The 55,884-nt window shown below is 59.1% G+C and carries 55 protein-coding genes and 1 tRNA gene (1 of these 56 only partly in view); 34 read left to right on the plus strand and 22 right to left on the minus strand.

Annotated elements, in window-relative coordinates; genetic code table 11:
* Positions 1-273, plus strand: a 273-nt coding sequence (locus tag AC2FND_RS04965; protein WP_496768268.1) for a HesA/MoeB/ThiF family protein, incomplete at its 5' end; no start/stop codon positions are given.
* Between the two features lie 75 nt (positions 274-348).
* Positions 349-2,364 (plus strand): M3 family metallopeptidase, encoded by a 2,016-nt coding sequence (locus tag AC2FND_RS04970; RefSeq protein WP_496768270.1) that lies wholly within the window; start codon positions 349-351, stop codon positions 2,362-2,364.
* 2 nt (positions 2,365-2,366) lie between these two features.
* Here AC2FND_RS04970 and AC2FND_RS04975 read toward each other — a convergent pair whose 3' ends face one another.
* From AC2FND_RS04975 to AC2FND_RS05000, 6 genes are read right to left on the minus strand one after another with little or no spacing between them, the layout of a single operon-like run.
* Positions 2,367-3,299, minus strand: coding sequence for a 2-hydroxyacid dehydrogenase (locus tag AC2FND_RS04975; protein WP_496768272.1), 933 nt, complete (start codon positions 3,297-3,299; stop codon positions 2,367-2,369).
* Between the two features lie 15 nt (positions 3,300-3,314).
* Entirely contained in the window at positions 3,315-4,454 is a 1,140-nt protein-coding gene (rodA, locus tag AC2FND_RS04980) for a rod shape-determining protein RodA (protein ID WP_209506418.1), read from the minus strand.
* The gene (gene mrdA / locus AC2FND_RS04985; RefSeq protein WP_496768274.1) at positions 4,451-6,400 is read right to left on the minus strand and encodes a penicillin-binding protein 2; all 1,950 of its coding nucleotides are present in this window, start codon (positions 6,398-6,400) and stop codon (positions 4,451-4,453) included. The genes rodA and mrdA overlap by 4 nt, the downstream gene beginning before the upstream one ends.
* On the minus strand, positions 6,397-6,933 hold the full coding sequence (locus AC2FND_RS04990) for a rod shape-determining protein MreD (RefSeq protein WP_496768276.1): 537 nt from the start codon (positions 6,931-6,933) through the stop codon (positions 6,397-6,399). The genes mrdA and AC2FND_RS04990 overlap by 4 nt, the downstream gene beginning before the upstream one ends.
* Entirely contained in the window at positions 6,926-7,828 is a 903-nt protein-coding gene (mreC, locus tag AC2FND_RS04995; RefSeq protein ID WP_209506411.1) for a rod shape-determining protein MreC, read from the minus strand. Before mreC ends, AC2FND_RS04990 begins: the two co-directional genes overlap by 8 nt.
* Positions 7,829-7,886: 58 nt before the next feature.
* On the minus strand, positions 7,887-8,933 hold the full coding sequence (locus AC2FND_RS05000) for a rod shape-determining protein (RefSeq protein ID WP_039523195.1): 1,047 nt from the start codon (positions 8,931-8,933) through the stop codon (positions 7,887-7,889).
* Positions 8,934-9,088: 155 nt separating this feature from the next.
* Here AC2FND_RS05000 and AC2FND_RS05005 point away from each other — a divergent pair, with 155 nt between their 5' ends.
* Complete coding sequence (locus AC2FND_RS05005; RefSeq protein WP_496768278.1) at positions 9,089-9,874, plus strand: 23S rRNA (adenine(2030)-N(6))-methyltransferase RlmJ; 786 nt, start codon at positions 9,089-9,091, stop codon at positions 9,872-9,874.
* Positions 9,875-9,979: 105 nt separating this feature from the next.
* Here AC2FND_RS05005 and AC2FND_RS05010 read toward each other — a convergent pair whose 3' ends face one another.
* Positions 9,980-11,548, minus strand: a complete 1,569-nt coding sequence (locus tag AC2FND_RS05010; RefSeq protein ID WP_496768280.1) for a 2-isopropylmalate synthase — start codon at positions 11,546-11,548, stop codon at positions 9,980-9,982.
* Between the two features lie 290 nt (positions 11,549-11,838).
* On the opposite strand from AC2FND_RS05010, the gene AC2FND_RS05015 reads away from it, so the two are divergent.
* Positions 11,839-12,504: an SDR family NAD(P)-dependent oxidoreductase gene (locus tag AC2FND_RS05015; protein WP_496768282.1), complete on the plus strand. Its 666-nt coding sequence runs from the start codon at positions 11,839-11,841 to the stop codon at positions 12,502-12,504.
* 4 nt (positions 12,505-12,508) lie between these two features.
* On the opposite strand, the gene AC2FND_RS05020 is transcribed toward AC2FND_RS05015, so the two are convergent.
* Entirely contained in the window at positions 12,509-13,990 is a 1,482-nt protein-coding gene (locus tag AC2FND_RS05020; protein ID WP_496768284.1) for an MORN repeat-containing protein, read from the minus strand.
* A gap of 153 nt (positions 13,991-14,143) precedes the next feature.
* Here AC2FND_RS05020 and AC2FND_RS05025 point away from each other — a divergent pair, with 153 nt between their 5' ends.
* From AC2FND_RS05025 to AC2FND_RS05035, 3 genes are all read left to right on the plus strand, one after another.
* The gene (locus AC2FND_RS05025) at positions 14,144-15,802 is read left to right on the plus strand and encodes an NAD+ synthase (RefSeq protein WP_496768285.1); all 1,659 of its coding nucleotides are present in this window, start codon (positions 14,144-14,146) and stop codon (positions 15,800-15,802) included.
* 308 nt (positions 15,803-16,110) lie between these two features.
* The gene (locus tag AC2FND_RS05030; protein WP_480910184.1) at positions 16,111-16,335 is read left to right on the plus strand and encodes a hypothetical protein; all 225 of its coding nucleotides are present in this window, start codon (positions 16,111-16,113) and stop codon (positions 16,333-16,335) included.
* A 135-nt stretch (positions 16,336-16,470) separates the two neighbouring features.
* Complete coding sequence (locus AC2FND_RS05035) at positions 16,471-17,802, plus strand: NAD(P)/FAD-dependent oxidoreductase (RefSeq protein ID WP_496768343.1); 1,332 nt, start codon at positions 16,471-16,473, stop codon at positions 17,800-17,802.
* Positions 17,803-17,806: 4 nt separating this feature from the next.
* Here AC2FND_RS05035 and AC2FND_RS05040 read toward each other — a convergent pair whose 3' ends face one another.
* Positions 17,807-18,739 (minus strand): MBL fold metallo-hydrolase, encoded by a 933-nt coding sequence (locus tag AC2FND_RS05040; protein WP_496768288.1) that lies wholly within the window; start codon positions 18,737-18,739, stop codon positions 17,807-17,809.
* 116 nt (positions 18,740-18,855) lie between these two features.
* Between AC2FND_RS05040 and AC2FND_RS05045 the strand changes: the two genes are divergently transcribed.
* Positions 18,856-19,290, plus strand: coding sequence for a DUF1801 domain-containing protein (locus tag AC2FND_RS05045; RefSeq protein ID WP_209598592.1), 435 nt, complete (start codon positions 18,856-18,858; stop codon positions 19,288-19,290).
* A gap of 75 nt (positions 19,291-19,365) precedes the next feature.
* A complete protein-coding gene (gltX, locus tag AC2FND_RS05050) occupies positions 19,366-20,691 on the plus strand; it encodes a glutamate--tRNA ligase (RefSeq protein WP_496768291.1) in 1,326 nt (441 codons plus the stop codon).
* A gap of 47 nt (positions 20,692-20,738) precedes the next feature.
* On the opposite strand, the gene AC2FND_RS05055 is transcribed toward gltX, so the two are convergent.
* On the minus strand, positions 20,739-21,308 hold the full coding sequence (locus AC2FND_RS05055) for a gamma-glutamylcyclotransferase family protein (protein WP_496768293.1): 570 nt from the start codon (positions 21,306-21,308) through the stop codon (positions 20,739-20,741).
* Between the two features lie 93 nt (positions 21,309-21,401).
* Here AC2FND_RS05055 and AC2FND_RS05060 point away from each other — a divergent pair, with 93 nt between their 5' ends.
* Positions 21,402-21,848 (plus strand): RrF2 family transcriptional regulator, encoded by a 447-nt coding sequence (locus AC2FND_RS05060; protein ID WP_209598591.1) that lies wholly within the window; start codon positions 21,402-21,404, stop codon positions 21,846-21,848.
* A 2-nt stretch (positions 21,849-21,850) separates the two neighbouring features.
* Here AC2FND_RS05060 and AC2FND_RS05065 read toward each other — a convergent pair whose 3' ends face one another.
* Together AC2FND_RS05065 and AC2FND_RS05070 are read right to left on the minus strand one after the other, a co-directional pair.
* Positions 21,851-24,379 carry an ABC transporter permease gene (locus AC2FND_RS05065; protein WP_496768295.1) on the minus strand — a complete coding sequence of 843 codons (2,529 nt, stop codon included), beginning with the start codon at positions 24,377-24,379 and terminating at the stop codon, positions 21,851-21,853.
* Complete coding sequence (locus tag AC2FND_RS05070) at positions 24,376-25,071, minus strand: ABC transporter ATP-binding protein (RefSeq protein WP_496768297.1); 696 nt, start codon at positions 25,069-25,071, stop codon at positions 24,376-24,378. The genes AC2FND_RS05065 and AC2FND_RS05070 overlap by 4 nt, the downstream gene beginning before the upstream one ends.
* Positions 25,072-25,137: 66 nt before the next feature.
* Between AC2FND_RS05070 and AC2FND_RS05075 the strand changes: the two genes are divergently transcribed.
* Positions 25,138-25,764: an arylesterase gene (locus AC2FND_RS05075; protein ID WP_209598762.1), complete on the plus strand. Its 627-nt coding sequence runs from the start codon at positions 25,138-25,140 to the stop codon at positions 25,762-25,764.
* 18 nt (positions 25,765-25,782) lie between these two features.
* Here AC2FND_RS05075 and AC2FND_RS05080 read toward each other — a convergent pair whose 3' ends face one another.
* Together AC2FND_RS05080 and AC2FND_RS05085 are read right to left on the minus strand one after the other, a co-directional pair.
* Positions 25,783-26,337, minus strand: coding sequence for a L,D-transpeptidase (locus AC2FND_RS05080; RefSeq protein WP_209506382.1), 555 nt, complete (start codon positions 26,335-26,337; stop codon positions 25,783-25,785).
* A 169-nt stretch (positions 26,338-26,506) separates the two neighbouring features.
* Positions 26,507-26,713, minus strand: a complete 207-nt coding sequence (locus tag AC2FND_RS05085; RefSeq protein ID WP_209506380.1) for a cold-shock protein — start codon at positions 26,711-26,713, stop codon at positions 26,507-26,509.
* Positions 26,714-27,232: 519 nt separating this feature from the next.
* Between AC2FND_RS05085 and AC2FND_RS05090 the strand changes: the two genes are divergently transcribed.
* The 3 genes from AC2FND_RS05090 to AC2FND_RS05100 all read left to right on the plus strand — a co-directional run bounded on the left by AC2FND_RS05090 (position 27,233) and on the right by AC2FND_RS05100 (position 29,156).
* Positions 27,233-27,670 (plus strand): hypothetical protein, encoded by a 438-nt coding sequence (locus AC2FND_RS05090; protein ID WP_496768299.1) that lies wholly within the window; start codon positions 27,233-27,235, stop codon positions 27,668-27,670.
* Positions 27,671-27,804: 134 nt separating this feature from the next.
* Positions 27,805-28,404, plus strand: a complete 600-nt coding sequence (locus AC2FND_RS05095) for an REP-associated tyrosine transposase (RefSeq protein WP_496768301.1) — start codon at positions 27,805-27,807, stop codon at positions 28,402-28,404.
* Between the two features lie 260 nt (positions 28,405-28,664).
* Entirely contained in the window at positions 28,665-29,156 is a 492-nt protein-coding gene (locus AC2FND_RS05100) for a hypothetical protein (RefSeq protein ID WP_496768303.1), read from the plus strand.
* Positions 29,157-29,196: 40 nt separating this feature from the next.
* Here the strand turns inward: AC2FND_RS05100 and ettA are convergent, their stop codons facing one another.
* The gene (gene ettA, locus AC2FND_RS05105) at positions 29,197-30,864 is read right to left on the minus strand and encodes an energy-dependent translational throttle protein EttA (protein WP_010442471.1); all 1,668 of its coding nucleotides are present in this window, start codon (positions 30,862-30,864) and stop codon (positions 29,197-29,199) included.
* 137 nt (positions 30,865-31,001) lie between these two features.
* On the opposite strand from ettA, the gene AC2FND_RS05110 reads away from it, so the two are divergent.
* The 3 genes from AC2FND_RS05110 to dacB all read left to right on the plus strand — a co-directional run bounded on the left by AC2FND_RS05110 (position 31,002) and on the right by dacB (position 33,670).
* Complete coding sequence (locus tag AC2FND_RS05110) at positions 31,002-31,472, plus strand: MOSC domain-containing protein (protein WP_496768304.1); 471 nt, start codon at positions 31,002-31,004, stop codon at positions 31,470-31,472.
* 32 nt (positions 31,473-31,504) lie between these two features.
* The gene (locus AC2FND_RS05115) at positions 31,505-32,125 is read left to right on the plus strand and encodes a nicotinate-nucleotide adenylyltransferase (protein ID WP_496768306.1); all 621 of its coding nucleotides are present in this window, start codon (positions 31,505-31,507) and stop codon (positions 32,123-32,125) included.
* A gap of 66 nt (positions 32,126-32,191) precedes the next feature.
* A complete protein-coding gene (gene dacB / locus AC2FND_RS05120; RefSeq protein ID WP_496768308.1) occupies positions 32,192-33,670 on the plus strand; it encodes a D-alanyl-D-alanine carboxypeptidase/D-alanyl-D-alanine endopeptidase in 1,479 nt (492 codons plus the stop codon).
* Positions 33,671-33,696: 26 nt separating this feature from the next.
* Here the strand turns inward: dacB and AC2FND_RS05125 are convergent, their stop codons facing one another.
* The 3 genes from AC2FND_RS05125 to AC2FND_RS05135 all read right to left on the minus strand — a co-directional run bounded on the left by AC2FND_RS05125 (position 33,697) and on the right by AC2FND_RS05135 (position 35,330).
* On the minus strand, positions 33,697-34,119 hold the full coding sequence (locus tag AC2FND_RS05125; protein WP_209598583.1) for a tellurite resistance TerB family protein: 423 nt from the start codon (positions 34,117-34,119) through the stop codon (positions 33,697-33,699).
* 102 nt (positions 34,120-34,221) lie between these two features.
* On the minus strand, positions 34,222-34,596 hold the full coding sequence (locus tag AC2FND_RS05130) for an EamA family transporter (protein ID WP_496768310.1): 375 nt from the start codon (positions 34,594-34,596) through the stop codon (positions 34,222-34,224).
* Positions 34,593-35,330, minus strand: a complete 738-nt coding sequence (locus AC2FND_RS05135; protein WP_496768312.1) for a class I SAM-dependent methyltransferase — start codon at positions 35,328-35,330, stop codon at positions 34,593-34,595. Before AC2FND_RS05135 ends, AC2FND_RS05130 begins: the two co-directional genes overlap by 4 nt.
* Before the next feature lie 388 nt (positions 35,331-35,718).
* On the opposite strand from AC2FND_RS05135, the gene AC2FND_RS05140 reads away from it, so the two are divergent.
* The 6 genes from AC2FND_RS05140 (at position 35,719) to AC2FND_RS05165 (ending at position 41,671) form a co-directional block, all read left to right on the plus strand.
* Positions 35,719-37,293, plus strand: a complete 1,575-nt coding sequence (locus AC2FND_RS05140) for a lysine--tRNA ligase (RefSeq protein WP_480919877.1) — start codon at positions 35,719-35,721, stop codon at positions 37,291-37,293.
* A 48-nt stretch (positions 37,294-37,341) separates the two neighbouring features.
* The gene (locus AC2FND_RS05145) at positions 37,342-37,743 is read left to right on the plus strand and encodes a DUF4864 domain-containing protein (RefSeq protein WP_496768314.1); all 402 of its coding nucleotides are present in this window, start codon (positions 37,342-37,344) and stop codon (positions 37,741-37,743) included.
* Positions 37,744-37,881: 138 nt separating this feature from the next.
* Positions 37,882-40,170 (plus strand): glycosyl hydrolase family 28-related protein, encoded by a 2,289-nt coding sequence (locus tag AC2FND_RS05150; RefSeq protein ID WP_496768316.1) that lies wholly within the window; start codon positions 37,882-37,884, stop codon positions 40,168-40,170.
* 141 nt (positions 40,171-40,311) lie between these two features.
* Positions 40,312-40,638, plus strand: a complete 327-nt coding sequence (locus AC2FND_RS05155; RefSeq protein ID WP_209507893.1) for an antibiotic biosynthesis monooxygenase family protein — start codon at positions 40,312-40,314, stop codon at positions 40,636-40,638.
* A gap of 64 nt (positions 40,639-40,702) precedes the next feature.
* Positions 40,703-41,110 (plus strand): universal stress protein, encoded by a 408-nt coding sequence (locus AC2FND_RS05160; RefSeq protein ID WP_209507891.1) that lies wholly within the window; start codon positions 40,703-40,705, stop codon positions 41,108-41,110.
* Between the two features lie 132 nt (positions 41,111-41,242).
* Entirely contained in the window at positions 41,243-41,671 is a 429-nt protein-coding gene (locus AC2FND_RS05165; protein WP_496768319.1) for an excalibur calcium-binding domain-containing protein, read from the plus strand.
* 21 nt (positions 41,672-41,692) lie between these two features.
* On the opposite strand, the gene AC2FND_RS05170 is transcribed toward AC2FND_RS05165, so the two are convergent.
* Both AC2FND_RS05170 and AC2FND_RS05175 read right to left on the minus strand, forming a co-directional pair.
* Positions 41,693-42,400: an ORF6N domain-containing protein gene (locus tag AC2FND_RS05170; RefSeq protein WP_496768321.1), complete on the minus strand. Its 708-nt coding sequence runs from the start codon at positions 42,398-42,400 to the stop codon at positions 41,693-41,695.
* A gap of 111 nt (positions 42,401-42,511) precedes the next feature.
* Positions 42,512-43,303 carry a formate/nitrite transporter family protein gene (locus AC2FND_RS05175; protein WP_496768323.1) on the minus strand — a complete coding sequence of 264 codons (792 nt, stop codon included), beginning with the start codon at positions 43,301-43,303 and terminating at the stop codon, positions 42,512-42,514.
* 256 nt (positions 43,304-43,559) lie between these two features.
* Here AC2FND_RS05175 and AC2FND_RS05180 point away from each other — a divergent pair, with 256 nt between their 5' ends.
* A complete protein-coding gene (locus AC2FND_RS05180) occupies positions 43,560-43,850 on the plus strand; it encodes an antibiotic biosynthesis monooxygenase family protein (RefSeq protein WP_496768324.1) in 291 nt (96 codons plus the stop codon).
* Between the two features lie 178 nt (positions 43,851-44,028).
* Here AC2FND_RS05180 and AC2FND_RS05185 read toward each other — a convergent pair whose 3' ends face one another.
* Complete coding sequence (locus AC2FND_RS05185) at positions 44,029-44,679, minus strand: hypothetical protein (protein ID WP_209598576.1); 651 nt, start codon at positions 44,677-44,679, stop codon at positions 44,029-44,031.
* 79 nt (positions 44,680-44,758) lie between these two features.
* Entirely contained in the window at positions 44,759-46,945 is a 2,187-nt protein-coding gene (uvrB, locus tag AC2FND_RS05190; protein ID WP_496768326.1) for an excinuclease ABC subunit UvrB, read from the minus strand.
* Positions 46,946-47,214: 269 nt separating this feature from the next.
* Here uvrB and AC2FND_RS05195 point away from each other — a divergent pair, with 269 nt between their 5' ends.
* The 10 genes from AC2FND_RS05195 to AC2FND_RS05240 form a co-directional block, all read left to right on the plus strand.
* Entirely contained in the window at positions 47,215-47,526 is a 312-nt protein-coding gene (locus AC2FND_RS05195; protein WP_209507877.1) for an ETC complex I subunit, read from the plus strand.
* Positions 47,527-48,003: a GNAT family N-acetyltransferase gene (locus AC2FND_RS05200; protein ID WP_209507875.1), complete on the plus strand. Its 477-nt coding sequence runs from the start codon at positions 47,527-47,529 to the stop codon at positions 48,001-48,003.
* A 21-nt stretch (positions 48,004-48,024) separates the two neighbouring features.
* Positions 48,025-48,101, plus strand: a tRNA-Arg gene (locus AC2FND_RS05205).
* Between the two features lie 388 nt (positions 48,102-48,489).
* Complete coding sequence (gene iolG, locus AC2FND_RS05210) at positions 48,490-49,503, plus strand: inositol 2-dehydrogenase (protein ID WP_496768328.1); 1,014 nt, start codon at positions 48,490-48,492, stop codon at positions 49,501-49,503.
* A 124-nt stretch (positions 49,504-49,627) separates the two neighbouring features.
* Positions 49,628-50,548, plus strand: coding sequence for a sugar ABC transporter substrate-binding protein (locus AC2FND_RS05215; RefSeq protein WP_267364100.1), 921 nt, complete (start codon positions 49,628-49,630; stop codon positions 50,546-50,548).
* Positions 50,549-50,616: 68 nt separating this feature from the next.
* Positions 50,617-51,723: an ABC transporter permease gene (locus tag AC2FND_RS05220; RefSeq protein WP_209507868.1), complete on the plus strand. Its 1,107-nt coding sequence runs from the start codon at positions 50,617-50,619 to the stop codon at positions 51,721-51,723.
* Position 51,724: 1 nt separating this feature from the next.
* On the plus strand, positions 51,725-52,546 hold the full coding sequence (locus AC2FND_RS05225) for an ATP-binding cassette domain-containing protein (protein ID WP_480475274.1): 822 nt from the start codon (positions 51,725-51,727) through the stop codon (positions 52,544-52,546).
* Positions 52,547-52,697: 151 nt separating this feature from the next.
* Positions 52,698-54,530, plus strand: coding sequence for a 3D-(3,5/4)-trihydroxycyclohexane-1,2-dione acylhydrolase (decyclizing) (gene iolD / locus AC2FND_RS05230; protein WP_496768329.1), 1,833 nt, complete (start codon positions 52,698-52,700; stop codon positions 54,528-54,530).
* The gene (gene iolE, locus AC2FND_RS05235) at positions 54,527-55,426 is read left to right on the plus strand and encodes a myo-inosose-2 dehydratase (protein WP_496768331.1); all 900 of its coding nucleotides are present in this window, start codon (positions 54,527-54,529) and stop codon (positions 55,424-55,426) included. The genes iolD and iolE overlap by 4 nt, the downstream gene beginning before the upstream one ends.
* 47 nt (positions 55,427-55,473) lie before the next feature.
* Positions 55,474-55,884, plus strand: partial view of a phytanoyl-CoA dioxygenase family protein gene (locus AC2FND_RS05240; RefSeq protein WP_496768333.1) — the beginning only. The gene runs 771 nt beyond the window's last position; the window shows 411 of its 1,182 coding nt (coding positions 1-411); it begins with the start codon at positions 55,474-55,476; the stop codon falls past the right edge of the window.

Genomic DNA, 55,884 nt, shown 5'->3' on the forward strand with positions numbered 1-55,884 from the left:
GACCCAGCCAATGGCAGCCCGTGCTATCAGTGTATCTTTCCCGAAGCCCCGGCCCCCGGTCTGGCCCCGTCCTGTTCCGAGGCTGGTGTGATTGGCCCATTGCCGGGCGTCGTCGGATCGATGATGGCGGTCGAGGCGATCAAGGTGATAACGGGCGCTGGCATGGCGCTGCGGGGCGAGATGCTGATCTACGACGCCCTGTACGGTGAAAGTCGCAAGATCACTCTGACCCGCCGTGCCGATTGCCCCATTTGTGGTGCCGCAAGCAATTAACCTTTCTTAATGTGGGCTGGGGGTTCTGGAACACCCGGCCATGGCGAACTAGCTATAGGATCAAAGGAGATCCGCATGACCAACCCGATCCTGTCCAACTGGACCACCCCATTCGAAATAGCCCCTTTCGCCGATATTTCGGATGAAGATTTTGCCCCGGCTCTGGATCAGGCGATGACCGCGCATAACGCCGAGATTGACGCGATAGCGGCAAATCCGGATACCCCCACATTCGCCAACACGGTCGAAGCCCTTGAGGCTGCGGGCGAGCAGCTGGACAAGGTTCTGTCGGTCTTCTTCACCGTTGCAGGCGCAGACAGCAACCCCAAGCGGGAAGAGTTGCAGCGCGCGTTTTCCCCCAAGTTGTCGGCCCATTTCTCGGGAATTTCCTCGAACAAGGCGCTGTTTGAACGCGTTGCCGACCTTTGGGCGCGGCGCGAAAACCTGAACCTGACCGAGGAACAGGTACGCGTTCTGATGCTGACCCATCGAGGATTTGTTCGTGCAGGCGCGGCGTTGGACGGGGACGAAGACGCTCGTATGCAAGAAATCAAGTCGCGCCTCGCCTCGTTGGGGACATCCTTTACCCAGAACTTGCTGGCGGATGAGCGGGATTGGTTCATGGATCTGACCGAAGAAGATCTGCAGGGCCTGCCGGATTTCGTTGTGAATGCGGCGCGCGCCGCTGGTGCGGAAAAGGGCGCCGTGGGGCCGGTTGTTACCCTCTCCCGGTCGCTGATCGTGCCGTTTCTTCAGTTTTCACCCCGTAGGGATCTGCGTGAAAAAGCCTATCGCGCCTGGGCTGCCCGCGGCGCGAATGGCGGCGAGACCGACAATCGCGACATCGCGGCTGAGATTCTGGGCTTGCGTGAGGAACGCGCCAAGCTGTTGGGCTATGACAATTTTGCTGATTACAAGCTGGAAACTGAAATGGCTCGTACTCCGGACCGGGTACGTGAGTTGTTGATGCAGGTGTGGGAACCTGCCAAGGCCCGCGCCGATGCGGACGCGGAAATCCTGACCCGGATGATGCAGGAAGACGGTGTCAACGGCCCGCTGGAAGCATGGGACTGGCGCTATTACGCTGAAAAGCGGCGCAAGGCAGAACATGATCTGGATGAGGCGGAACTGAAACCCTACCTGCAACTGGACCGGATGATCGAGGCATCGTTTGCTTGTGCAAACCGCCTGTTCGGGCTGGAATTCAAGCCTTTGAACGTGCCGCTTTATCACCCGGATTGCCGCGCGTGGGAAGTTACGCGCAACGGTCGGCATGTCGCCGTGTTCATCGGTGACTACTTTGCACGGGGGTCAAAGCGATCAGGTGCCTGGTGCAGCGCGATGCGGGCACAGGCCAGATTCCCGAAAGAACAGGCACCGATTGTCATCAATGTCTGCAACTTCGCCAAGGGTGATCCGGCGCTGCTGTCTTATGACGATGCACGCACCCTGTTCCACGAGTTCGGCCACGCCTTGCACCAGATGCTGTCCAATGTGACCTATGAAAGCATCTCGGGGACTTCGGTTGCGCGCGATTTTGTCGAACTGCCCAGCCAGCTTTATGAACACTGGTTGGAAGTGCCCGAAGTTCTGGCCGAGTTTGCCACCCATGCCGAAACGGGCGAATCGATGCCGCAGGAGATGCTTGGAAAAGTGCTGAATGCCGCCAATTTCGACCAGGGGTTCCAGACGGTGGAATATGTCGCCTCGGCCCTTGTTGATCTGGCCTTCCACGATGGCGACGCCCCGGCAGACCCGATGGCAAAACAGGCCGTGGTTCTAGCCGGGTTGGGGATGCCGCAAGCCATTGGAATGCGCCATGCCACGCCCCACTTTGCGCATGTTTTCGCAGGCGATGGCTATAGCTCGGGCTACTACAGCTATATGTGGTCCGAGGTGATGGATGCTGACGCCTTTGCGGCCTTCGAAGAAGCAGGTGGTGCCTTTGATCCTGAACGGGCCAAAGCGCTGGAAGACAGTATCTTGTCCACCGGCGGTTCGCGCGAGGCAGAGGATTTGTATCTGGCGTTCCGCGGTCGATTGCCGGGCGTGGATGCCCTGTTGAAAGGCCGCGGTCTGATTGCGGTGTGACGTCAGTAGCCCAGCGTGCGGTCGACCAGGTGTACAAAGGGCTCACCGGATTCCCCGCGCCGGATGTTTTCGCAAATGACCTGTGCGGCAGTGACCGGGCGGGTCTCGGACGCGATATGCGGGGTCACGGTGACATTCGGATGCGCCCAATAGGGGTGATCGGTGGGCAAGGGCTCGACACGGAACACATCCAGCGTTGCGTGGCCCACCTGGCCCGAGTTCAGGGCATCCAATAGCGCATCATCATCAATCAGCGGCCCGCGTCCCGGGTTGATGATACGCGCACCTTTGGGAAGCAGGGCCAGCGTTTCCGCATTCAGCGCGTTTTCAGTGGCAGGTGTGTCAGGCAGCAACAAGACTACGATTTCGGCATGAGAAAGCGCCTGGCGCAGCCCTTCGGCACCATGCAGGCAGGTTACGCCGGGGATGTTCTTGGCTGTACGGCTCCAGCCCAAGACCCGAAACTCAAGCGCGGTCAGCGCGCGGGCCACGGCTTCGCCCAATGCTCCAAGCCCCAGAATACAAACGTTGCGCTCTTGCGCCAGCGGTGGGATATCTGGGGTCCAGACACCGTCCTGTACCGTGATGTGCCGGTCCATCCCCAGATGGTAGCGCAACACGTGGCCAACCACCCACTCGATCATGCCTTGCGTCAGGCCGTGATCCACCATCCGCGCCAATGGAACGGTCAGTGTTTCGTTACCCACGATTTTTTCGACCCCGGCCCAAAGGCTCAGCACCGCTTTTAGGCGCGTGAAAGGTCTGAAATCCTGTACCCCTCCGTTTGGGGCATAAACAACATAATCGACCTGATCCGGCGCGAACTCGGTTCCAAGCTGGACGTCCAGACCCGCCTTATCAAGATATTGTGTCAGCAGCGGCTGATACACCGGCCAAAGGGCAGGGCGCGCGGAAAACAGGACGTTCACAGACATCAGAGCCCTTTCAGATCAACGGGGGCGGTGAATATGGGCGCTTTGGACGATGCCAAAGGCTGCCATCAGAACCAGCATGGCCGAGCCACCATAGCTGACCATTGGCAGTGGTACACCCACGACCGGAGCCATGCCCATCACCATTGACATGTTGACGGCAAAAAACAGGAAGAAGTTCAGCGCGATACCCAGCGTGACCAGAGATGAAAACCGGTCCTTGGTTGCCAGTGCCGTGACCATGCAGAAAACCAGAATCAAGGCATAAAGGGTCAACAGGGTCGTTCCCCCGACAAATCCGAACTCTTCGGCCAACGTCGTGAAAATGAAATCGGTATGCTTCTCGGGCAGGAAGTTCAGGCGGGACTGCGTGCCTTGCATGAAACCCCGCCCGTTCCATCCCCCGGACCCCAAGGCAATCTTGGACTGGGTAATGTGGTATCCGGCCCCCAATGGGTCGGTGGACGGGTCCAGAAAGGTGTCGATGCGCCGAAACTGATAGTCCTTCAATAATTGCCAGTCGGTTCCACGGCTGTTGAACACAGCGGCGATCAGGCCCACGACAGCAGCAATAACGGCGGCAAAATAGGCCCAGTGAACCCCTGCCAGAAACATCAACCCACCTCCTGCGGCCAGAAGCAGGATGGATGTGCCAAGATCGGGCTGTTTCAGAACCAGCAAGGTAGGCAGGATGATCAGGACAACCGGGATAAGAACCCAAAGCGGACGAGACGTTTTGTGCGAGGGAAGCCAGTCGTAATAAGCTGCAAGCAACATGACCAGCGTGACTTTCATGACCTCTGAGGGTTGCAGGCGCATAAACCCAAGGTCGATCCAGCGCTGCGCACCCATGCCGATAGTGCCGAACAGTTCAACAAATACCAGCAAAGCCACCGAGCCGAGATAGGCCAGCACCGACATGTTGCGCCAGAACCAGATCGGAACCAGTGCGATGATGAACATCACTGTCAGGCCAAGCCCGAAACGTTCCATTTGCGGCTCGGCCCAGGGCGTCCACGAACCGCCTGCAACGGAGTACAGCATCAGAAAGCCCGCGCTGGCGGTGCTGATCAGCAGCAACGTCAGCGGCCAGTTCATATACAGGAACTTGCGAAACCCCGACGGCGTGGATTTGACGGCATATTCAAGATAGCTCATGCGCGGTCCTTTCCATCCGGTCGCGCTTTGGGGCGCTTGTCACCCTCCAGCCGTTTTTGCTGTTCCTTGATGCGTTCGCGGTCGGCAACCGGGTATGCCTCAAGCGGCGGAGTGCCGTCATAAAGAGCTTGCAGCATGATGTCGCGTGCAACCGGGGCTGCGGCTGTGGACCCGCCGCCGCCATGCTCAACAACCACGGCCACGGCATATTTTGGGTTGTCATACGGTGCGAAGCAAACGAACAGCGCGTGGTCGCGACGCTCCCACGGCAAGTCCTCGTTTCGGATCACGCCTGCGGCCCGCTCTGCTTTGGTGATGTTTCGAACCTGGCTGGTTCCGGTTTTCCCCGCCATCCGGAACTCATCCGCGATGATGCGGCTTCGATATGCCGTTCCTCGCCTGTCATTCGAGACCGAGAACATGGCCTTGCGGACCTGTTCCAGATTGTAGGAGTTAAGGCCCAGTGGCTCTCCGGCGCCTGAGGGTTGTTCGACACCGTCGATCGAGCGCACCAGGCGCGGCGTGACTGCGCGACCGGTGGCGATGCGGGCTGCCATTACAGCCAGTTGCAACGGCGAAGCCAGCATGAAGCCCTGACCGATGGACGCGTTGGCCGTATCGCCCACAAGCCACTCCTGACCGTGAGCGCGCCGCTTCCATTCCTGATTGGGGGCCAGCCCATCTGCCACCGCCGACATCGGGATGTCATGCTTGACCCCCAGTCCCAAAGTGCGGGCCATGTCAGAGATCTTGTCGATGCCAACGCGCAGAGCCACGTCATAGTAATAGACATCGCAGCTGCGTTTCAGCGAAAGGTTGAGGTCGACCGTTCCGTGCCCGCCACGCTTCCAGCAATGGAAGCGACGGCTGCCGACCTTCAGGTGTCCGGGGCAGTACACGGTGTTGCCGGGAGAGACTACGCCAGCTTCCAACGCGGCCAGCGCGGTGACCATCTTAAAGGTCGATCCCGGAGGATAAGTTCCTTGCACGGATTTATTCGCCAGAGGACGGTACTTGTCTTCTGTCAATGCCCGGTAATCGGCAACCGAAATGCCACGTACAAACAGGTTCGGATCAAAACTGGGTGCCGAGGCGACCGCACGCAAGTCACCGGTTTCGCAGTCTATGACAACTGCGGCTGCACTTTCGCCCGCCAGTCGCGCCTGTGCATATTGTTGCAGATCAGCGTCGATGGACAGTTGCAGATCTGCGCCGGGTTGTCCTTCCTGCCGGTCAAGCTCGCGCATGACGCGGCCCGTCGCGTTGACCTCGACCCGCTTTGCACCGGCCTTGCCGCGCAGTTCGATTTCCTGCTTGGCCTCAAGGCCGACCTTTCCAATCTGGAACCTTGGAATGCGCAATACCGGCTCAGGGTCTTCGATCTTGCTGAGGTCATAGTCACTGACCGGGCCAACATAGCCGACGATATGTGCGAAATCCTCGTATCGTGGGTATTGCCGTGTCAGGCCGACCTCGGGCGTTACACCCGGCAGGGCCGGAGCATTGACCGCAACCTTCGAGATATCCTCCCACGTGACCTGATCCGCCAGCGTCACCGGCAGAAACGGGGCCGAGCGGCGCATTTCTGTCTTGGCGCGCTCGATCTCATCTTCGTTCAGAGGGATCAGCTCTGACAGTTTGGCGATGACTTTTTCCACGTCATCGGCGTCTTCACGAACGATGACGATGCGATAGGAAGGTGAGTTCTGGCCGATGATCTGGCCGTTCCGGTCATAGATACGCCCACGGGTCGGCGGGATAAGCCGGATGTTGATACGATTTTCTTCGGCCAACAGGCGGTATTCGTCGGCCTGTTCGACCTGCATGAACCGCATTCGTGCGGCCAAACCGCCTATGAACACCGCCTGTAGACCACCCAGCAACAGCGCTCTGCGTGGCAGGCGCTTATAGGCAAGGCCCTGGGATTTGGGTTTACGCTGTTTCATGCCCGGCTTCCCAAAGCGCTGACATCAGCAGCGGATATGCGGCGAACCCCCAACGCGCTTTGGCTAAGCATCACGACCAACGGGTAGACAGCGACCGTCAGCACAAGCTGAATCACAACCGGCCCCAATGCGGCCTGTTGCACGGACATCACCGATAGTACGACCCTGTTCATCAAAATGACCGCCGTGATCACAATGCCGACAGACATCCATTCTCCGGCAAATCCCGCATCCCTCATACCCAACGCCGCTGACCGCAAATAGGCCGACCCGACTACGGTCAGCGCGGCCAAAAGGCCCGGTGGACGTTGCAGTAGAAAGTCGGCCATCAGCATGACAAGCGCAACCAATACAGTCGGGACGTAATCGGGCCGCCGCAGCACCCAGGCAAAAGTCAGGGCAATCAGGACGTCGGGAAAAGGCCAGCGATCGGGTTGAGCGTCCAACGGCAACAGATGCAGAAACAGTACAGCAAATGCCAGCAAGGCATAAAGGCTGCGCATGGCCCAGATTTGCGAGGCCGGTCTATCCATCGCTGACCTCATCCGGGGTCAGCGCCGCCTCTGGGCGGGTGGGCCCGACTATACTGCCCGGATCCTGAATGGGCGGAGCCGAGTGAAACCGCAGAACCCTGAGAAATTCGAGCCTTTCGAAATCTGCCGACAGGCGGACCCGCAGGCGCCCCCCGGGATCTGCCGCGATTTGACCGATCAACAGGCCCGCAGGAAACACGCCACCATCACCCGAAGTGATCACACGGTCCCCGGGGCGAACCAGCTCGCGGTTTTCAAGAAACTCCACCGCGGGCGCGGGGTTGTTGTCGCCTTTGATCAGCGCGGTCTGGCCAGAAGGTTGAATGGTTGCGGGAATCGCGCTGGTGGCATCCGTCACAAGGATCACGCGTGCCGTGTCAGGGCCAACACCTGATATCCTGCCGACCAGGCCAATGCCGTCCATCGTGGCCCATCCATCCACGATCCCGTCACGCTCTCCGACATTCAGCAGAACGGATTGCCGGAATGGCGACCCGCTGTCGGCCATGACAACGCCGGTGATATAAGTCAGACGCGGGTCAAGGCGGACATTGTTCAGATCCAGCAGTCGCGCGTTTTCCTGTTCAAGCTGCAAAGCAGCCTCTTTCCAGGCGCGCATCAGGCGCAGTTCGCTACGCAGTTCCCGGTTCTGCTCGCTCAGGCGCTGATAGCTTTGGAAGTCACGCACCAGATTGACGGCGGCAGTCACGGGGACCATGGCCCATTCCATCGACGGTACAACCGTATCCACGATTCGCGCGCGGAACCGTTCTACGCGCGGGCTGTCGATGCGCCACAGAAGGAAGATACCAAGCAGGCACAGCACAACGATCCCCAACAACAAGCGGCGCAGGGGGGTCGTATACTCATCGCGCTGTGATCGGTCTTTTGCCACAGGTTACCTTCCCGTGCTGCTCGCGCCGACATAACCCTATCTTCCGAGGGTGCGCGCCTTAGCTTTCGTAGTCAATCGCGTGGCGCAGCTGTTTTTCATATTCCAGTGCCTTGCCGGTGCCCAAAGCCACACAATTCAGGCTTTCGTCCGCAATGGAAACCGCCAGGCCTGTCTGTTCGCGCAGGGCCAGGTCCAGATCGCCCAGCAGCGCACCGCCACCGGTCAGCATCACACCGCGGTCGACAATGTCCGCAGCCAAGTCGGGCGGCGTTGTCTCAAGCGCGGTCATAACCGCCTCGCAGATTTGTTGCACGGGCTCTGACAGCGCTTCGGCCACCTGGGCCTGGCTGATTTCGATTTCCTTGGGCACGCCGTTCAACAGGTCACGCCCCCGGATATGCATCGACTGACCGCGCCCATCGTCGGGCATACGGGCAGTACCGATGGTTGTCTTGATACGCTCTGCCGTGGATTCACCAACCAGAAGGTTCTGCTGGCGACGCAGGTAGGAAATGATGGCCTCGTCCATCCGGTCACCACCAACACGGACCGAACGGGCATATACGATGTCACCCAGCGACAGAACAGCAACCTCAGTGGTGCCACCGCCAATATCGACAACCATGTTGCCGGTCGGGTCGGTGATCGGCATGCCGGCCCCGATTGCGGCCGCAATCGGTTCGGCAATCAGGCCCGCGCGACGGGCACCTGCAGACAAGACCGACTGACGAATTGCACGTTTTTCGACCGGGGTTGCGCCATGGGGAACGCAGACAATGATCTTGGGTTTCGAGAAGGTCGAGCGTTTGTGCACCTTGCGGATGAAGTGCTTGATCATTTCTTCGGCAGTATCAAAATCCGCGATCACACCTTCGCGCATGGGGCGGATGGCTTCGATCGAACCGGGCGTCCGACCCAGCATAAGCTTGGCATCTTCGCCAACAGCCAGAACTTTCTTCACACCGTCCTTGACGTGATAGGCCACAACCGAAGGTTCAGACAGGATGACACCGCGCCCCTTGACGTAAACCAGCGTGTTTGCTGTTCCAAGGTCGATAGCCATGTCCGCTGTGAACAGGCCGCCCAGATTGCCAAAGATCCCCATGTTTTCCCTGATCCTGTAATGTCGGTTTTCTACTGCCCGCGACTCGACGGTTCCGGGACGGATGACTTATAGGGTGCCATCACGCCCGGTAAAAGGGCTGATTCCGCGACAATCAGCACCTTTCCGCCTTATTGAATGGGACTTTAGAAGGCAAGATGCTCTCTTATCAACACATTTACCACGCCGGGAATCTGGCGGATGTCCAAAAGCACGCATTACTGGCGTGGGTGCTGGATTATCTGACACGCAAGGACAAGCCGCTCAGCTATATCGAAACGCATTCCGGGCGTGGGTTGTACCGGTTGGATGCAGACGAATCTATTCGGACAGGAGAGGCAGTGGCAGGGATCGGTCGAGCACAGCGGGAAGGGTGGTTCGGGCCCGACCACCCGATGGCGCAGGTCCTGAAGCAGGTACAGGCCCGACACCGCGACACGGCCTATCCGGGATCGCCGATGATTGCTGCGACTATGTTACGGGAACAGGACAGTTTGCACCTCGCGGAACTGCACCCACAGGAATTTGCGGCCCTGTCGTTGGCGATGTCGCCGTTTGGGGCGAAGGTCTATCAGCAGGACGGGTTCGATCTGGCGCAGTCTTTGCTGCCTCCGACTCCACGCCGGGGCCTGATGCTGATTGACCCAAGTTACGAGGCGAAAGCCGATTACGACCGCTTGCCCGGCATTATCGCCAAGCTGCACCGCAAGTGGAATGTGGGCGTGATTGCCCTTTGGTACCCGATCCTGACGGACAATCGACATGCTGGGATGACTGCGGCTCTCAAATCGCGAAACTACCCCAAAGCCATTTGCCACGAAGTGACGTTCCCGCCTGCGCGTGAGGGGCACCGGATGATTGGGTCTGGTATGTTTATTGTGAATGCGCCGTTCGGTATCGGCGACGAAATGAATCGCCTTTCCGAGCTTTTCGCAAAACTTTAGCAGCAGACGAGACGCTGGTCGGGATAAAGCACCAAATCCATCACCGTGGGTCGTGTTGGATTTTCCGGGCAACCAAACTTGCGGTTGCCCGGATGATTTATGCAATCACGTCAGGTCTTTATAGCTGATCTCGCGCGCATCCGCGCCCGGGCCAGCTTTTTCACGGCGCACAATCAGGCGGTTGAGAGCGTGGATATAAGCCTTTGCTGACGCCACGACGGTGTCGGTGTTTGCCGACTGGCCGGTTGCGATCATTCCATCCTCTTCCAGGCGCACGGAAACCGTTGCCTGCGCGTCCGTGCCTTCGGTCACAGCATGAACCTGATAAAGCTGAAGCCGTGCTGTGTTGGGATAAATCGCACGGATCGCCTTAAAGGTCGCATCCACAGGGCCGTCGCCATGTTCGGTGGCGGTTTTGTCCAGGCCTTCAACTTCAAGCTCGACCGTCGATTCCGCCTGACCGCCCGTGCCGCAGGTCACCTTCATCGAAACCAGCTGCAGGTGGTCGTCAGCCTCGTCCAGCGTCATCAGTGCAATGAGATCGTCGTCGAACACCTCTTTCTTGCGATCCGCCAGATCCTTGAACCGAACAAAGATATCCTTGAGCTGGTTGTCGCCCACCTCAAACCCCAGCGTTTCGAGCTTGTCGCGCAAGGCTGCGCGGCCCGAGTGTTTGCCAAGCGGCAATGATGTTCCCGAAAGACCAACGTCCTCAGGACGCATGATTTCAAAGTTTTCGCGGTTTTTCAGCATCCCGTCCTGATGGATGCCACTTTCATGGGCAAAAGCGTTCTTGCCGACAATTGCCTTGTTGAACTGCACCGGAAAGCCCGAGACCGTCGCAACCCGACGCGAGATGTGCATGATCTTAGTGGTGTCGATGCCAGTATGCCACGGCATGATATCGTTGCGCGTGCGCAGTGCCATGACCACTTCTTCCAGCGCCGTGTTGCCTGCGCGTTCGCCCAGGCCGTTGATGGTGCATTCAATCTGACGGGCACCACCTGCCACAGCGGCCAGCGAGTTCGCGGTCGCCATGCCAAGGTCATTGTGGCAATGGGTGGCAAAGACCACGTCATCCGCCCCCGGCACCGTTTCGATCAGACGCTTGATCAGGTCCGCGCTTTCCACAGGAGCGGTATAGCCCACCGTATCCGGGATGTTGATCGTGGTTGCCCCGGCCTTGATTGCGATCTCGATCACCCGGCACAGGTAATCCCATTCGGTTCGGGTCGCGTCCATCGGAGACCACTGCACGTTTTCGCACAGGTTGCGCGCGTGGCTGACCGTTTCGTGGATCTTGTCGGCCATCTCGTCCATCGTCAGGTTCGGAATGGCGCGATGCAGGGGTGAAGTGCCGATGAACGTGTGAATGCGGTTTTTCTCGGCGTGTTTTACCGCCTCCCAGCAGCGGTCGATATCGGCAAAATTTGCGCGGGCCAGACCGCAGATACGGCTGTTCTTTGACCGCTGCGCGATCTCGGATACCGCTTTGAAGTCACCTTCGGATGCGATCGGAAAACCGGCTTCGATGATGTCGACGCCCATGTCATCCAGCAGCTCGGCAATTTCCAGCTTTTCATCATGGGTCATGGTGGCGCCAGGGCTCTGTTCGCCGTCGCGCAAAGTCGTATCGAAGATCAAGACGCGGTCTTGGTCGGTCACGTTGGTCATGGGGTTCTCTTTCTTCTTCTGTCCTAAAGCCTATGGCGCGCGGGCGTCCTCCTCTGAGCGGGCGCGCCGGATGGCACGCTCAGAGGCGGATTAGGATCAGTAGGCCACGCAGCGACGCACCGCGAAGGGCGGTGTCGACACAAGGGATATCTGCGCGGTTGATCATGGGATTGAGGTTATACAGAGCCCGCCGGGAATGAAAAGAACCAATTTGCAATACGTGAACTTCTGGCAACTGCCCGTGTTTAGACCACCTTGATTGTTCGCACTGCGCGGCTAGCTGATCCCGGATGGAAACTGCATTGATAATTGGCGCTTCTGGCGGGATTGGCGCAGCCGTTACCAGACGGCTGGTTGAGCAGGGCGTTTCGGTCACGCGTTTGTCCCGGTCGGAGGACGGCTTTGACCTGACCGATCCGGACGGGGTGATGCTGAAGCTTGATAACCTACCAGGTCAGTTTGATCTGATCCTGGTGGCTTCGGGTGCCTTAGAGATAAACGGCGCTGTGCCGGAAAAAACCCTTCGGGCGATTTCAGCCAGTGCCATGATGGATCAGTTCGCGTTGAATGCCGTTGGTCCGGCATTGGTGCTAAGCCGCGCGTATCATCTGTTGCCGCGACATAGACGATCTGTACTCGCGGTGCTGTCGGCGCGGGTGGGATCAATCGGGGATAATCGAACAGGCGGCTGGATCAGCTACCGTGCGGCCAAGGCAGCGGTCAATCAGGTTGTCCGCACCGCCGCAATTGAATTGGCCCGAACACATAAACAGGCGATTTGCGTCGCCCTTCACCCCGGCACGGTAAAAACAGAGTTCACGAACAAATACCTGGGTCGTCATCCTGCCGCCGAACCTGAAGCAGCCGCCGATAACCTGTTGAACGTGATACGCGGGTTAACGCTCGCTGATACAGGAGGGTTCTATGATTGGGCCGGTAAGCCGGTCCCGTGGTGAGCCTTCAACCGTCCGAGGTTCCGGTTGCCTCTGTATTTGCATCAGGGTTGGGGTGCGGGGCAGGGGTGTCAGCGTCGCTCTGCTGGTCCGAGGTCTGATCCGGCAACACGCCGTTTTCCCAGACACCGCTTTCCTCCTGGCCGTTGGCATAGCGCATCGTCCCACTGCCCTGCCGTTTGTTGTCGACAAAGCTGCCCTCATACACATCCCCGTTCGAGTAGGTGGCGGTACCCACGCCGTTGATTTTTCCGTCCGACCAGTCGCCCGTATACTTGAACCCGGCTGGGGTTATGATTTCCCCTTTGCCGTGCCGTTTTCCGTTCAGGAAATCGCCGGTGTAGACCGTGCCATCGGAATAGGTCGCCTTGCCTTTGCCCTGACGCACGCCTTCAACCCAGTCGCCGTCATATACCGAGCCATCTGCGCGCGTAACCACACCCTTGCCGTGGCTTTGCGCGTTCTTGAATTGGCCTTTGTAGATCATACCATTGGTATAGGTGGCCGTGCCCTGACCCTCGATAACACCCGCGATCCATTCGCCTTCATAGGTCGATCCGTCCGGATAGGTGATGCTGCCGTTTCCTTCGGCCAGATCGGCAACGAAATCGCCGACATAGACAGAGCCATCCGGATAGGTCACTTCGCCAAGGCCTTCAATCTGCCCGGCGTTCCAGTCGCCGGTATACACAAAGCCGTCTGTTCCTGTGAACGTACCTTTGCCGTGGCGGCGGTCGTCGACGAAATCGCCTTCGTACACATCCCCTTGGGCGTGGGTCACTTTGCCCTTGCCGTGGCGGCGCCCTTCTAGAAGCTCGCCTTCGTATACGTCACCGTTGGAGTAGGTCAGGTTACCCATCCCGGTGATCTGGTCCCCGGACCAATCCCCTGAATACACCATCCCGTCTGGCATTGTCTGTGTGCCGGTGCCATCGCGCAAACCTGCGTTGACGTCGCCGTCGTAAACGCTGCCGTCGGCATATGTGATCTTTGCTTTGCCCTGCCGTTCACCGTCGACCCAGTCGCCATCATAGATGTATCCGTCGGGAAAACTCAGCACGCCTTTGCCATGTCGCTGGGCGTTCCTGAATTCACCCTCATAGCGCGTGCCGTTCGCGAATTCAGCAATGCCGGTGCCGTTGATTGATCCGTTCGACCAATCTCCATCGTAGCTGCTGCCATTGGCATAGATGATCTTGCCGCGCCCTTCGGGTTGACCCTTGGCGAACATGCCTTCGTAGACTGACCCGTCGGGGTAGTGTGTCGTACCCTGACCCTGAATTTCACCTTCTACCCATTGCCCGGTGTATTCAAATCCGTTCGGCAGCCGATACGTTCCTGTCCCGTGCCGCAACCCGTTCTCATAAGTGCCCTCATAGACACCGCCAACTTCATCATCCTTGACGATGACAGTCCCGTCCTGCGCGAAAGCAGTGGCCGCCGCCAGACTCATCCCCGCCGCCAAAATTGAGTTTCGGATCACGTTCATTTCTGGTCCTGTCTGCCCGGTCGTCGCTGGTGATATCTCTTGTGCAAAACTAAGGTACCGTTGCAGGCAGAGCAACGGCTTTTGCCGCATTGGTCTTTTACTCGCGCGGTGATCTGCTAAATGGCAATAGGACTTACGAGGCAAGAGGGCAGCATGGCCGACCGTTTCCGCATCACTCTGGCGCAACTGAATCCGACCGTTGGCGATATCGAAGGCAACGCGGCAAAGGCCGTTGCGGCATGGGAACAAGGCAAAGCAGCGGGCGCGAATCTGGTGGCTTTCCCCGAGATGTTCATCACCGGCTACAACACGCAGGATCTGGTTCTCAAACCGGTATTCCACCGCGCAGCCATGTCTGCGGTCGAAGCGCTGGCGGCAAAATGCGCCGAAGGTCCTGCAATTGCCATAGGTGGCCCCTGGGTCGATGATGGCAAGCTGTACAACGCCTATCTGATCCTGAAGGGTGGCCGGATCACCAGCAAGGTTCTGAAGCACCACTTGCCGAATGAGACGGTGTTCGACGAAGTGCGCCTTTACGATGCGGGACCACTGGGTGGGCCGTATTCGGTAGGGAATTTCCGGATTGGCAGCCCGATCTGCGAAGACAGCTGGCACCCTGACGTGGCAGAAACGCTGGAGGAAACCGGGGCCGAGTTTTTGTTGATCCCCAACGGGTCGCCCTATTTCCGGGATAAATACGATGTGCGACTGAACCACATGGTCGCGCGCGTGGTCGAAACGGGCCTGCCGCTGATCTACCTGAATATGGTGGGCGGGCAGGATGATCAGGTTTTTGATGGTGCCAGTTTTGGCCTGAACCCGGGCGGGGAATTGGCGTTCCGAATGCCGGTTTTTGACGAGCTGCTCTCGCAAGTCGATCTTGAGCGCGGCGAAGACGGCTGGCGGATCGCATCAGGCGAAATCGTGCCCCAACCGGATGAGTGGGAGCAGGATTATCGCGCGATGGTGCAGTCCCTTCGCGACTATATGGGGAAAACGGGTTTCAAAAAGGCGCTGCTGGGCTTGTCCGGCGGGGTCGATTCCGCGCTGGTCGCGACCATTGCGGTCGATGCCATCGGGGCCGAAAATGTCCGCTGCGTGATGCTGCCGTCGGAATACACCAGCCAGGCCTCGCTTGACGATGCCGAGGCGGTCGCCAAAGCGCTGGGCGTGCATTATGACTACGTGCCGATCTCGGACAGTCGCGCAGCCGTCACCAGCACTTTGGCACCGCTGTTTGCAGGGCTGGATGAAGGGTTGACCGAAGAAAACATTCAATCCCGCCTGCGCGGGTTGCTGTTGATGGCGATCTCGAACAAGTTCGGCGAAATGCTGTTGACCACCGGCAACAAATCCGAAGTCGCCGTGGGCTATGCCACAATCTATGGCGACATGAACGGCGGCTATAATCCGATCAAGGATCTGTACAAGACCCGTGTGTTCGAAACCTGCCGCTGGCGCAATGCCAATCACCGCGACTGGATGATGGGCCCTGCAGGCGAAGTGATCCGTCCCTCTGTCATAGACAAACCGCCCAGTGCAGAACTGCGCGAAGATCAGAAAGACAGCGATAGCCTGCCGGATTACCCGGTGCTGGACGGAATACTTGAGATCCTCGTCGATCAGGACGGATCGATCGCAGACTGTGTCGCCGCCGGGTACAACGAAGCAGATGCTCAGCGGGTCGAACATCTGGTCTATGTCAGCGAGTATAAACGGTTTCAGTCCGCCCCCGGTACGCGCCTGAGCAACCGCGCGTTCTGGTTGGACCGGCGGTATCCAATTGTGAATCGCTGGCGCGATCGCCCCTGATTGCCACAATTCGCGCGCTGAATAGGAAACAGTAAGGTTTTCCTTCCTTTGATTGTTTTCCGATTTCTCGTTATGGGCCCGCCACGGGAGTTAAAACCGGCCTCTGACTTGTTGTGACGACAACTTTCTGCCACATTTTAGCTTGAAAATTGCCCTATGTGGGGCGGGTGCGACGCAATTCTCAAAGTCGCGAATTGATTTTGAAGAAGTGTGACGCATCCGGGGTTGGATGTCTGAGTAAATGGTTTGGTTTTGACATGTATGAGGAATATCAAGGATCGCATCATGCTCTTTTGAAACGGCGGACGATGGAATCTCCGCCACAGGAGCTGGATGAGGAAAAGCTGGAAGCGGCGATTGCCGGTGTCCTGAATGAACAGCGGCTGTCCGACGAACAGGCAGCAGCGTCCCTTCGGGCTGAGTTTCCAAGCTTGTTGCCGCAGAAGGACGTAACCGCGCAGACCGTGCAAAAAGACACCGGGCTGACTGCGATGTTGCGTCAAAAATGGGCGGAACTGTCCGGCGCAGCGTGATGTGCTGAGGGTTTTCGCTGCCATTGGCGTCTGGGCCACAGGCACAAAAATAGTGCCGATGTAGTGACAATTCGTGTTGCCAAACTTCTGGGCCTTGGCCCCCATACGGGTTCAGGCGACAGAGTAATGCTATATATGACGGCACCAAAACCGAACCCCGTAGAATCCGATCTTGCCCTTCCCAAATCTGTTGATGTTGTCGTTATTGGCGGCGGCATAATCGGCGTTTCAACCGCGCTGGAACTGGCAGAACGCGGCGCTTCCGTCCTTTTATGCGAAAAGGGACAGATTGCGGCAGAACAAAGCTCGCGCAATTGGGGGTGGGTGCGTTTGGGTATGCGTGACCCGCGCGAAATTCCCCTGATGCAAGAGGCGTTGCGGATCTGGCAGACCCTTGATGCCCGCCTGGATGGCAATACCGGCTATACGCAATCCGGCATTCTTTTCGGCGCGTCCGGCAAGCGGGGAGAAGTCAACCTGAAACGTTGGATGCGCCACGTGGAGGGATTGCAGACCGGGGCAAATATGGTGTCGGGACGCGAGTTGGCAGAGTTGTTGCACGGGCATGAAACCGGCCTGACATCCGCCCTGTACATGCCGCAGGACGGGCGGGCTGAACCGCAATGGGCCGCCCCGGCCATCGCCGAATCCGCACGGCGTCTGGGTGCTGTGATCATGACAGGATGCGCCGTGCGAAGTTTAGACATTCAGGATGGGCGTATCGCGGGTGTTTTCACCGAGCGCGGCAAGGTCGCCTGCGGGCGCGTGGTTCTGGCGGGGGGCGCGTGGTCGCGTCTTTTTGCGGGCAATGCAGGTATCAATCTGCCGCAGTTAAAGGTTTTGAACACGGTTCTGCGGACCTCTCCGGTAAAAGATGGGCCCGAAACTGCGCTATGGTCGGATGATTTTGCGATCCGAAAGCGCGCAGATGGGGGGCACACCATCGCGTCCGGACATCAGAACACGGTCGATATCGTACCGGACAGTTTCCGGCTGGGGTTGCAGTTTCGCTTTGCCTTTGCGCAGGAATGGAAATCCCTGCGCTTTCGCTGGTCAAAACAGTGGGCTATCGAGGCCCGTCAGAACAGAAGATGGTTGCCGACCGACGTGACCCCGTTCGAGCTGTGCCGGGTTTTGGATCCTGAACCTTCGCAGAAGTATTTGCGACAAGCCTGGGCCAGTGCACGAAAAGGAATTCCTGCGTTGCAGGACAGTGAAATCGTCCAAAGTTGGGCGGGTATGATTGATGTTACCCCCGACGCCATTCCCATAATCTCGGGCGTGGATGACATGCCGGGTATGTATATCGCCACGGGCTTTTCCGGCCACGGCTTTGGCATCGGGCCCGGCGCCGGCCGCCTGACGGCTGACCTTGTCACTGATTTAACCCCTTGTGTGGATCCGACCGCGTTCCGTCTGTCTCGGTTCACTGACGGCTCAAAGGTGCGACCGGATCCGGGTTACTAGGGGCTTAGCCCATCATCTGATAGCTGACCGGAACAAAGCGGAAGCCCTCGCCCCGTGTCTCGACAAAGCCCGCGGCAGGGAAGGGCATGTGATAGCCGACCATCGGCACCTTGTCGGCTGCCAGCATGCCAAGAACATTACGGCGCGCGGCTGTTGCGGCGGCCTTGTCCATGTCAAACCGAACCTCCCATTCCGGATGGGCAAAGGACCAAACGTAATGGTTGGCCAAATCCGCTGTCAGCAGAAGGCGCTGTCCGTTGCTCTCCAGATGATAGACCGTATGGCCCGGAGTATGGCCGTGGGCCGCAACCGCAGTTATGCCCGACGCCACTTGCTCTCCATCACCGATAAAGCTCATCTTCTCGGCCAGCGGTGTGACTTTTGCGGCCACAAGATCACCGACATTGTTTCCGGCCTCCTGCGCGGACCAGAAATCGTATTCCGTTGCCGAGGTCACATAGCGTGCGTTGGCAAAGGTTGGTGCGCCATCCGTTGTCATGCCGCCAATATGGTCTGGATGCATATGGGTCAGCACGACAACGTCGATCTGATCCGGGCTGACACCTGCATCGGCCAAAGCGGCCTGAATGCCACCCTGCCCCAGACCGGTGTCGAACAACACCAGTTCCGATCCGGTGTTGACCAGTGAGGGGGTGAAGAAGAACTGGGCGGTGTCGGCGGGAATAAAGTTCTCAGCCGAAACCTTTGCAAAGTCTTCATCAGACGCTCCGCCGCCAAAGATATCCTTGGCGCCGTCGCGCGGCAGGCTGCCATCCAGCAAGGTCGTGACTGTTAAGTCGCCGACCTTGAAGGTTTTGGCGATGGTCGAGTTGGCCTTGGCGTCAGAGCCTGCGGCCAAAACCGGCGCTGCTGCCGTGGCAAACGGCAAGGCGGCAGCAGTTCCCAAGGCGGCACGGCGAGTAAGTTTGATTGTCATTATCGTTCCCCCTGTCAGAACACCTTTAGAAAAACTAGAACGGTGTGAGATTCTGACCAGATGTTACGACATCCACGTAGGGTGCATGGATGAACAATACGTGTTAATTTTTGTTCATGTCGCGATCGCAGAACAAAACCGTTCCAACAGATCAAAGTGTAGAAGATTTCCTTAACTCGGTCCAATCAGAACGTCGGGCCGAAGAGGCGCGCGCTCTGGATGAACTTTTTCGGGCCGCCACCGGGTTTGATCCGGTCATGTGGGGCCCGTCGATGATCGGGTATGGCCGTTATCACTATCGCTACGCCTCGGGCCGAGAGGGCGATTTTCTTGCAACCGGGTTTTCCCCGCGCAAGTCGTCGCTGGTGATCTATATCATGCCGGGTTACGCGGATTTTGGCGGCATTCTGGCCCGGTTGGGCAAGCACAAGCTGGGCAAGTCCTGCCTGTACGTGAACAAGCTGGCGGATATCGACGTGCAGGTTCTGTCGGAACTCATCCGCGCCGGGTTGACCGACCTTGGCAGGATATGGCCCGTGGAACCGCGTTGAATCACCTGATGGATCAAGCGGCGGCTGGACAAAAACGCGCCCATGTGACAAGAGCCGCGCCAACAGGAGACACCCATGACAACCACCCGTTTTGCCCCGTCGCCCACCGGTTACATCCATGTGGGCAACCTGCGCACCGCCCTGATGAACTATCTGATCGCCCGCAAAGCAGGCGGTACGTTCATCCTGCGCATCGATGACACCGACCCCGAACGCTCGAAAGAGGAATATGTCGATGCCATCAAACAGGATCTTGAATGGCTGGGTTTGCACTGGGATCGAGTCGAGCGTCAATCCGAGCGTTTGGACCGCTACGCCGAAGCGGCTGACAAGTTGCGCGCGATGGGGCGGTTCTATGAAGCGTTTGAGACACCGACCGAGCTGGACCTGAAGCGCAAGAAACAGCTGAATATGGGCAAGCCGCCGGTTTATGACCGTGCCGCGCTGAACCTGTCGGATGCCGAGAAGGATGCGCTGCGGCCCGAACGTGGCAACGGTGTCTGGCGTTTCAAGCTGGATCACGAACGGATCGAGTGGACCGACGGTATTTTGGGCGACATCTCGATCGATGCGGCCTCGGTTTCTGATCCGGTGCTGATCCGTGGTGATGGGCAGGTTCTTTATACGATCGCTTCGGTGGTGGACGACACTGAAATGGGCGTGACTGATGTCGTGCGCGGCTCGGACCACGTGACCAACACTGCGACCCAGATTCAGATCATCAAGGCACTGGGCGGGGATTGCCCGCGCTTTGCGCATCACTCGCTGCTGACCGGCCCGCAGGGCGAAGCTCTGTCGAAACGCCTGGGTACGCTGGCCCTGCGCGATCTGCGCGAACAGGGCGTGCAACCGATGGCACTGCTGAGCCTTATGGCGCGTCTGGGTTCGTCCGATCCGGTCGAACTGCGCTCGGAAATGGCCGAGTTGATCGACGGCTTTGACGTGAGCCGGTTTGGTGCCGCGCCGACCAAGTTCGACGTGCAGGACCTGTTCCCGCTGACCGCGAAATACCTGCAATCGCTGCCGCTGGCGAATGTGGCCGATGCTGTCGCGGATGCCGGGGTGCCTGCTGAGTTGGCCGAGCCGTTCTGGGCCATGGCGCGGGAAAACATTACCACTTTAGCCGACCTCAAAGGGTGGTGGGACCTGTGCCGTGATGGTGCCGAGCCGTTGGTTGCGGATGAAGATCGCGAATTCATCGCTAAAGCCATGTCGCTGCTGCCCGAAGGCCCGTTTGATGGCGACACCTGGGGGGCCTGGACCAATGCCGTGAAAGAGGCAACAGGCCGCAAGGGGAAAGGTCTGTTCATGCCGCTGCGCAAGGCGTTGACCGGTGCAGAGCGTGGCCCGGAAATGGCTGCGTTGCTGCCGTTGCTGCAGGTGATCCGCGCGCGCGGGTAAACCGCTACTATTCCAGAAAAAAGGGTCGTGCCCAGGCGCGACCCTTTTTATGCCAGCTGCTCAATCCGGGCCGACAGTCTGGTCAGGCGGTCATCGACAAAATCACGCTCAGCAGGTTTGAGTTGCTGGTGGCGCGGATAGCGCGGTTCGGCGCGATCATTCAAGATCGGGGCGTTCCAGCCGGTTGTCGTCTCAAAGAAACGATCCGCGCCGTCTTCTCCGAACGCCCGCAAGTAACCCTGAACAACAACATCGATGTAGCTGAGTAGCAGGGGGTGGTGATTGCTGGGCTCGTTATGCCGATCCTGCGGGACGGTGTAGACCGCAATTTCAACTTCATGTGTCAGTGGATGTGAAATCGAATGCGTCGCAGGAATTCGGTCGTACGCCCATTCCCGTTCATCCAGCGCAGCCCAGTCGTTCCTTGGGACATGCGCGATCATTCCCTCAATTTCAGACTCCGGGTCCGGGACAGCCGTCAGGAACGCGACCGGGCGCAGATCAGTGTGTCGCCATGCACGTTTCCAACCCTTAAGCTTTGCCGGGCGGGGGTCGGGGAAATCATGTGTGGCGAGGTTCACAAGGCTTCCATAGCCAAAGAAATAGGGGTCGGCCATGCGAGAGGTGTCCTTTGGGTCGATTGATGTATGTCAAACCGCTTTTTTCCGCGACATGCAATAAGGCTTCATCTTTTATTCAGGGAGGCCCTCATGCGGATTACCAAACGGACGAATATCGCTGTGCGCCTGTTGATGTATTGCGCCGCACACCCAGACCGGCTGGTCACCAAAGCCGAGATCGCCGAAGTCTGCAACATCTCGGAAAACCATCTGGCTCAGGTGATCAACCAGTTAAGCCAGTTGAATTACCTGAGCACTCAGCGCGGCCGCAACGGCGGTATGTCGTTGGCGCGACCGGCAAGCCAAATCCGGATCGGCGCGGTGTTTCGGCATGTCGAAGGGGCCTTGCCCATCGCCGAGTGTTTTGCGGATGCGGATAACACCTGTCCTTTGACCGATGCCTGTAGGCTGCGGCTGGCATTGCAGGATGCGGCGGAGGTTTTCTATGCATCTCTGGACGAAGTGTCGTTGGATGCGCTGGTTTGTGACAACGACCCGTTGCTGAAGCTGTTGCAGCCCGTGGCCTGCATACGCTGATCTTAGTCGCTGGCCCGCAAAATGCGGGCTGGCCGGACAGAGAGAGGGCGCAGCGCGAATGCGAAACCTGCGCAGAGCGTGACGCCGATACCGGCCAGAACAATGCCAAAGGCCGAAGACCAGATCACGGTAAAACCTGTGTCGAAGATGTACGTGGCCACAGCCCAGCCGCCCAGGATGCCGACCAGCAAGGCGACGCAGCCCGCCGCAGCGCCCAGCAAGACCGAGCGCAGCCCAAAACTGCGCAGGATGCGGCTACGGTCAGCCCCCAACGTCTTGAGGATTGCCGCCTCGTATCTGCGGGCGGGTTCACCGGCGGCTGCCGCCCCGATCAGAACCAGAAATCCGGTCAATAACGACACGCCCGCGCCATACGAGGTTGCGGCGGCGATCCCTGCCAATAGGCCCGAAACACGGTCAATGGCGTCGCGCACACGGATGGCCGTGATGTTGGGGAACTGGCCCGCAAGATCTCGCAGAATGGCGGCCTCAGCCTGTTCTTCTGCATATGCCGTCGCAATAAAGCTGTGTGGTGCGCCCGCCAGCGCCGACGGGTTCATCGACATGACAAAACCCATACCCGCTGTGGAAAAATCCACCTCTCGGGTTGAGGTCAGCTCTGCGGTGATATCCCGCCCCAGGATGTTGACAGTTATCTGATCGCCGAGTTTCAGACCCATCTCTTCGGCTTCTTCGGCTGCAAAGCTGATCTGTGGTGCGCCAGAATAATCCTCGGCCCACCATTCCCCCGCTGTCACCCGTGCATTTGCCGGGGGTCGGGCTGAATAGGTGACGCCGCGATCTCCCTCCAGTACCCAATGGTCACCGGCCACCTCACGAGCGGGGCGGCCATTTATCTGGGTGATGATGCCCCGCAGCATTGGTGCGCTTTCAATGCGGCTGACAGCAGGATCGGTTTGCAGCCGTTCGGTAAAACCGGGCATCTGGTCTTTTTGAATATCGACAAAGAAGTATGAAGGCGCCACTTCCGGCAGATTGCCGGAGATCGCATTGCGCAGCGTTCCGTCAATCTGCCCAACCGCCGCCAGCACTGACAAACCCAGGCCAAGCGACAAAACCACCGACCCCGCGCCTTCACGCGGATCAGAGATGGCGGACAAGGCCCATCGCAGGGCAGGGCGGCCCCGCGCCAAAGGTGTTCCGACCCGCGCCAGATTGCGAATGGCATAGGCTGCGAGCGCCAGCAAGATCAGTGCGCCCGCAAGTCCGCCACTGGTCCACAGGGTTAGGCGAGTAGAGCCGCTGAACCAGGACGCAATCACGATCAGGGACGCCAATCCAATCCCGGTTGCCACGACATAAATCGCGCGTGGGATGGGACGAGCCGCACTCAGTGCATCGCGAAACAGAGTTGCGGCGCGCACATCTTCGGTTCTGGCCAGCGGCCAGAGTGTGAACAGAAACGCTGTCAGCAGGCCATAAAGTGCGGCCTCGATCAGCGGTCGCGGATAGAGCGAGAACACCGCCGGAACCGGCAACCGGTATTCCAGCAGCGGCGCCAGCAAAAGCGGAGCCACCCCACCCAGTACCAGTCCAATTACAATGCCAGTCAGGGACAGCACCCCGATCTGAATCATGTAAGTTTGAAAAATGGTGGAGCGATCCGCGCCCAATGTCCGCAATGTCGCAATGGTTTCCGTTTTCTGGCTCAGATAGGCCCGTACGGCGGCGGACACACCGATGCCACCGACGGCAAGCCCCGACAACCCGACAAGGACCAGAAAGGCACTCAGGCGGTTGACGAATTCCGATATGCCCGGCGCGCCGTTGCGCGCGTCGCTCCAGCGCATCCCCGAGCCTTCAAGCGCCGCGCTGGCACGTGCGGCCACCTCCGACAGGTTCGCGTCTTGGGGCAAGGTCAGCCGGTACCTGGTCGAAAAAAGCGTTCCGGGCTCCAGCAGGCCAGATGCCTGCAACGCTTCGGTACGCACCATTGTACGAGGCCCCAAGGCAAAACCAGCCGCGGCGCTGTCGGGTTCATTCCGAAGTGCGGCCATCAGAATGAACTCTTGCGTGCCTAGCGCGAAGTGATCACCGACCGACAAACCAAGCCGGTCGATCAGAACGGGTTCCATGACGGCACCGGGCAATCCGGCCCTGCCGTTCAGGGCGTCGTCCAGCGTGATGCCCGGCTCCAGCTTGACCGATCCGACCAGCGGATAAGCCTTATCCACGGATTTGACCTGGGTTAGTGCACGTTCGGGTCCTGCCGCTCGGGGCACAACCGCCATCGAACGGAAATCGACAATCTCGGACACCTGCTCGGATGCCTGTCGCATCCAGAGGCGCTCGGCCTCAGTGGCAAAACGATAGGTGAACTCAAGCTCGGCATCGCCGCCCAACAGTGATGCGCCTTCGCGGGTCAGCCCGGTCTGAATCGCCTGACGCACCGATCCGACGGCGGCGATGGCTGCGACGCCCAACGCCAGACAGGCCAGAAAGATGCGAAACCCGCGCAGGCCCCCGCGCAGCTCTCGACGGGCCAGCCGCGCGGCTAGCCGAAGGCTCATTCTGCGGCCTCCTGACGGGTCTCGTCGGCAATCCTGCCGTCGCGCAGCCGGATCACCCGGTCACATCGTTCAGCCAGCGAACGGCTGTGTGTTACAAGAACCAGCGTCGCATCATATTTGCTCCGAAGCCCGAACAGCAGATCGACAATCGCGGCACCGTTTGTTTCGTCCAGATTCCCGGTCGGTTCATCCGCCAGCAAGATCTTGGGGCGCGGTGCCGATGCACGGGCCAAAGCAACTCGTTGCTGCTCGCCACCCGACAATTGCGCCGGGTAATGATCGCGACGATGCGATAACCCCACGGCATTCAGTTCAGTCTCGGCCCGGTCGAACGCATCTTTGTGCCCTGCCAGTTCCAGCGGTGTCGCCACGTTTTCCAGCGCAGTCATCGTCGGGATCAGGTGGAAATTCTGAAACACGACGCCCATGTTGTCGCGCCGAAACCGCGCCAGGGCGTCCTCGTCCACGCTTGTCAAATTCTGATCCAAGGCCAAGATTTGACCGCTTGTTGCCTGTTCCAATCCACCCATCAGCATCAACAATGACGATTTTCCCGACCCCGATGGCCCGATCAGCCCCAGCGTTTCCCCCCTGTTCACGTTCAACGTAATGTCATGCAAAATATCGACCCGCCCGGCATTGCCATCCAGCGATAAAGCGGCATTTTGAAGAGCGAGAACAGCAGGCGTCATGGGTCTTCCCGATAAAGGAGAGGTTTTTTGGGATATGGAGTGATCACCGTATTGCGCAAGGTTTTGATGACAAGCCCATTTGTGTTCTGCGGTTTTGCGGCCACAGCCGATCAGGTGGCGATTGCAGCCCTTGGGGACTCGCTGACACAGGGCTACGGGTTGGTGGAAGAGAATGGGTTTGTTCCCCAGCTTGACCGTTGGTTGCAGGCGCAGGGCGCAGAAGTTCGCGTTATCAACGCCGGTGTCTCGGGCGATACAACGGCGGGGGGTGCCGCGCGGGTGGAATGGACCCTGACACCCGATGTGGACGGAATGATTGTTGCCTTAGGCGGGAACGACGTGTTGCGCGGGATCGATCCTGCTGTTTCGCAAGCCAATCTGCGCAAGATCCTTGAGGTTGCACGAAAAGCGCAGGTTCGTGTTTTGTTGATCGGAATGCAGGCGCCGGGCAACTACGGAGCTGAATACAAACAGGCGTTCGATGGCATGTACCCCGCACTGGCGCAGGAGTTTGAAGTTCTGTTTTTCAGTAGTTTCTTCGAGGGGCTTGCAGCGGAGGATGATCCCGCAGCCGTATCGCAATACATGCAATCGGACGGCATTCATCCAAATGCGGCAGGGGTGGCGAAGATCGTCGACGCAATGGGTCCGTCCGTGTTGCAACTCGTGACGCAGGCGGGCGGGGAAGGTTAGCCATCCCCGTGATAGCGATCAGACGACCGTAACAACCGTTCCGATGGGGACCCGGTTATACAGATCGATTACATGTTCATTCAGCATCCGAATGCACCCGTTTGACACCGCCCTGCCTATGGTTTGTGGCTGTGTCGTGCCGTGGATTCGGAAATAGGTATCGACACCGTTCTGGAACAAATACATCGCACGCGCGCCGAGGGGATTATCCCCACCTCCCGGCTGCACATAGTCATTGTCCTTGAATTTTGCGTAGGCCACCGGATCGCGCTGGATCATCTCTTGGGTCGGGCGCCAGGTCGGCCATTCCTTTTTCACATCGATGGTAGCGGTGCCGGTGAATTCCAGACCTGCCTTGCCGACGCCGCAGCCATAGCGGATCGCTTTGCGTGGTTCGGTGACATAGTAAAGATAGAATGAACGGGGGGCGACCAGCAGCTGCCCGGGCAGGAACTGCTTTTTGATGCGCACGAACTGCGGTGTCGGATCATACTCGACCGCTTTCTTGGCGCTGGCAATGCCCGGCAGCAGCGTGGCCGCTGTTCCGGCCAGAAAAACTCGGCGTGTAAACATCGAAACCCTCATCAATTGACCAATGAAACCTAAGAGCCAGTTTCATCATGATATGTTATTTGGTCAATTCTGGGGCAAGCATCACGCATCCGTGATGTGATCAATCGGCCACCTGAAGCGGCAGGGGTTGAACAAAAGGGTGAGGGATTTTCCTCACCCTTTCAACAGCTTATGCAAGTTGGATGTTGTCGGCGCTTTCGCGGCCGTCACGACCCGAACGCAGTTCGTACGTGACTTTCTGGTTGTCGGCCAGACCGGTGAGGCCCGAGCGTTCGACGGACGAGATGTGGACGAAGATGTCCTTGCCGCCATCTTCGGGCGCGATAAAGCCGTAGCCTTTGGTGGTGTTGAACCATTTTACGGTGCCTGCTGGCATATCCGTGTCTCCTGTTTGGTGCTGCCCACGGAGTTGCGGCAGCCTGGCGTCGTAGGTCTGGATCGATAGACTGAGCGCCGTAGAAGGAGACAGTAGGTCGAAATAGAAAAACGTTAGCACCCTGCATATGGCATTGAGGCAAGCCGGTGGCAAGAGTGGTTTGTACGGATTGTACAGGGGCCAGAGGGCAGAAAACCCAATTTGTACAAGAATCCGCTGACGGGTTTGACACCGTTTGATGGCATCCCGGGTGCTCTGATCACCCTGTCTGTTGATACGCGACGGTAGTGAAAAACCCGGACCCACACTTTTCCGGTCGGCCATGCGGAGCGGTCACCACGTGCCATGCCTGCGCGGGAGAGTGACACTTTCTGGTTCCAGGCACGTGGTCAGGACCAGTGTCATTCTGGCCGGTTGAGCGGGGGGTCTTCTCACAACTGACGGTTATTATTCATCAATCACTATGTTTGGAAAATCTGCGATCCGGTGCTATACTTTCAGGCAGCCGTGGGGGCGGATATGAAAGTTGTCTGTACGATAACCTTGTTGTGCTGGGCCGGAGCCGCGCAGGCCCTGACTGTTCCATATGGGACAGAGGGTTCGATGCCGGGGGCGCGTGAAGGCGGGCTCAAATTCTACAACATGCTCGAGTTTGAACACGAGATGAAGGCACCGGTCTTCGCGAAAGAGAATCCGCGCCGTAATGAAAGACGTCGTCGTCTTGTCGAGCTTGGAGGACCCAAGCGTTTGCCCGAGATTCTGGCTGAACGGACGGAGGTCGTGGAAGAATCAGGGCCCGAGTTCTGCGAGCTGTGGTGCAATGAGCCCGGGTCAGAAGAAACGCCGGTGGGCGTGAACGTCTCGGCCGTGCCGCTTCCGGCCAGTTGGCTGCTGCTGGTTGGGGCGCTGACAGGGCTGTTCGGTGTCGGACGGCTGCGCGGCAACCGGTTCGGGTAAGCGCTGCACCTGCAATCATCCTTGAATGCTGTGATATGTGACGCCGAAGGTTGGTGGGCCTGCCGACCTGCGATGGTTGCCTGAAAAGGTGCGTGTTAACCACTTGGTAGTCATACCTGCGCCACCTTGCGCGCATGAGTGACTATCGCCGCGTCCGCATTCCCGGAGCCAGATATTTCTTTACGGTTTCGCTGGCCGACCGGTCGTCAGACCTGTTGATCCGCGAGGTCGCACATCTGCGCGCGGCTTTTGCCGAAGCGCAGCGGGAGCGTCCGTTTTGGTGTGATGCGTTTGTGGTGTTGCCCGATCACCTGCACGCGGTGTGGTCCTTGCCGCCGGGGGATGCGGATTATTCCACGCGGTGGGGTGCGATCAAAGCGCGGTTCACCATGCGCGTGAACAAGACAAACCGTAGGCCGGGCTTCTGCCCGGCACCGATACCGACAGTTCTGCCCGTTGTGACCTTTGGCAGATATGCCGGGCTGAAGCCCGGCCTACGGGCCAACAAACGCGAAGGGGCGGTTTGGCAGCGTCGGTTTTGGGAGCATACCATTCGGGACGAACGGGATTATCGTAATCATATGGCGTATTGTTGGGGGAACCCGGTCAAGCACGGGTTGGTGGCCCGCCCGACCGATTGGCCGTATTCGTCGATCCATCGCGATATCCGTGCGGGCCGGGTTGATCCGGAATGGAGCGGCGGTGTGACGGGCGGCGCGTTCGGAGAACCGTGACACAAAGAACACCCCCCGTAGGCCGGGCTTCAGCCCGGCATCCACCATCCCCCTCAGAGCGATTGAAGGGTTTTGAGGCCATTCATCGGCGGATTTTGGTAAAGGTGTGGGTGTGTTGAGGGGTGCCGGGCTGAAGCCCGGCCTACAAGATTGTACATGATGGAAGTAAATACACATCCTAGACATTCTGTTTCAGATCATTGAAATTGTTAGAAGAATTTCCATATCTTATGTTCGTAAATATGTATACGAGGTGTTTAATGAACAGAGGGAAGTGGTCACAAGCTGGTGTGCCCAAGAAGGGTTGGATTTGTTCAGATATTGAAGATTTGGGCGAACCAAGTGAAACCTGCCAGATGTGCGAATCTCAAGAGATTCGATTTGTTCACTACATGTCTCACAAAGACTATCCAAACGTCTTAGCATGCGGGTGTGACTGTGCAGGGCACATGGAGGGAAGCTTGGCGCGATCAAATGAACGCGACAAAGCAATGCGAAACGCATCAAAACGACGTCAAAATTTTCCTTCATTAAAATCATGGACGCATTCCCAAAAAGGAAACCCTACTATTCTGAAAGAAGGGATGCGAGTTACGGTCTTTCGAAAAGGCAGCAAGTATAAGTTTGTCATCAAGCATCCGCACTTACCGGAGGGAAAATTCGGACGAAAAGCTTTTGTCTCTGAAAGAGAAGCAAAACTAGCATCCTTTGATGCTATGATTTGGTTACAGCAAAATTGGCGCCAGCTATAAATAAAGGGTTGAGGAGTTACCTCCACAACCCTTGAGGGTGTCACCGCGCAAACTTCTTATGCTTCAGCCGCTTGGGCTCCAGCGCATCAGGCCCCAACCGGCGCTTCTTATCCTCTTCGTAATCCTCGAAGTTGCCCTCGAACCATTCCACATGGGCATCGCCCTCAAAGGCCAGAATATGCGTGCAGATCCGATCGAGGAAAAAGCGGTCGTGTGAGATCACAACAGCGCAGCCGGCGAAATCGACCAGCGCGTCTTCCAGTGCGCGCAGGGTTTCGACGTCGAGGTCGTTGGTGGGTTCGTCCAGCAGCAGGACGTTGCCGCCCTCTTTCAGCAGGCGGGCCATGTGGACGCGGTTGCGTTCACCGCCAGAGAGCAGCGAGACCTTTTTCTGCTGGTCGCCGCCCTTGAAGTTGAAGGACGAGCAATAGGCGCGGGAATTGACCTGCGCGTCGCCCAGTTGGATAATCTCGGCGCCGCCGGTGATCGCCTCCCACACTGTGTCGTTGTCTTTCAGGTCGTCGCGGGACTGGTCGACATAAGACAGCTCGACCGTGTCGCCCAGCGTGATGGTGCCGCTGTCGGGCTGTTCCTGACCGGTGAGCATCTTGAACAGCGTCGATTTACCGGCACCGTTGGGGCCGATGACGCCGACGATGCCGCCGGGGGGCAGGGCGAAATCCAGCCCTTCGATCAGTTGCTTGTCGCCCATGTGTTTCGACAGGCCCTCGACCTCGATCACCTTGCCGCCAAGGCGCTGGCCGTTGGGGATGACGATCTGCGCGCGGGTCAGCTTTTCACGTTCGGACTGTTCGGCCAGCTCGTTATAGGCGTTGATCCGGGCCTTGGATTTGGCCTGACGGGCCTTCTGGCCCTGACGCATCCATTCCAGTTCACGCTGCAGGGTCTTCTGCTTGGACTTGTCCTCGCGGGCTTCCTGCTCCAGCCGTTTGGCCTTTTGTTCCAGCCATGCGGAATAGTTGCCCTCGTAAGGAATGCCGCGGCCGCGGTCGAGTTCGAGGATCCAGCCGGTGATGTCGTCCAGGAAGTAACGGTCGTGGGTGACGATCAGGATGGTGCCCTTGTAGTCGATCAGGTGCTGTTGCAGCCAGGCGATGGTTTCGGCGTCCAGGTGGTTGGTCGGTTCGTCCAGGAGCAGCATGTCGGGCGCTTCGAGCAGCAGCTTGCAGAGCGCCACGCGGCGTTTCTCACCACCTGAGAGGTTGGCGATGTTGGCATCGTCCGGCGGGCAGCGCAGCGCCTCCATGCTGACGTCGATCTGGCTGTCGAGGTCCCAGAGGTTTTCCGCGTCGATCGCGTCCTGCAGGGTGGTCATTTCCTCCATCAGCTCGTCCGAGTAATTCTCGGCGATCTCCATGGCGATCTCGTTGAAGCGGTCGACCTTGGCCTTTTTCGCAGCCACGCCCAGCATCACGTTTTCGCGGACGGTGAGCGATTCATCCAATTGCGGTTCCTGCGGCAGGTAACCGACCTTGGCACCCTCGGCCGCCCAAGCCTCGCCAGTGAAATCGGTGTCGAGGCCGGCCATGATCTTCATCAGCGTCGATTTACCGGCACCGTTGACGCCGACAACACCGATTTTCACACCGGGCAGAAAGCTGAGGTGGATATTTTCAAAGCACTTCTTGCCACCGGGATAGGTCTTGGAGACACCCTGCATGTGGTAGACATATTGATAGGCGGCCATGTCGCGTCCTCTGGGTCGGGAATTTGGGTTGAAACGCTGGATATCCGAGCGGGGCGGGCGGGGCAAGCTGGTGGTTTTGTGAATTTCGTCCCGTATCTGCATGGGCTAGGTTTGCCGGGCTGTATGAGGGGCATGAAGTGGTGGCACTGGCGGAACTGATATCAGGCTGGGCGCAGCCAGGACGTGTCGAATGGATTGGCGTCAGGCCCGAGCGGCGGGTTGGGGTGGAGGTTGTGAGGGAGGCGGTGGTCTCGGCCGATGGGCTGGAAGGCGACCGGGGCCGTGCGGGCAAGCGGGCGGTTTCTTTGATCCAGCGGGAGCATCTGTCGGCGATTGGGTCTTATCTGGGGCAGGGACCCGTGGCCCCGGAAACCCTGCGGCGCAATCTGGTGGTTTCGGGGATCAATCTTGCCGCGCTCAAGGGGCGCGAGGTGCAGGTGGGCGAGGCTGTTTTGCGCTTTACCGTGATCTGTGCGCCGTGCAGCCGGATGGAAGAGGCGCTGGGCAAGGGCGGCTATTCTGCTGTGCGGGGGCATGGGGGATGGTGTGCCGAAGTTGTCAGGCCGGGGCGGGTTGCGCTGGGCGACGCCGTGCAACCGATTGATTGACAACGCGGCCCGGTTCTGAACATCAGCAGGTTATGGAGCGATACGACATCCCATACGCGCGGCCCGGGCAGGTCGTTGGGCTGTTCGGCGGGTCATTCGATCCGCCGCATCGGGGCCATGTGCATGTAACGCGTGAGGCGATGAAGGCCTTTGGTCTGGATCGGGTGTGGTGGCTGGTGTCACCCGGCAATCCGTTGAAAGAGCGGGGGCCTGCGCCGATCGCGCGGCGGATGGCGGCGGCGCGGCAGGTGATGCAGCATCCGAAGGTGGATGTGACGGATATCGAGGCGCTGGTCGGCACGCGGGCGACGGCGGACACTCTGACAGCGCTCAGGCGGCTTTACCCGCAGGTGCGGTTTGTCTGGCTGATGGGCGCGGATAATCTGGCGCAGTTTCATCGCTGGAAAGACTGGCGGCTGATCATGGACACTGTGCCGGTGGGCGTGGTGGCGCGGCCGGGCGAGCGGATCTCGGCCCGGATGTCGCCTGCGGCGCGGGTTTATGCGAGGTACCGGATCGACGGGCAGGCGCGGCATCTTTTGGGGCAGGCACTGGCCCCGGCGTGGTGTTTCGTGAACGTGCCGATGATCGATGTCAGTTCGACCCAACTCCGGACGCGCGGCGAATGGGGCGCAGAAGTGTTGCCGGAATAGCCCCAACGGGCGCATAATCTAACACAGTGGTTGTGTGCTTTTGATCTGTGGGATTTTAATTCGGCTATGGCTGGTCGTTTTTCACGTCGTTTGTTTCTGGGGGGATTGGGGGCGTCCCTGATCCCGGCAGCGGGCCTTGCGCAGGCGCCGCTTGTATCGCTGAGGCCGCAGGCGCGTGGGGTCATATTAAGCGGTGCCGAGCGATTGGTGGCCGCAGCAGGCCTGAAAGGCGAGGTTGTGTTTGCGGTTGCGGATGTGGCGACCGGGGCGCAGCTGGAAGTGTTTGGCGAGGGCGCAAGTCTGCCCCCGGCCAGCGTTGGAAAGGCAATGACCGCGCTTTATGCGCTGGATGTTCTGGGGCCGGAACACCGGTTCGAGACTCGCCTGGTGGCGGATGGCCGGATCGAGAAGGGCGTTCTGCACGGCGATTTGATTCTGGTTGGGGGCGGCGACCCGCTGCTGGATACGGATGCGCTGGCCGCGATGGCGGCCAATTTGCGCGAGGCCGGGATTATCGAAGTGCGCGGCGCGTTCAAGGTTTATGACGGGGCGTTGCCTTATGTGTTCAGCATCGATCCCGAACAGCCGGATCATGTGGGCTATAGCCCGGCTGTCAGCGGCATTTCCCTGAACTTCAACCGCGTCCATTTCGAATGGAAACGCGCAGGGAGTGGCTATGACATAACCATGGATGCCCGCAGCGCGCGTTATGTGCCTGCGGTGGATGTCTCGGCCATGCGGGTCGAGGATCGCAGCCTGCCGATCTATACCTATCAGGCAAGCGCGCGGCAGGATCGCTGGACCGTGGCCAAGGGCGCGTTGGGCAATGGTGGGGCCCGCTGGTTGCCGGTGCGCAAGCCCGCTTTGTACGCGGGCGATGTGTTTCGCACCTTGGCGCGGTCGAACGGGATCGTTTTGAAGCGTGTTCAGGTGACACGCCAGAGCGTGCAGGGTGTCGATCTTGTAGTGCATCGCAGCGACAGATTGGATCATATCCTGCGCGGGATGCTGAAATACTCGACCAACCTGACGGCCGAGATGGTCGGGCTGGCCGCGACCAGGGCGCGCGGTGTTGACCCGCACACCCTGGCGGAATCAGCAGCCGAGATGAACCGGTGGGCGGCCAGTCGTTTCGGCGTGACCGGGATCGCCATGGTTGATCATTCTGGTCTGAGCGATGCCTCGCGCATGGTACCGGCGGATTTGGTTGCGGCCCTTGTTGCAACACAGAGATCGGGGATGTTGCGACCCCTGATGAAACCTTTTGCACTGACCGACCGGAACGGGCGGCCCGTCAAGAACCACCCAATCAAGGTTGATGCCAAGACAGGGACATTGAATTTTGTATCCGGGTTGGGTGGGTTCCTGACAACTGCGGACGGGGTCGATCTGGCGTTCGCGATTTTTACCGCTGATGTGGATCATCGCGCAACGATCCCACGCGCGCAGCGTGAACGCCCGGACGGCGCACGCAGTTGGAACAGCAGATCACGGAAATTGCAGCGCGCCTTGCTGGAGCGCTGGGGGTCACTTTACGGAAGCTGAAACCTGAAACCGGCCTGAAGCAGGCGTCAGACAGTATGGCGCGCCCGGGCCCCGCGCTCGATCGCGGCCGCGTGCAGGCGGTCGATGTCCAGCTCGTACCGGATTTCTTCCAGCAGGCGCAGTTCGGATTCGGCCAGCGTTCCGTCAGCGGCAGCGACGTCACAGGCCAGGGCATAGGCGGTTTCGTTCAGGCGTTCGGGCAGGTTGTCCCGGATCAGGCCAAACAGCGCATCCAGCCCGTCTTCCTGTTCGAACAGGTCAAACACGACCTGCGACACGTGGCGCATCCGGTCGATGTCGTACCCGGCGAAGACCGGCAACATGTTCACGGCGACCTCGATCTTGACCAGCTCGGCGGTTCGGATGGTTTCGTCGGAGGCCGAGATCGCAACCATGATCGCCACAAGGCAATCCTGTGGGGACATCGGGTGGGGAACTTGCTCGGTCATTCGGGGCATCCTGCTTGGGGTTCGTCAATGGCGCAGGATAGAAGGGGGGCAGGGCAGGTTCAACATCTTGTTTTGCCCCAACTGTGCGGCAGGTTGAACCGGTCAGGTGTTCATCACCGCCATACCGCTGAGCAAAAGGCCCGCCCCGATCCAATAGCGCAGCCCCAGCGTTTCACCGAAGAACAGCCACGAGGCGAGGGGGACCAGTACGAAACTGAGGGCCATGAACGGATAGGCCTGCGACAGCGGCACATGCCTGAGGACGTAAATCCAGAGTATCGTCGCCGTGCCGTAAATCGCCAGCGCGACGAGCAGGAAAGGGTCGAGCAGGGTCTGCAACAGCCCCATCGCGCCGCTCGCGGTGCGGCCGTCGATCCGCCCGCCGGCGAGTTTGAACAATACCTGTCCGACCGAAATCATGACAGGTGTGAGAAGCAGCCCGGTCCAGATCAGCGCTGTGGGTGCGGTTGCGCTCATGCAGCCTGATCCTTGAGGGGCTTTTCGGTGGGTTCCTCGGCCGGGCGATCCTCGCAGTAATAGATGTCACGCCCGATATCCTCGCAGGTGTGAAACCTGGGGCTAGGATGCACGGCGCGCAGAAAGCTGTGGGTGTAGGGAAAGAAATTGAAATGCGGGTTGAAGCTGTAGCGATATTCCCGTTCGCGCGGGACCACGATGATGACCCGCTTGCGTGCGACCCGGCGCAATTCAGCGATGGCGCGGCGGTAATCCAGAAGATGTTCGATCACATGGGTGCAGATGACCGTGTCGAAACTGTTGTCCTCAAAAGGCAGGTCCTCGATCCGGGCGGCAACATATTTGATGTTTTCGATGGCTTCGGCGTCATCGACAACGAAATCGACACCGGTCATGGCCGTGATGTCCGGGCGCAGGGAGCGGATGCGTTGTAGCAGGGCCCCGGTGCCGCAGCCGACGTCGCAGATGCTGTCGCCAACAATGTCGCTGGCGATCCGGCCGATGCAGGCGTCGGAATTGTCGGTTCCGTCATGTACGCGCGGGTGTTCCCGGTAGAGCGTTTCGTATTCTTCGTCCGTCAGAAAAGGCGCGCGTTCGCGGAACGCCGCCAGCCGGGTAATGTGTTCCCCCCAGACACGGCGCGCCAGCCAGTGAAAGGCGGCGCTGTCGCGCAGGATCGGCGGGACGATATCCTCGAGCACAAAGCGGATCAGGTTGGTGGTTTCGCGTCGCATCTCGTTTCCTTTGGTCCGGGGAGGTTTCCCGGCGTCTTTCCATCGTAGCACCGCAGTGCAAACACGCGAAATAACCGGGTCAGGTCAAAGCCTGTCGCCCGTGTCTTTTATGTTTCGCGCGCCAAACCCACCCCATGAGTGTGGCTGGAGTAAGGCCCGCGGATGGAAAAACCGGTGCGGGATGGTGGACGCAGGGGGCGTGGACCAGAGGCTGAGGGCGGGCAGAACAGTCAATTAGCGGCAAAACCCCGTGACAAGGCGGTTTTCCAGGGTTCCGGGCGGTGAAAACACTGGTGCTTTATTGACTCATGCTGCACTGGCACAATAGGAGGGGCCGGTCGGGTTGCGTGGTGCAGCCGCGACCGTTTCCCCAATGGAGCACATTGAAATGTCTGAACTGCGCGAAACCGCGATGTCGTCCAAGGCCTGGCCCTTTGAAGAGGCGCGCCGGTTGCTCAAACGCTATCAGAAAGGTTCTCCGGAAAAGGGGTATGTGCTGTTTGAAACCGGATACGGCCCGTCGGGCCTGCCGCATATCGGCACGTTCGGCGAGGTGGCGCGGACCACGATGGTCAAGCGCGCCTTTGAGGCGCTGTCGGATATCCCGACCAAGCTGATCTGTTTTTCGGACGATCTGGACGGGATGCGCAAGGTTCCCAGCAACGTGCCGAACCCCGAGGCGTTGGAAGAGCATTTGCAGCGCCCGCTGACCTCGGTTCCTGATCCGTTTGGCGAGTATGACAGCTTTGGCGAGCATAACAACGCGATGCTGCGCCGGTTCCTTGATACCTTCGGGTTCGAATATGAGTTCTATTCGGCGCGTGATTTCTATCGCTCGGGCCAGTTCGACGAGATCCTGAAGCGTGCCGTCGAGAAATATGACGACGTGATGGCCATCATGCTGAAAAGCCTGCGGGAAGAACGCCAGCAGACCTATTCGATCTTCCTGCCGATCCACCCGGAAACCGGGCGGGTTCTGTATGTGCCGATGAAAAAGGTCTGCGCCGAGACCTATACCGTCACCTTCGATGATGAAGACGGCAAGGAATGGACCGTTCCCGTCACCGGCGGCAACGTGAAGCTGCAATGGAAGCCGGATTTCGGGGCGCGCTGGGCGGCACTGGGCGTTGATTTCGAGATGTACGGCAAGGAACACGCGACCAACGAAAAAATCTATGACGGGATCTGCCGGGCCTTGGGTGGCCGCGCGCCCGAGCATTTCAGCTATGAGCTGTTTCTGGACGAGAATGGACAGAAGATTTCGAAATCGTCGGGCAATGGTGTCTCGATTGACGAATGGCTGACCTATGCGCCGACCGAGTCGCTGGCTTATTTCATGTACCAAAAGCCCAAGACGGCCAAGCGGATGCATTTCGACGTGATCCCGAAAGCCTATGATGAGTATCATCAGCAGCTGCGCGCCTATCCGGGGCAGGACCTGAAGGCGCAGTTGAACAACCCGGTCTGGCATATCCACGGCGGCGACGTGCCGGAATCGACCCTGATCGTTCCCTTTGCGATGCTGCTGAATCTGGCATCGGTTTCCGGTGCCGAAGACAAAGAGGCGCTGTGGGGCTTTATCCGCCGCTATGCGCCCGAGGCAACGGCAGAGAGCCACCCCGATCTGGACAAGGCGGCCGGTTTCGCCGTGCGGTACTTCAACGATTTCGTCAAGCCGACGCGCAAGCATCGCGCGCCGACGGATCAGGAGCGCGAGGCGCTGGAAGCGCTGAAGGCGGCGCTTGAGGCATATGATGGCCCGACCGAGGATGAAGCGTTGCAATCGGTGGTCTATGCCATCGGCCGCGAGCGGTTTGATCCGATGAAAGGGTGGTTCTCGGCGCTTTATGAGGTGCTGCTGGGAGCCTCGCAAGGGCCGCGTTTCGGGGGCTTTATCGCGCTTTACGGCGTGCCCGAGACCATCGCGCTGATCGACAAGGCACTGGCCGGAGAGCTGGTCTGATTTGACCTGAACCGGCATGGGGCTATCCTTGGAACAGGAGGTGGCCCCATGCGTCGACTACTGCTTGCATTATCCCTGAGCGCCGGGCTGGCGTCGGGCGCATTTGCGCAGAGTGCCGAGATCGAGGCCAATATCGCGGCACAGATACAGGCCTTCCGGGCGGATGACTTTGCGACCGCCTTCACCTTTGCCAGCCCCAGCATCCAGCGTCTGTTCCGAAACCCCGACAATTTCGGCGCGATGGTGCGCAATGGCTATCCCATGGTCTGGCGCCCCGCCGATCTGCGTTTTCTGGAACTGCGCGAGGTCGATGGCGCGCTGTGGCAGAAGGTGATGATTACGGACGGTAACGGGCGGGTGCATCTTCTGGACTATCAGATGATCCCGCTGACGGAAGGCTGGAAGATCAACGGGGTGCAACTGTTGGGTGCCGCCGACCCTGCGGCCTGAGGCAACACCACCGTCACGGTGAGATGAGCCGTGGTTAATTCCTTTTCGATATCCAGACTGTCGCGTTCGGGGCGGACCTGAACACGGGGTTTGAACGCGTCGCCGGATTTGCGCGGCGCGATTGGGAAAGGGTTTTCAATGAACAAGGCAATCACCGACGGCATCGTGTTCATGCCGCCTCAATTCGCGAATGGTCTGACCGTCTGGTCTGCGGGGGACGGAACGCCCGGATCGCCCACATATGGCGGGTCCGGCACGGGCGTGTTTGTTCCGGCGGATGCGGATTTTGCCGGTTGTCTTGAGATCCTGAAGGTCAACACAACGCAGCAATTGCGTTACATGGGGCAGACGCCGATCCTGCCCGGTTGCTATTTGCAGATCAAAGCCCGGGTCAAGGCGATCAGTGGACCGTTGCCGTCGGTGCGCATCGCAGCCTGGGCCGGTGGCGCGGGCGATGCGCATGTGGCCGGTGTTGTGGAGCAGGGTCCGGCCACCCAGCTGTCGGGCTATGGCACGGTTCACGAGATCACCGCGATTGTCGGAACCGGCCAGCGCGCGGGCGTGGACATGCCCTGGGGGCTGGCTGCCCTTTACGGGCATTTCGGCCTGGATATCGAAGGGGCCAACGGCGCGCTGGTGCGTGTCGATGATCTTGAGATCACCGATGTCACCGGGGTTTTTCTGCGCGAGATGATCAGCCTGGTCGATGTGCGCGACTTTGGTGCCGTTGGTGACGGTGTGACGGATGACTCGGTTGCGTTTGAGGCGGCGGATCAGGCCGCCGGTGGCCGCCGGGTCTTTGTTCCGCAAGGCAGCTATCACCTTGCGGAGAACACCAGCATCGATGCGGAAATTGAATTCGAAGGCACCGTCACCATGCCGGATGACAAGATGCTGTTGCTGACCAAGGATTTCCATCTGCCCGCATATATTGAGGCGTTTGGAGATGAGGAGCTGGCCTTCAAGAAGGCGTTTCAGGCTCTGCTGAACAATTCGGATCATGACTCGCTGGATCTGGGCGGGCGCAAGATTTCCGTTTCCGCGCCGATCGACATGGCCGCTGCGGTTCCCAACAAGCAAAGCGGCTTTTCCACGCGGCGCGTGATCCGTAACGGGCAGTTCGATGTCAAAAGCGGTACCGCCTGGGACACCGAAACCTTCACCTCTGTCGCCACCTATGACCCGTCGGACAAGACACGCCTGACCAATGTCGCCAATGTGGCCAATATTCCCGTGGGATCTCTGGTTGAGGGCAGTGGTGTCGGGCGCGAGGTTTATGTGCGCTCGAAAAACATAGGTGCCGGTGAGATAACCCTGAGTGCACCCATCTATGACGCCGCCGGTACCCAGACCTTTACCTTTCAGTCGTTCAAATACCTGCTGGATTTCAGCGGTTTCGATACGTTGCGGAAATTCGGCATGGAACAGATCGAGTTTCAGTGCAACAGCCGGTGCAGCGGTATTCGTCTCGCGGCCTCGGGCAGCACATTTTCGTTGAAGGACTGTTTTATCAGTCGCCCCAAGGATCGGGGACTGACCTCGACCGCGACGGGGTGCAAGGGGCTGCTGATCGACAATTGCCAGTTCCTGTCCTCAGAAGAAGCGCTTGACGTGACGGATCGGAATTCCATCGGGCTGAACACCAACTCGAACGACGTGAAGCTGCGTCACAATCGGGCGGTGCGGTTCAAGCATTTTGCCGTTCTGGGCGGCGGCACCAACTTGGTTCTGGGCAACCATTTCTTCCAGGGCGATGGCATCCCGCAAGGGGTTCGCACCGCAGGGCTGATCATGATCGGCACCTACAACACCTCGACCATTGCCGAGAACTATGTCGACAACTGCTTTATCGAATGGACCAATGAACGCGATGCGGCACCCACCTATACCAGTGGATTCTCGTTCAGTTCGATGAGCATCACGGACAATATCTTTTTCTCAAGCGATGCACCGGCCTGGTTCAGTTATATCATCATCCGCCCCTATGGCGCTGGCCATTACCTGAATGGCGTGACGGTAACTGGCAACAAGTTCCGCGCCACCAGCGGTTCGATTGAGCGGGCGGAACGGGTCGATACGTCTTTTGCCGATCTGGACAATAACAGGCATTCGAACGTGACCTACGAGAACAACACCTATCACGGGATTGGCAAGAGATCCTCGAACCCGCTGCGCGTCCGCAGCCAGCAGAACTCGGTTGCGAATATCTGGGCGGTTTCGGCAAACGGAGAATTGCCATTTGGCGGCAGGGCGCGTGGCTGCGACGGGGTCACTGCCATCGGGTCGCTGACCGGGGTGTTCAACAACCTTGTCTATTCGGCCCCTCATGTTTTGACCGAACAAGGGGTCAGTGGCGACAGTCTTATTCTGCGCTGGCCGGATCACCTAAAAGGCGAAGTCTCGGTCACAATGCGAATGGAGCGTTGAAACAGCGGCTGGCCGCCCATTCCGGGGTGGCCAGCCGCCTGACAAACGGGCGCAGAAAAGCGCTGATTGGCGCATCGGCAAGGAAATAGGCGACGTTTCAATCTGATGTGCTAGGCTTGGGTAAAGAAATGGAGAATCCCGATGCCGAAAATCGCCAAAAACGCCAGTGTTCAGACAGTTATCACCACGTTTGAAATGACGCCCGGCACCTGTCAGGACCTTTTGGAAGCGCTGACCGACGCCTATTCCGAGTTCATCTCGAAGCAGCCCGGCTTTGTTTCTGCGGGGCTTCATGTGAATGATGCGCAAACCCGGATTGCCAACTATTCGCAATGGCAACGTCGCGAGGATTTCCTGGCCATGCTGCGGACCCCCGAGATGCGCGACCGCAACCGCAAGATCAACGAGCTGTGCAAGAGCTTTGAGCCGGTCATGTATGACGTTGCAGAGACATTTGGCTCTACCTGACCTGAATCAAAGCCTGCGGTGCATGTCTGTTTCAAAGTAAGTCTGCAAAACGGAGGCGCATGCTATGTATCACAACATTCTCGTTCCGATCTCTTTCGATGCTGAAAGAGATACGTCCGGGCCGTTGAAACTGGCCCGGGTTCTGGCCACGCCGGACGCGCAGGTCACATTGCTGCATGTGGTTGAGCATATTCCGAATTATGCAATCTCGTACATGCCGGCGGAATATCTGTCCGAGGCCCGAAAGGCGATTCAGTCAGAGCTTGATACGCTGGCGTCGCAATTGCCGAATGCCACGGGCGTGGTGGTCGAAGGGCATTCCGGCCGGACCATTCTGGATTGGGCCGAGGCGCATCACCCGGACCTGATCATCGTGGCCTCGCACCGGCCGGGGATGCAGGATCTGCTGCTGGGGTCAACCGCGTCCCATATCGTACGCCACGCCCCTTGCGCGGTACATGTGGTCCGGTAACGGTCGGACATCATCGGCAGTAAGCAAAATTGTGCCTGTGCGGGCGGTGGTTTTGGGCCGGGCCAGATTTTTTGAACCCGGTGGAACTGTGTTGCCTCGGCTTTGCCACATATTGCCCTTATGGGTCGGGGCATGTTGTTCAAGAAACCCTCGCAGGAAGCACCTGATCTGAACCCGCGCTCGGCCAAACGGCATCTGCGCGCCGAGGCGGCGCGGCGGCAGGCGCTGTCCCCGCTGCGGATACTGATCATGGTTCTGCTGCTGCCGCTGACGACCGCGCTGATTGCCACGGGCGTATTTCTGCGCACCTCGGGCTATGAGCGGGACGAGGCGGTGATCCACCTGATCGCGCTGGCGGGGTGTGATGCGACACAAGCCATGGGGATCGGTCCGTTCCGCGCTGGGCAGCCGGGATATCATGAGCGCAACGACCCGGATGGTGACGGGGTGGCCTGCGGGTATGCCGAGCTGGAGCAGCCACGCGCGACCACCGTGCAGGCGCAGGACCAGCCAAAGCCGCGCGAACGGTCGGTGGGAAGCGCCAAGTTCGTGCGCCCCTGATTTTCGGGGGGCGGGAAGGGGCTAGCCTTTCATCGCCTGTAGCAATTCCAACAACCCTTTGCGGTCGTCGTCACTGGCATAATCGCCGGTGGCCAGCCGTTCGGCGATACGCAGGCGCAGGCGTTCCTGTTGAGTGCGGACCTCTTCCCCGGCGGTTTCGGCCAGCGTCTTCATGATCACTGCCACGGCCTGTTGACGCTTGGTGGTGGGGTTGGCGATATAATCAACAAGGCTCTGCTGGCCGGAATCGAGGATGTTTTCGGCCAGATCGCGCAGTTGGTCACCATTGGGCAGCAGCGGGGCGGGTGCATCCTCGGGCGGCAGGATTTCCGGCACACTGCGCGGAACCTCGGCCAGAGCGTTCGCACCATCGACAAAGGCTTCGGTGATCATCCGCGTGATCTTGATCGCGCGCGGGTCCTTGAACAGAGCCGAGGCGATGGCCACGCCGTAATCGGTATAGACCCACGGATTGACCCGCCGCCCGCCGCGGCCTTTGGGTTTTGAGATCACATTCTGTGATTGCAAATCAGCGACCTCGGCATCGGTCAGCTGAAAGCGGTAGCCCTCGAACAGGTCGGTGTTGCGCGACACCGCCTGATTAAACGCACTGACGGATTTTCCGTAGAACTGCGCCAGATCCTCGGCCAGCACCACACGGGTGCCGCGCACCCTGTGAATTGCGCTTTGCACCTCATGCGCGCTGGGCAGGTTTTTCGGGTTCGTCATGGCAGCCGTTTGGAATCACAATTTGTGATTTCAAACGTGGAGGAGGGTGGAGCGGGGTGCAAGTTTGAAATGCCGGGGTTTGCCGCGTCCCCGATCAAATGGTCGGCGTGTTCATTGGGGTATCTTGCGCAGATAGGCAAAGCGATAGGCAAGCGCGACGCCGCCTGCGCCGCCGACAATATTGCCGATCGTGACCCAGAACAGGTTGCCCATGGCCGCGCCCAAACCGAAATCGGCACCGGCAAGCGCGCCCTGCGGCAGCAGGTACATGTTGGCGACCGAATGTTCGAGCCCCAAGAGGACAAACGCCGCTATGGGCCAGAGTACCGCCATGATCTTGCCCGCCGCTGTTCTGGCCGCGAAGCTCAGCCAGACGGCAAGGCAGACCAACGCGTTGCACAGAACGCCGCGCGCAAACGCCTGGGTGGCAGAGAGGTCGGCCTTGCCATTTGCGATTGCTGATGCGGTGGTCCCCATGGGCCCGTCCAGCAAGCCGGTTGCAGCGAAGGCCAGAGCCAGCGCGATGGCCCCGACCAAATTCCCAAGGTACACGAGGCCCCAGTTGCGCAGCAGGGCGCGCGGCGAGATTTTCCGATCCACCGCCGCGATGGTCATCAGGGCGTTTCCGGTGAACAGCTCGGCTCCGCCGACGATCACAAGGATCAGGCCCAGCGAGAACACGATGCCACCCAGAAACCGGGCCGGTCCAAACCCCGGGTCAACGCCGGTCATGACCATAGTATAGGCGGCCCCACCGAAGCCGATGAACACGCCTGCGAGTATCGCCAGAGTCAGCGTCTGACCGACCGTGAGACGTGCCTTGGCCACACCTGCGGTTTCAACCAACTCGGCGATCTGGGCTGGTTTATAGGCGTCAATTCCGGTTGGATTCCGTGTTTCCATGGGACCCACTTTGCCTAGGTATTCGTGGTGCGGCATTGATTGGGATCAAGCATCCGTCGGTGCAAAAACAACCGCACTGGGGGCGAGGCTGCAACCTTGAAGGGACAGCCGCCCGGATGCAGTGCGGTGTGTGGTTGAAAATCGGTGCAAATCGCCGGTATCAATGCGAGATTTCGGGCCGTCGTGCTAGGGTGCGCGCGGCGGGGCCGTTCCGGCCGTGTTACATGGCAATTTCGCCAGACGACGGAGGAAAATGATGTTTGCACGAATTACCCAATACAAAATGAAGCCCGGTACGCGCGAGGCGGCGACGGCGAAGATGAATGAATTGAAATCCGACATCATGGGTATGCCCGGCATGCACAGTTTTACCAATGTGATGAACGAGGATGGTTCAGGCTTTGTGATTTCGGTGGTCGAAAGCGAGGCGACCTCGAACGCAAACGCGCCTAAAGTGGCCGAGCTGTGGGGCCATTTCGCCGAATTCATGGAAGGCCCGCCGACGCCGGTTGGGTACGACGTGATTGCCCATTGGGATAAGGGGTAGCGGTTAGGGCGGGGATAGACCCGCCCTTTCTTTTATTTGGAGAGAACAGCGATTTGGACCTCATGTGGTCTGGCCAGGGTGTTCGGGTTCGTCATGGCAACCGCTTGGAAACACAATTTGTGAATTCAAACGTGGAGGAGTGCGCGCTGGGCTGCAAGGGTGGAGTGTGGGATGTGACTTACCTACTCAGGCAAACGCTCATAACTCTTTCCTTAGTATCACCGCCGTAACGGGTGTTGGACGGCAGTGCGATCCAGTCTCTGTGCCGATAACTCCAAAGAAACGGCCAATTCTCGCTGTTACACGCGACGCCATGTGGGGACTGGTAACCGTCGGAGCGTTCTCGAATGGACTTGAACAAAGACGAACGTTCTATGATGCGTAACTCGGATGCTTTCGCGTATCTTTTCATTTGCCATTGCACTTGCAGGTTTTGCAACGCGACCGGACCTATCACTGTAAGCATTGCGCCAACAATAATAGTCGGTATTTTTGCCTTGCCCGGCATGATCGCAGCGGCTGCGGCCACCAAAAACAGTAAAATCAACGCCGCAAAGAAAAAAACAAAAAGTCTCGCGGTTAAAGCATCTCCCAGTAAAAATAGGATTGAGGCGGGCCATACAGCGAGCGCCAGCATTCGTAAGCCGCTAAAGTTCGAATCTACTCCAAGTCCCCAGATGATCATCAAAAGGAGCACGAACCATAGCATTGATAAACTTCTGCCGGGCGACGCTTCGCGCCATCCTGCGAGCACACTTACCCATACCCAAACCATTGCTAGGAGTGAAATTGTTCCGAGCAGTCCAACTACAATAAGAAGCGTGATCAAAAAACTTTCCTAAACCGATTGTCTAAGAAGATAGATTTCCTGCTTTGAGGCAAATTGCAACCGTCAGTTGCGTTTTAACCTACCTCTTCCGCCGCTTAACATTCCCACCCCTTTGCCCCGGCCGTCCAGCCGTAGACCGCCCACGCGATTTCACGGCATCTTCCGAGGCTTTCTCGACCGCCCATTGGCGGGCCATGGGGTCGTCGGCGATGGCCAGATCGACCGCTTCCAGGCGTTTAATCTCATCCCGGATGTTGGCGGCCTCTTCGAATTCCAGATTCTCGGCGGCTTTGCGCATCTGGTCGCGCAGCCCGTTCAGATGCGCCTCGAGGTTGGCGCCGTGCATCGGTTTGTCGATGGTGGCGGTGACGCGGTTCATGTCCACGTCGCCCTCGTACAGCCCGGCCAGAACATCCTCGACATTCTTTTTCACGGTCGCGGGCGTGATGCCGTGTTCCTCGTTATAGGCCATCTGCTTGGCGCGGCGGCGGTCGGTTTCGGCCAGCGCGCGTTCCATCGAGCCGGTGATCTTGTCGGCATACATGATCACCCTACCCTCGGCGTTGCGCGCGGCGCGGCCGATGGTCTGAACCAGCGAGGTCTCGGACCGCAGAAAGCCTTCCTTGTCGGCATCCAGAATGGCGACCAGCCCGCATTCGGGAATGTCGAGCCCTTCACGCAGCAGGTTGATGCCGACCAGCACGTCGAACGCGCCCAGACGCAGGTCGCGCAGAATCTCGATGCGTTCCAGCGTGTCGATATCGGAATGCATGTAGCGCACCTTGATACCCTGTTCGTGCAGGTATTCTGTCAGATCCTCAGCCATGCGTTTGGTCAGCGTCGTGACCAATGTGCGATAGCCATCGGCGGCGACCTTTCGCACCTCGTCCAGCAGGTCGTCGACCTGCATCGACACGGGGCGGATTTCGACCTGCGGGTCCAGCAGGCCGGTGGGGCGGATCACCTGTTCGGTGAAGACGCCGCCTGTTTGGTCCAGCTCCCACGCGGCGGGGGTGGCCGAGACGAAGACGGATTGCGGGCGCATGGCATCCCATTCCTCGAACTTCAAAGGCCGGTTGTCCATGCAGGACGGCAGGCGGAATCCGTGTTCGGCCAGCGTGAACTTGCGCCGGTAGTCGCCCCGGTACATGCCGCCGATCTGCGGCACGCTGACATGGGATTCGTCGGCAAAGACGATGGCGTTGTCGGGGATGAATTCGAACAGGGTTGGTGGCGGTTCGCCCGGAGCGCGGCCGGTCAGATAGCGCGAATAGTTCTCGATCCCGTTGCAGACGCCGGTGGCCTCGAGCATTTCCAGATCGAAATTGGTGCGCTGTTCCAGCCGCTGCGCCTCGAGCAGTTTGCCTTCGCCGACCAGCTGGTCGAGGCGCGTCCGCAGTTCTTTTTTGATCCCGATGATCGCCTGCTGCATCGTCGGTTTCGGCGTCACGTAGTGGGAATTCGCATAGACCCGGATATGGTCCATCGTGTCGGTCTTTTCACCGGTCAGCGGGTCGAATTCGGTGACCTGTTCCAGTTCCTCGCCGAAGAAGGACAGCTTCCAGGCGCGGTCTTCGAGGTGGGCGGGCCAGATTTCCAAACTGTCGCCCCGCACCCGGAACGAGCCGCGCTGAAACCCCTGATCGTTGCGGCGGTATTGCTGGGCCACCAGATCGGCCATCACCTGCCGCTGGTCGTATTCGTGACCGACCTTCAGATCCTGCGTCATCGCCCCGTAGGTTTCGACCGAGCCGATACCGTAGATGCAGCTGACCGAGGCGACGATGATCACGTCATCTCGTTCCAGCAACGCCCGCGTGGCCGAGTGGCGCATCCGGTCGATCTGTTCGTTGATCTGGGATTCTTTTTCTATGTAGGTGTCAGAGCGCGGCACATAGGCTTCGGGTTGGTAATAGTCGTAGTAGGACACGAAATATTCCACCGAGTTTTCGGGGAAGAAGCCCTTGAATTCACCGTATAACTGCGCCGCCAATGTCTTGTTGGGGGCGAGGATGATGGCCGGACGCTGGGTTTCCTCGATCACCTTGGCCATGGTGAAGGTCTTGCCCGTTCCGGTCGCGCCCAGCAGCACCTGATCGCGTTCCCCGTCCAGCACGCCGCCCGCCAGTTCCTTGATCGCCGTGGGCTGATCGCCCGCCGGATTGAATTCGGTATGCATCACGAATTGCTTGCCGCCTTCCAGTTTCAGGCGCGCGCGCACGTCTTCGGCGGTCAGTTGGGTCTTGTCGGAATGGGCGTAAGGCATTGGCAGGCTCCGGGCGTCAGGCCCTTACATTTGTTCTTATTTTGTCCAACTGCAAGGGCCGATCCGGATTCATTGCCCGCTATGCGGTCTGAGGCCGTGCGACGGGTGAGACGGTGTGATGTTCTTGCGTTTGTTTGGCGAGACCCTATTCCGACCTGATGACAGTTTCTGGCATGAGTTCGCAGGCGGAGCCGCGACAATTGCAATCTTGCCCCCGGGCGCACTCTGACGCATAAACGGGCTCAGCCAAGTGAGTACGGAGAGGCGACATGCGCGCACGGATCTACCAGCCCGCAAGAAATGCGATGACCTCGGGGATGGCCAAGACCCGCAAATGGGTTCTGGAATACGCCCCGGCCTCGGCGCGCGAGGTTGATCCGCTGATGGGCTGGACGTCGTCCAGTGACACGCAGGCTCAGGTACGCCTGAAGTTCGACACGCGGGAAGAGGCGCTGGATTATGCCAAGGCCCACGGTATCGATGCGCAGGTCAGCGAGCCGCACAAGCGCAAGCCCAATCTGCGCGCGCGGGGCTATGGCGAGAATTTCGCAACCGACCGGCGTGGCCCCTGGACGCACTGAATGATCGAAATCCGCGAGGCTGACCCGACATCGGACGTATTGCGCCCGATTGTCGAGGCGCATTTTGCCCATGGCGAAACGGCGGGACCTGCGGAAAGCAACCACACGATGGACGCCAAAGCACTGGCTGCCCCGGGGGTGCGGTTCTGGGCCATTTTTGACGGACAGCAGCCATTGGGATGCGGTGCGCTGAAAGCGCTGCCCGATGGAACCGCCGAAGTAAAATCAGTGCATATTCTGGCGCAGGCAAGAGGGCGCGGGCTGGCGCGCGTGCTGATGGTGCATCTGGCTGAACAGGCTGGCGCAGAGGGTTGCGAGGCTTTGGTTCTTGAGACCGGGGCGAGCCATCTTCGCGAATATGAAGCCGCCCGCAAGTTGTATGAGTCGCTGGGATATTCCTATTGCGGGCCTATCTTTGGATATGTTGACGATCCCAACAGCGCATTCATGCGCTTGCCTCTTGAACCCCGCGGGTAAAAACCGCAAGAAGGGCGCAGCGGTCCCTTAGCTCAACTGGATAGAGCAGCTGACTTCTAATCAGCAGGTTGAGGGTTCGAGTCCTTCAGGGATCGCCATTTGCAAACCAGATCAATACTTGACATGCGCCTGCTTTGGTCGGCGCGTCGTGATCTTGTGGCTGTTTGGTGTGGTATGAGGGGCTGGACGAGGGGGTCATGCCAGCCCCTCTAAGGGGGTCACAGAGTGGTAGTATGTGTTCCTTACGTACAATCTAACGTGATTCACCGTGCGGTGATATTGGGGGATTCCCGTAGGTTGGTATTTGCGCGGAAATATGCGTGTCAGGCAGTACAATCCTGTTGAGATCAGACCGGTTTTTTGCGCGGTATTCGTGTTGAGGCTGTAGAAGCCGCTGGCAAATCCGGGGGTGATGCAAAAAATATATTGCAACCGGTTGCAAAGAAAATCATTGTTACGCACAGCAACAAGATTCGGGAGAGCTGCATGTTGAGGGTCGGATTGCTGGGTGCCGGGCGTGTTGGGCGCGTTCATGCGCAGGCCATATCTTCCCATCCGGGGAGCAGGTTGTGTGCGGTATCCGATGCGCTGCCCGAGGCGGCGAACAGCCTCGCGGATGAATATGGGGCCGAGGCACGCAGTTCAGAAGAAATTATCGCTGATCCCGAGATTGACGCGGTTCTGATAGCAACGCCGACGGATACGCATTCCGACCTGATCGAGGCGGCCACGGGCGCTGGCAAAGCCGTTCTGTGCGAAAAGCCCGTCGATCTGAGCCTTCAGAGGGCACAGGACTGTCTGACAGCCGTCGCGGGGCGTGGCAAACCTGTCATGATCGGGTTTAACCGGCGGTTCGATCCTAATTTTGCAGCTTTGAAGGCCGGTTTGGACGCAGGTGAAATCGGCAAGGCCGAACTGTTGTCGATCACGTCATTTGACCCGGCCCCGCCACCGGTCAGCTATGTAAAAGTGTCCGGTGGACTGTTTCGGGACATGATGATCCACGATTTCGACATGGCGAACTTTCTGATGGGGGATGTGCCGCAGACCGTCACGGCGGTGGGATCGTCGCTTGTAGATGCAGAGATCGGCGCGGCAGGCGATGTGGACACGGCCGTGGTCACAATGACTTACGCAGACGGCCGGATTGCGGTCATCAAGAACTCGCGCCGGGCGGCCTATGGCTATGACCAGCGGGTCGAGTTGCTGGGTTCGGAAGGGTTGTTGCAGGCGCATAACATGCTGGAAAACACCGTCGTGAAATCGACGGCGGATGGCGTTGTGGGCGCAAAGCCGACTTATTTCTTTCTGGAACGCTACATGCCGGCCTACCGCGTGGAATGGGCCGCATTTGTTGATGCTGTCGGCGGCGGTTCCGACGTTCCCGTCACGTTGCAGGATGGTGTGGCGGCGCTGGCGATGGCCGAGGCCGCGACCCTGTCAGCGCAGACGGGATTGCCCGTCCGGATGGAGGAAATTTTGAAACCGGTTGCAAAATGACCAAAATTCTTCAAACTAACGACAGCTCGGCCCTGAGCCGCAGCCACTGAGATTCGGCACAGCCGGATGATTGGGGCCGGTACCCCAACAGAAGATCAGACTGAACCAATGGGAGGAAACTGAAATGAAGAAATTCGTTAAAGGTGCACTTGCCGCGGGGGCACTGGCCCTGGCGACGCCCGCTCTTGCGCAGGACATCGTGGTCGTATCGCATGGCCAGGCCAATGACGCATTCTGGAACGTCGTGAAGAACGGTGTTGAGCAGGCTGGCAAGGATGTCGGTGTGAATGTGGAATACCGCGCGCCGGAAACTTTCGACATGGTGGCCATGTCGCAGTTGATCGACGCTGCCGTGAACCAGGAACCCGATGGCCTGATCGTTTCGATCCCGGATGCGGATGCGCTTGGCCCGTCAATCGAACGTGCCGTTGCCGCAGGCATCCCGGTGATCTCGATCAACTCGGGGTCGGATGTGTCGAAACAGCTGGGTGCGTTGCTGCACGTGGGTCAGGACGAGTTTGACGCAGGTAAAGCCGCGGGTGAACAACTGGCTTCGATGGGGGGCAAAACCGCGATCTGCGTAAACCACGAAGTGGGCAACGTTGCGCTGGACCTGCGCTGTGCAGGTTTCGCGGAAGGCTTTGGCGGTAATGTCGAAGTTCTGCCGACCTCGAACGATCCGTCGGAAATCGAGTCGAAAGTCTCGGCTGCTCTGGCTGCTAACGAAGCCGTCGATACGGTCATGGCGCTGGGTGCAAGCTCGGCCGGTGAGCCGACTGTTGCCGCTGTCAAAGCTTCGGGCCGTGACGTGAATGTTGCGTCCTTCGACCTGTCGGCCAACTTCCTGCAATCGATTGCGGATGGCGACGCGGCCTTTGCCATCGACCAGCAGCAGTATCTGCAAGGGTACCTGTCGGTGAACTTCATGGGCCTGCACGCCAAATACGGCCTGATGCCCGGTGGTAATGTTCCTTCGGGTCCGAACCTGATCACTCAGGACAAGGCCGCGCAGGTGATCGAACTATCCGCGCAGGGCATCCGCTGATCCATACCGCAACCTGAACAAAACGGGACGGCGCGGTAGCGCCGTTCCCACCCAAGTGGGAGGAAACGATGAGTGACTCAGCGCAAATCGCCGGGGACGAAAGGGTCAAGAAAGAACCTTTCATGACCAAGCTCATGAAACGGCCCGAACTCGGTGCGATGGCGGGCGTCGTTCTGGTGGTCATCTTCTTTGCCATCACAGCAGACGATTCGATGTTTACCCTGGCCGGGGTCATGAACTTCATGACACCTGCGGCACAGCTGGGCATTCTGGCAATCGGTGCGGCCCTTTTGATGATCGGTGGCGAGTTTGATTTGTCCATCGGTTCAATGGTGGCGTTCGCGGGCTTGTTTTTCGGCGTCTGTGTGGTGACATGGCAGTTGCCACTGATCGTTGCGATCCCCATGACATTTGTATTCGCGGCATTCGTCGGGGCAGTGAACGGCAATATCGTCATAAGATCCGGTCTGCCGTCCTTTATCGTGACGCTGGCTTTCCTGTTCATTCTGCGCGGTCTGTCGTTGGTTGGCCTCAAGGCGGCGACCGGAGGATCGACCCAGTTGCGCGGTGTGCGTGACGTGGTTGAAAACGACTGGCTGGCACCGTTCTTTTCGGGCGAAGCCTTTGGCAGCTTGTTTACCTGGCTGGCGGCCAACGGCATGATTGACACCTTCAAAAGCGGAGCACCCAAGGTGCCCGGCGTTCCGGTCGAAATCCTGTGGTTCATCGTGCTGGCATTGGCCGCTACCTACGTGTTGTTGCGGACCCCTGCCGGGAACTGGATTTTCGCGGCGGGCGGTGACAGCACTGCGGCATCGAATTCAGGTGTTCCTGTGAGCAAGATCAAGGTGTCCCTGTTCATGCTGACCGCCTGCTGCGCTGCACTGGTGGCCATCATTACAGTGATTGACGCGGGCTCGACCGACGCGCGGCGCGGTTTTCAGAAAGAATTCGAGGCGATCATCGCCGCCGTGATCGGGGGATGCCTGCTGACGGGCGGATATGGCTCGGCCATCGGGGCGTTCTTTGGGTCGATCATCTTTGGAATGGTTGTCATCGGACTGACCTATACGGATTTCGATCAGGACTGGTTCCAGGTGTTCCTGGGCGCGATGCTGCTGATTGCCGTTCTGTTCAACAACGCGATCCGCAAACGCGTAACCGGGGAGCGCTGATATGACCGAAGATACCAAGTTCCACCACGGCGATGCGGCGGGCGATCAGGCCCCCATCGTGGAAATGAAGGATATCGAAAAGCACTTTGGCAACATCATCGCATTGGCGGGTGTCAGTTTCGACGTCAAGCCGGGTGAATGCCACTGCCTGCTGGGCGATAACGGCGCGGGTAAATCAACCTTCATCAAGACCATGTCAGGGGTACATAAACCCACCAAGGGCGAGATTTTTTTCGAGGGCAAGCCGCTGCATTTCGACACCCCTCGGGATGCGATGGAGGCAGGTATCGCGACCGTGTTCCAGGACCTTGCGATGATCCCGCTGATGAGCGTCACGCGCAACTTCTTCATGGGGCGCGAGCCGACCAAGGGTAAAGGTCTGCTGAAACGGTTCGATGTTGAACACGCGAATGAGGTCTGCATGGAAGAGATGCGCAAGATGGGCATCAACCTGCGCGGGCCAGATCAGGCGGTTGGCACCCTGTCTGGGGGGGAGCGGCAGACCGTCGCCATTGCCCGCGCCGTGTACTTCGGGGCCAAGATCCTGATCCTGGACGAACCGACCTCGGCCCTGGGTGTGCGCCAGACCTCGAACGTGCTGGCCACCATCGACAAGGTGCGCAGTCAGGGCGTCGGCGTGGTGTTCATCAGCCACAACGTGCGTCATGCGCTGGCAGTGGGTGACAGGTTCACCGTTTTGAACCGGGGCAAAACGCTGGGCACAGCAACGCGTGGCGAGATCACGCCAGAGCAGTTGCAGGATCTGATGGCAGGCGGTCAGGAAATGGCCGAGCTTGAGGGATCGCTGGGCGGTACGGTTTAAAGTTCAGAACTTGGATGCCCCAATGGGGCATCCATCGGGCGGTGGCACGTGACGCCACTCTGTATTCAGGCTTTGATACAAAAGCTGGCACCTTCGCAAATGAGAAAACCCGCAGGCCGCCAAAGGCGGAGCTGAGTTGAAAGGGATCATGATGAGCAAGACAGTCCGACTGACCGCGGCGCAGGCTCTGGTGCGCTATCTGGGCGCGCAGATGAACGAGGCCGGAGAGCCCTTTATCGCAGGTGTCTGGGCGATTTTCGGCCATGGCAACGTGGCCGGTCTGGGCGAGGCGCTGCACGGTGTGAAAGACAGCTTGCCCACCTATCGCGGTCATAATGAACAAACCATGGCGCATTGCGCGATTGCCTATGCCAAGCAGTTGGGGCGCAGGCGGGCGATGGCGGTCACTTCGTCCATCGGGCCGGGGGCCACCAACATGGTCACCGCTGCGGCGCTGGCCCATGTGAACCGCCTGCCGGTTTTGTTGCTGCCCGGCGACGTGTTTGCCACGCGTGGTCCCGACCCGGTTTTGCAGCAACCCGAAGTGTTCTCGGACGGAACCATCAGCGCAAATGACTGTTTCAGACCGGTCAGCCGGTATTTCGACCGCATCACGCGGCCGGAACATCTGCTGACGGCTCTGCCGCGTGCCTTCCGCACCATGACCGACCCGGCTGATTGCGGTCCGGTGACGCTGGCCTTTTGTCAGGATGTGCAGGCCGAGGCTTATGATTATCCGGTTAGCTTTTTTGAGCCGCGCGTCTGGTATCAGCGCCGCATTCGCCCGGATGAGGGTGAGCTGGCGCGTGCCGTGGCCGCGATTAAGGCAGCCAAGCGCCCTGTGATCGTGGCCGGGGGCGGTGTGCACTATTCGGACGCGACCACCGCGTTGCAGCGCTTTGCCGAGGCGCACAACGTGCCGGTGGCCGAGACGCAGGCCGGTAAATCCGCGCTGGCCTGGGATCACCCCCTGAACCTGGGTCCGATTGGCGTCACGGGTGGTGAGCCTGCCAACGATATCTGCGCAAAGGCGGATCTTGTGCTGGGCGTCGGCACCCGGTTTCAGGATTTCACCACCGGGTCATGGGGATTGTTCGCGAACCCCGAGCGGGAATTGATCAGCCTGAACACCGCCGCCTATGACGCGGCAAAGCACGGCGCGATGCCGCTGCAGGCTGACGCCCGCGTAGGGCTTGGTGAACTGAGCGGTGCGTTGGGCGGTTACCGCGCGCCTGATATGCCTGCAACGCTGAAACCCGAGTGGTTTGCCAAGGTCGACGCATTGACCGACGCGCCGGTGGACAGCAATGCGCTGCCCACGGACATGCAGGTGATTGGTGCCGTGCAGCGGGCGGCCAATGAAAACACCGTTGCCATGTGTGCCGCAGGCACGATGCCGGGTGAGCTGCACAAGCTGTGGAAGGCTCCGCGCCCCGGTGCCTATCACATGGAATATGGCTTCAGTTGCATGGGGTATGAGATCGCCGGTGCTATGGGCATCAAGTTGGCCCAGCCCGACCGCGACGTGATCTGCTTTACCGGTGACGGTACTTACATGATGGCGAATTCCGAAATGGCGACGGCGGCGATGATGGGGATTTCGTTCACCGTTGTGGTCACCGACAATCGCGGCTTTGGCTGCATCAACCGTTTGCAGATGGGAACCGGCGGGGCCGAGTTTAACAACCTGCTGGATCACGCAATCGGCGGTGAAAATTCGGTGATCGACTTTGCCAAACATGCCGAAGCAATGGGGGCGACGGCGGTCAAGGTCAGCTCGATCGCCGAGCTTGAGGAGGCACTGGCCAAACGTGGCGAGGTCAAAGGCCCCTATGTGGTGGTGATCGACACCGATCCCTACCCATCGACCGAATATGGCGGAACGTGGTGGGAAGTGGCGGTGCCCGAGGTCAGCATCCGCCCGGAAGTAAACGAAAAACGTGCGGCCTATGAGGTCGCCATCAAGGAAAGAAACACGAAATGAGCGTGAAGATCGGTATCTCTCCGATTGCCTGGCAGAATGACGATTTGCCGGACCTGACCGCAGCCTACACGATGGAGCAGGCGCTGAAAGAAGCGCGCGAGATCGGCTATACCGGTGTTGAGCGGGGCCAGCGGATGCCCAGCGACACCGAAGGGTTGCGCGCCTATCTGGATGCCAATGACATCGCACTGTGTGGCGGCTGGTGCTCGGGTAGTACTCTGGTCAATGACCTGGACGCCGAAATCGCCATCGTGCGTGAACAGGTCGAACAGTTTGTTGCGCTGAACAGCCCCTGCATCGTTTACGCCGAGTGTTCCAATACTGTTCAGGGGCAGATCGGAACGCCGGTCAATGACCGCCCGAAGCTGTCCAAAGACGATGTGTTGGCCTATGCGGGCAAACTGACCGAGCTTGCCAAATGGATGGCAGATCAGGGTATGCCGATGGCCTATCACCATCACATGGGCACGATCATCGAAAGCGAAGAGGATGTGAACTGGTTGATGGAGGGTTCCGGCCCCGAATTGAGCTTGTGCTTCGATACGGGCCATCTGCTGTTTGGTGGCGGCGACGTGATGGCCACACTGAACCGTTGGGGCGACCGTGTGCACCATGTCCACTTCAAGGATATCCGCCCGGACATCGTGCGGGACACGCGCGAGAACAATCGCAGCTTTCTGGATGCGGTGATCGCCGGCGCGTTCACCGTGCCGGGTGATGGGTGCATCGACTTTCAGGCCGTAGCCAACGCGTTGAAAGCAATGGATTACAGCGGCTGGATCGTGGTCGAGGCCGAGCAGGACCCCGCCAAGGCGCCGCCCTATGAGTACTCCAAATTGGGCTATGACCACATCGTCGAGGTTTGCGGCAAGGCAGGGTTGGAGATCACCGTTTAATCACCGCCCCTCGGGGCAACACCGAAGCCATGAAAGAGGAGTTTGTCATGGTACATCAAGAACTTGGATACGTCGGCTATTTTGACCGGGAATCCTGCGATCTGGATGAGTTCAAGGTGTTGACCTCGCAAAACCTGACAACCGGTGCGGTGCCTCATGCCGCATCGGTGCAAAAGAACGTTCCGATCTATGATATGCACGCCCTGCGCCCGGCGCTGGAGAATGCGGATCAAAGAAAAGAACTGCTGGCAGAATGGGCAGGCGTGTTGGACAAATCTGCGGGTGTGATCGTTCTAAAAGGCGCATTTGCGGATACGTCCGTGATCGACCGGGCGACCGCTGTGTTCCATCAGATCATCGAGGAAGAACGTCAGGGCGGGGCCGGGGAAGGTGACCACTTCGCGGCCTCGGGCGCGAATGACCGGATATGGAACGCATTGCAGAAACAGTGCTTGCGC

This window comes from Ruegeria sp. BHSB056, assembly GCF_059613305.1.

Excerpts from the sequence above, each read along its gene's own strand:
- AC2FND_RS04970 (WP_496768270.1), top strand. The coding sequence starts at position 349 with ATGACCAACCCGATCCTGTCCAACTGGACCACCCCATTCGAAATAGCC.
- AC2FND_RS04975 (WP_496768272.1), bottom strand. The coding sequence starts at position 3,299 with ATGTCTGTGAACGTCCTGTTTTCCGCGCGCCCTGCCCTTTGGCCGGTG.
- rodA (WP_209506418.1), bottom strand. The coding sequence starts at position 4,454 with ATGAGCTATCTTGAATATGCCGTCAAATCCACGCCGTCGGGGTTTCGC.
- mrdA (WP_496768274.1), bottom strand. The coding sequence starts at position 6,400 with ATGAAACAGCGTAAACCCAAATCCCAGGGCCTTGCCTATAAGCGCCTG.
- AC2FND_RS04990 (WP_496768276.1), bottom strand. The coding sequence starts at position 6,933 with ATGGATAGACCGGCCTCGCAAATCTGGGCCATGCGCAGCCTTTATGCC.
- AC2FND_RS05000 (WP_039523195.1), bottom strand. The coding sequence starts at position 8,933 with ATGGGGATCTTTGGCAATCTGGGCGGCCTGTTCACAGCGGACATGGCT.
- AC2FND_RS05005 (WP_496768278.1), top strand. The coding sequence starts at position 9,089 with ATGCTCTCTTATCAACACATTTACCACGCCGGGAATCTGGCGGATGTC.
- AC2FND_RS05010 (WP_496768280.1), bottom strand. The coding sequence starts at position 11,548 with ATGACCAACGTGACCGACCAAGACCGCGTCTTGATCTTCGATACGACT.
- AC2FND_RS05015 (WP_496768282.1), top strand. The coding sequence starts at position 11,839 with ATGGAAACTGCATTGATAATTGGCGCTTCTGGCGGGATTGGCGCAGCC.
- AC2FND_RS05020 (WP_496768284.1), bottom strand. The coding sequence starts at position 13,990 with ATGAACGTGATCCGAAACTCAATTTTGGCGGCGGGGATGAGTCTGGCG.
- AC2FND_RS05025 (WP_496768285.1), top strand. The coding sequence starts at position 14,144 with ATGGCCGACCGTTTCCGCATCACTCTGGCGCAACTGAATCCGACCGTT.
- AC2FND_RS05030 (WP_480910184.1), top strand. The coding sequence starts at position 16,111 with ATGGAATCTCCGCCACAGGAGCTGGATGAGGAAAAGCTGGAAGCGGCG.
- AC2FND_RS05035 (WP_496768343.1), top strand. The coding sequence starts at position 16,471 with ATGACGGCACCAAAACCGAACCCCGTAGAATCCGATCTTGCCCTTCCC.
- AC2FND_RS05040 (WP_496768288.1), bottom strand. The coding sequence starts at position 18,739 with ATGACAATCAAACTTACTCGCCGTGCCGCCTTGGGAACTGCTGCCGCC.
- AC2FND_RS05045 (WP_209598592.1), top strand. The coding sequence starts at position 18,856 with ATGTCGCGATCGCAGAACAAAACCGTTCCAACAGATCAAAGTGTAGAA.
- gltX (WP_496768291.1), top strand. The coding sequence starts at position 19,366 with ATGACAACCACCCGTTTTGCCCCGTCGCCCACCGGTTACATCCATGTG.
- AC2FND_RS05055 (WP_496768293.1), bottom strand. The coding sequence starts at position 21,308 with ATGGCCGACCCCTATTTCTTTGGCTATGGAAGCCTTGTGAACCTCGCC.
- AC2FND_RS05060 (WP_209598591.1), top strand. The coding sequence starts at position 21,402 with ATGCGGATTACCAAACGGACGAATATCGCTGTGCGCCTGTTGATGTAT.
- AC2FND_RS05065 (WP_496768295.1), bottom strand. The coding sequence starts at position 24,379 with ATGAGCCTTCGGCTAGCCGCGCGGCTGGCCCGTCGAGAGCTGCGCGGG.
- AC2FND_RS05070 (WP_496768297.1), bottom strand. The coding sequence starts at position 25,071 with ATGACGCCTGCTGTTCTCGCTCTTCAAAATGCCGCTTTATCGCTGGAT.
- AC2FND_RS05075 (WP_209598762.1), top strand. The coding sequence starts at position 25,138 with ATGACAAGCCCATTTGTGTTCTGCGGTTTTGCGGCCACAGCCGATCAG.
- AC2FND_RS05080 (WP_209506382.1), bottom strand. The coding sequence starts at position 26,337 with ATGTTTACACGCCGAGTTTTTCTGGCCGGAACAGCGGCCACGCTGCTG.
- AC2FND_RS05085 (WP_209506380.1), bottom strand. The coding sequence starts at position 26,713 with ATGCCAGCAGGCACCGTAAAATGGTTCAACACCACCAAAGGCTACGGC.
- AC2FND_RS05090 (WP_496768299.1), top strand. The coding sequence starts at position 27,233 with ATGAAAGTTGTCTGTACGATAACCTTGTTGTGCTGGGCCGGAGCCGCG.
- AC2FND_RS05095 (WP_496768301.1), top strand. The coding sequence starts at position 27,805 with ATGAGTGACTATCGCCGCGTCCGCATTCCCGGAGCCAGATATTTCTTT.
- AC2FND_RS05100 (WP_496768303.1), top strand. The coding sequence starts at position 28,665 with ATGAACAGAGGGAAGTGGTCACAAGCTGGTGTGCCCAAGAAGGGTTGG.
- ettA (WP_010442471.1), bottom strand. The coding sequence starts at position 30,864 with ATGGCCGCCTATCAATATGTCTACCACATGCAGGGTGTCTCCAAGACC.
- AC2FND_RS05115 (WP_496768306.1), top strand. The coding sequence starts at position 31,505 with ATGGAGCGATACGACATCCCATACGCGCGGCCCGGGCAGGTCGTTGGG.
- dacB (WP_496768308.1), top strand. The coding sequence starts at position 32,192 with ATGGCTGGTCGTTTTTCACGTCGTTTGTTTCTGGGGGGATTGGGGGCG.
- AC2FND_RS05125 (WP_209598583.1), bottom strand. The coding sequence starts at position 34,119 with ATGACCGAGCAAGTTCCCCACCCGATGTCCCCACAGGATTGCCTTGTG.
- AC2FND_RS05130 (WP_496768310.1), bottom strand. The coding sequence starts at position 34,596 with ATGAGCGCAACCGCACCCACAGCGCTGATCTGGACCGGGCTGCTTCTC.
- AC2FND_RS05135 (WP_496768312.1), bottom strand. The coding sequence starts at position 35,330 with ATGCGACGCGAAACCACCAACCTGATCCGCTTTGTGCTCGAGGATATC.
- AC2FND_RS05140 (WP_480919877.1), top strand. The coding sequence starts at position 35,719 with ATGTCTGAACTGCGCGAAACCGCGATGTCGTCCAAGGCCTGGCCCTTT.
- AC2FND_RS05145 (WP_496768314.1), top strand. The coding sequence starts at position 37,342 with ATGCGTCGACTACTGCTTGCATTATCCCTGAGCGCCGGGCTGGCGTCG.
- AC2FND_RS05150 (WP_496768316.1), top strand. The coding sequence starts at position 37,882 with ATGAACAAGGCAATCACCGACGGCATCGTGTTCATGCCGCCTCAATTC.
- AC2FND_RS05155 (WP_209507893.1), top strand. The coding sequence starts at position 40,312 with ATGCCGAAAATCGCCAAAAACGCCAGTGTTCAGACAGTTATCACCACG.
- AC2FND_RS05160 (WP_209507891.1), top strand. The coding sequence starts at position 40,703 with ATGTATCACAACATTCTCGTTCCGATCTCTTTCGATGCTGAAAGAGAT.
- AC2FND_RS05165 (WP_496768319.1), top strand. The coding sequence starts at position 41,243 with ATGTTGTTCAAGAAACCCTCGCAGGAAGCACCTGATCTGAACCCGCGC.
- AC2FND_RS05170 (WP_496768321.1), bottom strand. The coding sequence starts at position 42,400 with ATGACGAACCCGAAAAACCTGCCCAGCGCGCATGAGGTGCAAAGCGCA.
- AC2FND_RS05175 (WP_496768323.1), bottom strand. The coding sequence starts at position 43,303 with ATGGAAACACGGAATCCAACCGGAATTGACGCCTATAAACCAGCCCAG.
- AC2FND_RS05180 (WP_496768324.1), top strand. The coding sequence starts at position 43,560 with ATGTTTGCACGAATTACCCAATACAAAATGAAGCCCGGTACGCGCGAG.
- uvrB (WP_496768326.1), bottom strand. The coding sequence starts at position 46,945 with ATGCCTTACGCCCATTCCGACAAGACCCAACTGACCGCCGAAGACGTG.
- AC2FND_RS05195 (WP_209507877.1), top strand. The coding sequence starts at position 47,215 with ATGCGCGCACGGATCTACCAGCCCGCAAGAAATGCGATGACCTCGGGG.
- AC2FND_RS05200 (WP_209507875.1), top strand. The coding sequence starts at position 47,527 with ATGATCGAAATCCGCGAGGCTGACCCGACATCGGACGTATTGCGCCCG.
- iolG (WP_496768328.1), top strand. The coding sequence starts at position 48,490 with ATGTTGAGGGTCGGATTGCTGGGTGCCGGGCGTGTTGGGCGCGTTCAT.
- AC2FND_RS05215 (WP_267364100.1), top strand. The coding sequence starts at position 49,628 with ATGAAGAAATTCGTTAAAGGTGCACTTGCCGCGGGGGCACTGGCCCTG.
- AC2FND_RS05220 (WP_209507868.1), top strand. The coding sequence starts at position 50,617 with ATGAGTGACTCAGCGCAAATCGCCGGGGACGAAAGGGTCAAGAAAGAA.
- AC2FND_RS05225 (WP_480475274.1), top strand. The coding sequence starts at position 51,725 with ATGACCGAAGATACCAAGTTCCACCACGGCGATGCGGCGGGCGATCAG.
- iolD (WP_496768329.1), top strand. The coding sequence starts at position 52,698 with ATGAGCAAGACAGTCCGACTGACCGCGGCGCAGGCTCTGGTGCGCTAT.
- iolE (WP_496768331.1), top strand. The coding sequence starts at position 54,527 with ATGAGCGTGAAGATCGGTATCTCTCCGATTGCCTGGCAGAATGACGAT.